Source organism: Achromobacter sp. ACM01, assembly GCF_014851745.1.
Taxonomy (GTDB): domain Bacteria; phylum Pseudomonadota; class Gammaproteobacteria; order Burkholderiales; family Burkholderiaceae_B; genus Achromobacter; species Achromobacter aegrifaciens.
In genome coordinates this window covers 1-52,273 of sequence record NZ_JACVAF010000007.1, presented here as the reverse complement: position 1 = coordinate 52,273, position 52,273 = coordinate 1, and the positions used below count along the sequence as shown (strand labels likewise).

Genomic DNA, 52,273 nt, shown 5'->3' with positions numbered 1-52,273 from the left:
CATGAAGCGCAGGCGCTGACGGATGACAGCCCCAAAGGTTTTGTCAGCGTGCAGTACCCACCACTCTCCGGCCAACCGACACATGACACCGATGTGAAACAGGTCTCCGCGCGACAGCAGAAGCACAGGATGGCCTTCGACGGGTTCATCAACTCGATCGGCGAAGTCGGCCTTCACGCGTGCAATCTGCGCTGCTTGCGCTCGCAGTGTCTCTTCGTGAGAGCCTGGAATGTCGGCGCAAATCCCAAGTTTCTCCCGTGCAACCAGTGCCGCAAGCGCTGCGCAGTCACCGGTTTCCGGCACATAGGGAAGGTTCAGGTATTTATCGGACCAATGCATCAGAAAATTCCTGGAGTCGTCGTCGGGTCATACCGCACTGTGACCGCCGACTGCATGAGCGTGTTCTTGAATCCCAAGTCCCCGGACACTCGATAATTGGTGATCGACAGGCCGGTCAAGTCCAGCGTCATGTCGAACTCGAGGTTGGAGGGAGTCGAACGCAGCACCATGATCAACCGGCACTTGGCGCCAGCGCCGCCCTGGCTGACCTCGAGCCACTGCGTCAGTTCGCGACCGATGTTGTCGACCGAAAGCTGAGCACTGGGCACCTGCTCGTCCTGGTCGTCTGGTAAAGACAGTTCAAAACGGCACGCAACGTACGTGTTGCCCTCGACCACGATGTTTACGGTGTCATTGACGAATCGCGCGGGTACGGCAAGGCCCGGATGCGTGATCTCGATCAACTCCAGAAACGCCTCATCCGCACTCGTAGCCAGGACGTTCCTATCCGCCTTGGCGGTGAAATGACGCGCCATATCAGCCCACCGTTTCCAGGCTTGCCTGGCCAGTCCACACAAATCCCGGCGTGGTCCAGGACACATTCCCGCCGACGAGCCGCGCGAGCTTCTGTGCGCCGCTCTCATCGACCCAGTGGAACCAGCCAGCCCCGCCGTTGTTCTCGGTCAGCATCCACGTGTCGAACGCGTCCCGATCTCCAATGTTCTGCACGAGGATCGTGACTGCGCGCGTGATGATGGGCGTCGTCCACCGCGGGCGCTGCTTCGCGATGCCTCCATCCATGTCGGTACGTAGTACCCCGGTATCGGAGCGTTTGGAATAACCCGCGTCGATGATGCGGGCATAGGAGGGAAAGGTTGCCATTTACGCGGGTTCCTGTAGCTGGCGGCGATAGCCGCGATCCTTGCGAGCCCGCGTCAGCACAACGTCGCATATCCAAGTCGACAGGCTCGAATCCCACCGCGACCCGCCCTGCTGCGCTTCCATCTGCTCGCCACTCTGGTTGATCAGGTTGAACTGGATTCGCGGCGCGTCACCGCTTTGCGACGCCGTGCCGGTGGTGACGGGCGTGATACTTCCCTCGCGGGCGTCCGACATCGGCAGCGGGCCGCCAGCGTTCAACGCATCGAGCGTTCCCCGCCCAAGGCGCGCGGTGGTGTCGGCGTTCAGGACATATTCCTGGCCGTGCACGATCCCAGTGGCCTGGTCGCGCGGCTTGTCGCCGGTGTAGCCGCCGCTCGACAAGGACAGAGGCAGGCCCGCATTGACGCCTTGGGTGGCGCCGGCAACCTGGCCCGCCGTGGGCGCACCACCGCCACCCATCCAGCCGCTCAGCGCGCTTCCCAGCGCAGAGGCTAGCGGACCGGTGATGCTCTGCCGGATGGCGATACGCGCCAGATCCGCGATGATGCTGTTGGCCAGGTCAGAGAAATTCAGCTTGCCGGTGGTGACGAACGTCACCAGCGCGTCCTCGGCGCCCTTGAATGCGTCCGTGAAGGCGCTGCGCGTAGCCGCGGCGACATTCGAGGCCTCGTAGACGTAGTCGTTCAGCCCACCGATGGCTCCGTTGCGCCAGTCAGATTCCAGCGCGGTCAGCTGGCTGTAGTAGTCGGCCTGCAGCGCCAGCCGGTCGTCGAGGCTCTGCTTGAGCACTCGCACGCGGTCGGCATAGCCCTGCGGCGACAGCTCGCCGGCAGCCTCCTGCTCGGCCGCGCGCCGCACCTGCCGCTGGAACTCCCGGTAGATCTGCTGCTGCGCCTGCAGCTGCTCGCGCACTCGCGGGCTACCCGTGAAGCCCTGCAACTGGTCGTTGTAGCGCTGCTGGTCCGCCGCCAGCATCTCCTGCGCCGACGCCTCCAGAGCCTTCAGATGAATCGCTTCCTTCTGCATCCGGACCTGGTCCGCCAGGCCGGCGTTGTGCTCCAGCTGCTGGCGGATGGCCGTCTCATTGGCCAGGACGCTTTTCTCATCCGCCGTGAGCTGGTCCTTGGCCTTCAGGTCCGCGATGCGCTGTTCGAACTTGACCAGCTCCTGGCGCGCCGTGGTGATCCTCACCGTGCTTTCCAGCTGGGCGCGCAGCGCGGCCTCCTGCTGGCGAGCCTGCTCCAATTCGCGCACGCCAGCGGCCACGCTACCGGCTGCCGCAGCGGATCGCTTCTCGTATTGCTTAACGATGGCTGCGACCGAATCAGCCTCTTCCTTGGCGGTGACAGTGCCACCACCTGCGCGGATGCGCCGAATACGCTCCTCGTTCTCCGCCAGCGCCTTGGTTCGCTTCTCCTCGTTCGAAGCTCCCTGTGCGATGAGTTTGTTCAGCTCATCTCGCGCCGCAATTCCAACCGCGCTGCGCTGGGCATCCAGCGCCTGCGCCTTGGCAATGGCGGATTGGGTCTGCATCTGATCGCGAGCAAGCGCCACGCGCGCCTCAGCGGCGGCCAGGGAAATGCGCTCCGCCTTGGAAACGGACGCGCCGGCCTGCTCCGCGAGCGCGATATTCTCGCGCCGTTGTCGAGCTTCACGCTCCAGGCCATTCAGGACATCCTGCGCAGTGTCTGGCCGTCCGATGTCGGCGATCGCATCCCAGGCACCTTTCGCAGCGCCTTTGACGGCATTCCACGCGCGCTCCATATAGCCCGCATTCTGCACTACCTGCTTGCTGCGATCCTCCATGGCCTGCGCGTAAGTGCTCAGGGCCAAACGCGCAGCATCCTGCTGCCGCCCCTCCTCCTCCAGCGACTTGACCCGCTCGTAAACTGCCAGGCTCAAGAAGTGATAGCGCTCATTGAGCTTGGCGATGGCCTCGGCCGGCGCATCGGCGATGCGCTCATAGTCCTTGACCATGTCGTCGACACTGCGCCCGGTGGCCGCCTGGGTCAGGATGGCCGCTCGGCCCAGGCCCTCGATCGAGTCCGCGCCCAGCTTGCCGGTGTCCACCAGCTTGGTGAGCGCTTCAGCCGCCGCCGCGGTGGTGCCGCGCACGTCGCCGATGCGCTTGGCCATGGTGCCTAGCTCGTTGGCCGTCACCCCGGCCGCGCCGCCAGTCATGGTGATGGCGTTCTGGAACGCGCGCACCTCGTTTGCGCCCTTCTCGAACGCGAACGCCATGGCCACCACGCCAGCCGTGACCAGCGTGATGGGCGTGAGCAGGCCGGCCACATAGCCCACCACCGCGCGGATCGCGGGCCCAATGCCACCGAACATGTCTTTCAACTGGCCGCCCTGCTGCATGAGCACCATGAACGGCGATTGCCCAGTCGTCAGCCCGACCGTAATGTCGGTCATCTGCATGGGCAATGAGCGCATCGCCATCCGCAGTTCGCCAGCCGACATGGCGGCGGCAGCAGCCTGCGCCTGGGTCGTCTTGGCGGCCTGGCCCATCGCACCCAATCCGGCTGCGGCTGCCTTGCCGGCGGTGGCCACCTGGGCTACAGCCTGCTCGGCCTTTGTGCCGGAAGAGGTGAGCTTATCCAGATCACCAGACGCACCTTTGGCTTGGGTACTGTCGACACGCAGTACAAGGGATGCGACTTCATCAGCCATAGGGCACCGTTTCAGCCCTTGCGGGCTATTTTTTGTTCATCATCGTGAGCGCGGCGCCTTCCATGACGCGTACAGCGTCGAAGACGTCGATCTCATCGTCCGGCGGCACTCGCAGAATGCGCATCACGCCGGTCAGCGCGCCATAGTCCAGCCCGGTGGGGCCGGCGAAGCCGATCCGCCATTGCGAGCCCATGGCCTCGAACACATCCTTTGGCACCACGTTCTCTGGCCAGAGTTCGATCACCGCGACGGGGAAATCCTCCAGCCGCAGGCCGAACTCGGCCAAGCTGGCCTTGTCCGGCGCCGGTCGGTACATCTCCTCCGCCGCGGCAATCAGTTTTTTCTGCGGGCCTGCATTAACTCCACGACGTAGGCCTGCACCAAGGCCGGCACGGCACCCTGGTAGTTCTGGATCAGGAGCTGGATGGCCTGGTCGCCGAACTCCATGTCCGGGCCTTCCCAGCCGGCAATCATCTCGCGCATCAGAGCCACGTCCTGCTCGGCGTTCGACTCGCCAGCACGCTTCGTGAACTCGGCCAGGTCCTCGCGGGATTTGTGCTTGAAGGTGACCTTGATCTTGGCCGGCTCTTCGCCGTGCCGGGGAATTTCCACCGGCACGGTGAAGGTCGGGGCGGGCTGCAGCTTGAAAATGACCTTGCTCATCCCGACCCCTTGTTACGGCAGCGGCGCGTAGCGCGTGAATTCCGACGTCATCGAGAACGTCGCGGTGTTCTGCATGTTCTGGTCCAGCGTCATCGACGGGTCGGCGTCGAAGGACGGGTAGACCAGGTAATACAGGGCATCGCCGTTCGGCAGGCGCGCGCGCAGCACCACGGTGTCCTTGACCGCATCGGCCTCGCGCAGCGCCTCGTACCAGGCCAGGGCCGGGTCGTAGTCCAGCGTCAGGGTGATGACCTTGGCGTTCTTGAACGTCGGACGCTGGCGCTGGCGGCTGCTGCGGTCTTCCACGTAGCGCCACTGGAAAAACTGCTGCTCGCCGCCCGTCTTCTCCACACCAGTGACCTGGGACAGATCCACCCAGGTAGTGACGGGGATGACCGAGCCCACACCCTGCCCCGCCGGGAAGCGGGCCAAGCTGGTGGTGTCGATGCCTTCCAGCGCAAACGTGCTCGCAGCCGCGTTGTCCGAACGCACCACGCGCTCGTTAAGTTCCGGCCAGCCGGACTTGACGATAAGGATGCTGCCGTCCGCCGGCGGCGCGGTGGCTGAGGCCACTGCCGGGTTGGCGTTCGTGATGGCGGACACGGCCAAGGCCGCACCCAGAACGGTCGACACCGAGAAAACGGTGCCATTGGGGAAAATGGCGCTCATGAGAATGGCTCCTGTGGGGTCAAAAAAACCGGCTCAGGGCCGGGTCAGTCTGGGTAAAACTGGACGTCGTAGCCCAGGGATATGGGCACGGTGTGGTCGGCGTCGCCCGTGGTGGGCTGACCCATGCTCATGGGGGTGCGAACGCGCACGGTGAAGCTGCCGGAAGGCATGAGCAAGTTCACCGGGAACAGCGCATCAAGCTCCGTTGCAAGCTGCTCGGCCGCGCGCGACCCGGCGCCAATGGGCATCACCACGTTCACCTGGAACAGGCCGCGGTACTGCCGGTGATCGCCCGCGGCGTCCCGGCTGATCGTCGCGGCGGGCATGACATAGGCGCGCAGGTAAACCCCAGCGGCCGGCGGCGTGAACTTCGTGTTCTGCCAGGCCACGGCCAGCGCGGGCGTGCGCGCCTTCGCCCAGTCGTTCAGCCGCTTCTCGAAGGCAGCGCGGATCAGGTCCTGGCTCATTTGTTCGCTTCCTTCGCCGCCTGGCTCACGTAGTGCTGGAACTCCTGCACGGTCAACCTGACCATGCCCTGCGGCGCTTGCTTGGACCAGCCGTTTTCCAGCCTCACCGCATAGGGCAGCGAGTTGGACAGGTAGGTGACGCCGCCCGAGCCGGTACGCTGGATCTCCGCCACCAGGCGGTTCAACGTGACCTGGCCGCCGCGGTCAACGGCGAGCGACGTGGCGCGCTGGATGCCGGCGCCCGAAAACTGCCAGTTCGCCCGAAACCGGCCGGTATCTACGGGCGACTTCAGGATCACGCCCTGGGCCAGCAGTACCGTGGCCTGGCGCGTAGCGGTGTCGATGTTGCCCTTAGCGCGCTCGACGAACTTGGCGATATCGGCGGCGAAGCTCATGCCTGCCTCAGCTGCAGTTCGAACAGAAGCACCAGGCCGGCCGGCGCCAACGTCTTGACCGTGACCACGCGCCAGGTGGCGCCCAGCGCCAGCACTAAGTCCGACGGCTTGGGCTCAGGCATCGGACCTCCGGCCGCCAGCTCGGGCGCCAGAAACAGCTGCTTGTCGCCGGTCTCGATGACGGAGCCGGCCATATTGGCCAAGCCCGCGGCCTGCGCCGAGTAGTCGAACAGCGCGCCGATGCCATCGCTGTCGACCGTGGTGGTGGGAGCCTCTCCCAGGTCCGGATCATATTCACCAGTCACGACCTGGCGCACGGTCACCGGGGCCCCGAACTCCACCAGCAGTTCCTGGGCGGTAGCGGCCATTTCGGCATAGTCGAAGGTGCTCATTACCGCATGATCTCCACAGCCACCCGTCCAAATCGACGGACCTGCTTAATACCGTCGCCGCGAGCATTGACCACCACCTTTCCGTGGTCATCCACCTCATTGCAAACAACGACGCCCCGCCGAGTGTCAGCCATAACGCAGTGCGTCACCGGCGCGCCATCGAGCGTGACCAATACACGCAGACCGCGCCGGCGCACGACGTTGTAGGCCCGGAATCCCGGACGCCCCTTGTATACACAGAACCGCATATCAGCACCTCACCAGTTTGACCGACGAGCCGTAGGACGACAGCCAGCGGCGCAGCATGGCGGCCACGCCGGCGTAGCGCGTCTGGCCATCGTTGCGCGCGCCGACCGCGCTGGCGTACTTCGTCGTGATCGGGCCGACGGTCTTCTCGATGGCGGCACCAGCGGTGGTGCTGCTGACGTCCTGCCACAGCGGGCCCTTGAGCGCGCGCGCCGCCAGCTCGCAGCAGGCGTTGACGACCTCGCGCGGCACGCCATCGGCCACAGTGCGCGGCCATTCCAGCGCTTGCGTGTCGGTGGCGCGCTCGCCGCGGTAGGTGTATTCGCCATTCAGATACAGCGTGGAGTTGCGCAACGCTGCTTCCAGGGCGCCATCCTCGCCGGCGAAGGCCAGGCCGTGGGCGGCGGCATACGCCTGGCAGTCCTCCACGCTCACGTAGCTGTCCGCGTTCGGCAGGCCGGTTCCGTCTTCGACGATCAGGGGCATTGGGGTATCTCCACAGGCTGACGGAAGCCCCCGCGCGAGCAGGGGCGACCGTCAAACGGCGGTCAGGTCTGCGCGTCCGCCTTGGCGGCCTCGGCCTTGCCCTTCGCCCGATATTCCGGCTTCAGGGTGACCTTGGGCACGTCCTTGGCGGCGCCGTCGCGGCTCTCGGTGGCGTTGGCATCGACGATGCGCACGCCAGCCTTGGCGGCCTCGGCCTTGACGTCCTGCTCGTAGCGGTAGAACGGGCCGGCCAGGTACCAGATGGGCAGCTTCGATTTCATGATGGCTCCTTACTTGGAAGCGTCACCGATGGCGATCACGCCCGCGGTGTGCTTGATGTCGGTGGCCACCTTGTCCCAGTTGGTGCCCGTGGCCAGCTCGGCGTCGGACGGCGACTTGCCGCCGTTGACCTCGTCCCAGGTGTAGCCCTTCAGGCCCAGGCCGAAGGTGTAGTCGGCCTGGAACGTGGTCTCGATGCGCTCCTTGCCGTTCACGGTCGAGATGTTGGTAATCAGATCACCACCATCCGAAACAGTCGCGGCGCCGGCCACCAGACCCAGCACCTTCTGCAGGTTGGGCGTGCCCGTCGCGTACAGCGCGGGGGCATCGGTCACCACCACGGCCTTGCCCAGGATGTCGACCACGGTGACTGCGCCGTACTGGAACAACTGCTGGACGTTGGCCAAGTTTTGGCCAATCAGCTTGTGGTAGAGCTGGCCGGTCATGACGTCCGCCACGATCAGGCTGGAGCTGTCGCCGAATTTGGCGTGAGCATCGTTCAGGGCCGAATAGTTCAAGCCAGCCGTGGCGGACACATCGTTGGTCACGGCGGCCTGGTTGCTGACGGCGGCCACCAGCGCGGCGAGAGCGCTGTTGAGCTGGTCCTGCAGCAGCGCCTCGGCGAAGTTGCGCGAGGCCACTTCGATGCCCTCCGCCGTGGGCTTTTGCAACCACGTCATCTGAGACGGCTCGTAGCGAATGGGGCCGAAGCCGCCGGCAACCTTCACCGAGCTGTGCTTCAGTTGGGTCAGGTCGGTGGGGTTGGCGGTGCCGTTGGCGGCGTAGCGATCAACGCGGCGGCGCGCGCCGTGGATGGCCTGGTAAAACGATTCCTGGAGGAAGTCGCCCTCGAAGCCTGCCGTGGTCAGCATGATCGCGCCGCGCGAAGCGGCGTTGAACTTCTGGATCTGCTGGCCCAGCGTCTCGATGATCGCGGGCATGAAGTACTTGTTGAACACCTGCATCTGCGAGAGAGACATGGTCGTTTCCTTTTGCGTGGTGCGGGATCAGCCCGCAAGTTCAGGGAATTGGGCCTTCAGGGCTGCCACCCGCTCGTCGCGCGTGCCACCCAAATTGCCCGAGGTCTTGCCACCACCATTGCCACCCTGGCCGCCGCCGCCGCTGTTCGCGGGCGCGGTGACAAAGTGCTTGCCCTGGTCAGTGCCGGCCCACTCGGTCACATGGTCGGCCAGCGGCTTGTCGCCGATGACCGCAGCGCCATCCTTGATGGACGCCTGGCCACGCAGCATCGCTTTGGCGGCGTCCATGAAGTGCGGCGCCACGCCGGCCTTGGCCAGCGCGGTGGACAGGCCGCCATCGATCAGGTGCTGCGTCAGGGTGCCGTCCTTGTCGGTAAGGTCCTTGGTCAGCTTCTCGATCTGGCGGACGCTGTCCTTCGTCACCTTGTCGAGCTTGCCGGTCAGCTCCTCGACCTGGGTCTGGAGCCGGGCATGCTCTTCGGGGTCGACATCGGAACCCTTGGCTTTCGCCTTCGCCGCGCGCAGCTCGGCGAGCAGTTCCTTATTCTTGGCGCTCAACGCCTCGGTGGCTTCGGCAGCCACCTCTTCCAATAGGGCCTTCACTTCGGGGTCATTACGGTCAAGCGGCATGGTGTTGTCCTCTGGACGGTTGCAGGGCTCAGCCCCAAAAGCAAAAGCCCCACTGGCTCGGCCAGCAGGGCTCCATAAACTCGTAACCTGTGTGTTACAAGCACATAACTAACTAATAGGTGTCACATGGCCACTTTGATCATGCATTGCCCTCACTGCCCAGCCAGGCACACAACTTTTACGATCCAAGCCGAGGTGTCTCATCCACAAGTACCGTCGCAATTCATCAGTCTGGCCACGTGCGGAAACTGTGGCGACGGAATTCTGGTTCACAGCAAAAACCATGGCTCAGGCATGAAGCCAGCTGCTGTAGCGGGCAACATCCTCACCAATAAGTTTATCGACGTACTTCGGATCGATCCGAGCCGGTCCGACAGTTCCGCCCCTGAAGGCGTGCCCAGCGCCGCAGCACAGGCGTTCGAAGAGGGATGCCAGTCATGGAATGACGGTCGCTACAGCTCGGCAGTTGCTATGTTCCGACGGAGCCTCGAAATTGCCTTGAAGCAGTTCAGTCCTGATGTCGATGCATGGAAGCTCGAGAAGCGCATTGACAAGCTCGCCAGTCTTCATCTCATCACTCAGGATATGAAAGACTGGGCGCATGAAATTCGACTGGTCGGCAATGAAGCTCTACATGAGGAAGACGTGCCGACCAGGGAAGAAGCGCAAGACCTTATGCTGTTCAATGAAATGCTGCTGACTTACCTATACACGCTGCCGGCCAAAGTTAAAGCGCGTCGTAACAAGGACGGCGAAGCTTAAGCCAAAACTGTCCGTTCTCCGCGCATGAAGCACAGCGCGCACAACAGCACCTTGGTGCCGCCCTTCCACGCCCTGGCGGTCTCGAACACGCCGATGCGGGTCTCGATGACCTCGCGCCCGCCGCAGCGTGGGCATTGGATCATGTCTTGCGGCTTCGGAAGGGCCTTGATCCGTTTCCGAATCCGGTCCTTCTCCGTTTCCGCCGGCTTCGGGGCGTCAGGGACGAGGTGCAGGGGCATGCGGGCTATTCTACGCCGGCCTGGGCGAACGCGGCGGCGTCCTTGCGGCGCAGCTCGGCCAGCGTCAGATACACGCCGCGGTCGTTGTAGAAGCTCTCCAGCTCGACACCACCCTTACGGAACAGCGCGCCGCGGGTCGGGCCCAGGATATCGTCCTGGATCGCAGCGGGCTGCCTGCGGAGCCAGTCCGCATAGGTCGTTGTCGCCCGCACCTGCTCGCCCTTCCCGCGCGCGCTGTCTCGGTAATCCTTCGCCGCTCGGGTGCCGATTAGCGGGTCGTCTTCCATCCCCTTGAGAATCGGCACCGAGGTGCTGCGGCACTGCCAATGCAACCGGCCGGGCCCGGCGCCCCAGGGCACCGTATGGCCGATGGGCTTGTGGGAATCTGGCTCATACCGCAGCCCGTCACGCAGCCGGCACATCTGGCTGGTGCGCGAGTCCAGCGTGCTGACCCAGGCCAGCGCGCCGATGATGTCGTCGTTGGCGTCATACCAGCGGTCCCGCGCGAACCCGGCCGTGTGGCTGATGGCGGTGCGCACCACGGCCTCCGCGTTGCGCCGATCGATCTCCAGCAGGCCGTCCGCGTACCCTTTCGTCCGGGTGCCGCGCACGCGCTGCACCACCTGCTGGATGGTCTGCCCCTCCAAGTACCCCATGCGCACCGCGTCGCGGATGCGGCTGGCGCGCCCTGCCTCCAGGCCGGCCATCCATTCCCGCAGCAGACGCCCCTGGAACGGCTGGGCCATGGCGCCGGCGTACACCTGCCCGGCGGTGACGCCGCGCGTGGTGAACTCGATGCCCAGCGATTCGAACAGCTGACCCTGATACCCGATCTCGTAGCCCGCCAGGTCGCGCAGGTCCGTCTCCAGCTCGTCGCGCACCTGCTGATACGCCTCGGCGTTCAGCGTGCGGACGTCCTTTAGCACCGCCTCCAGCCGTGCCACCGTGAACGCGCTGGCCGGCAGCCGCTCCATGGCGCGGGCCACCTGGTCGGCCAGGTCGGCGTCAACCCGGTTCAGCAGTGCGACGATCCGGCGCACCACCCCGTTGCTGTAGCGCACCAGGTCGATGGAGTGCCGGACGGTCGCGTCATACAGCTCCGTTTGCAGGCTGGCCATCCTGGCCTCCCAACGTACCCAGCGCCGGGCCAGCGGCCTCGATACGGGCCTGTTCTTCCTCGAATGTCACGCCGTCGTCGATGATGCCGCCGCGGCGCATGTTGTCGTAGAACGTCTCCGGGCTGATCGCCGCGGCCTGCAGCGCGCTCACCAGGGCGGTCAGGTCCTGCGCCGTCAGGCCGGCAGGGAAGAATTCGCTGTTCAGCTTCACTTCGACCGTGCCAGAGCCCGCGCCCGCCCACTCGGCGGCCCAGCGGAAGGCCTTGGCCAGCGACCGGCCCACGCCCAAGGCGATGCCGCCCAGCACGCTGTTCTCGCCAGCCCGGTGGATCTTGGCCGTCTCGGCTGCCTCAGCGTCGCGCTTCTCCGGCGCCAGGATACGGGCGCCCAAGGTGGCCATCATGCCCTCCTTGCGCTCCAGGCTGACCTTGATGCTATCCAGGCCCTGTCCGGAAAACTCCAGGTACTTGGCGTCGGAATCCGGTTCCGAGAACACCCAGGCCTCTGACGATCCGATCTTCAGCGACTGGCCCGCAAGGAGCTCATGCCCGGTCACCACCGCCGTGGGCAGCGCCGTGAAGTGCAGCGCGTGCTCGTAGTCGGCCGTGCCGCGGTAGTGCGACAAGTTCACGTCGACCAGGTCCAGCAGCACGGGCTTCTGGGGGTCGATCGCCTCGCCGTTGCGCCCGATCAGTACAAAGGGAATGTACGGCAGGCGCTTGCCGTTCATCAGCGGCGTGTAGTCGAACGCTGGCGTATTCAGGTCGGTGCGGTAGATGCGCACGCGGTAGTAGCCGTCAACCAGGTCCAGCACGCGATACTGGGTCTTTTCCTCGGCGGTGAATTCGTCCTTCTGTTCGGTGTAGGTCTCCGCCAGCACCACCAGCACCAGCTGGTTCACACCGCGCACTCGGGCCGTGCGCCAGTTGATGATCGCCTCGGCCTTGTAGGTGGCCAGATAGGGGCGCATGCCTGCCGCCTGGGCCTGGCCGACCGTCATGAACTCGCCGCTGGCGACAGGGTAATCCACCAGCACGCCCACGCGAGTGACGTCGATCACTTCCTTGGTCACGTTCTCGATGAACGTGTCGACCGGCGTGCCGGCCAGGTCGGCGTCCTCGATCATGGGCTGCAACGCTGCCGGCAGCGTCACGGTGGGCTCCTTGCGGAATACCATCCCGATCAGCGCTTCCTCGGTGCGGGCCGTGGCGCCGTAGAACAGCGCGCGGCCCTTGTAGGCGTCGTATTCCGCCTCGTCCTGCCCTGCCAGCTTGGGCAGGTACTTCTCGCCGGCCGCGTGCACGGCATCCTGGCCCTGCAGCGCGGTGCGGCAGCGCTCCCAGCGCGGCCGGTTGGCCGTCCAGAGAGCGTGCTTGCTGTCGACGGGCATGATCAGGTTCCTGTGAGTTTGATACGGCTCATGCCGGTGGGCGTGATCGGGTAGCGGTGCACCAGGAAATAGCCCTGGGCGTCGTTCGGGTGGTCGTGCCCGGTGGACTTGTCCGGCTCCCCGTTCTTGTCGTAGGCCTGCTGCTCCAGCGCCTCGGTCAGCGTCGGGCACCGGTCGGTGTTGACCAGCCAGCGCCGTGCGCCTTCGTCGTTGAGCAGCATCCCGTTCACGGCGTTGAGGCGGTCCTTCACAGCCGGATTCCGGCTGTTCACCCGAACGGTGAACCCCGCCTTGCGCAGAATGCTCAGGTCCGACTCGCTCGCGTTCTTGCTGCTGGTGTTCCCGCCGCTGGCGTCCGGGTAGATCGTGACGCCGTGGCCCTTGTCCTTGAACCGCTCCTTCAGCATGCGGGCCATTTCTGGCGTGTCGCGCACCTTCGTCAGCTCGCCCACCGTCAGCGGCAGGCCGGCCCGAATCACGTTGACCGTGGCCGTCATGTTCAGCACGTTGAAGTCCATGCCGATGTGCAGCTCTTCGTGCGGCTCTTCGGCGGCGTCTGTGTGATGCAGGCGCCGGTCGAAGTTCGCGTAGACGCTGCCGCTGGTCAGGTTGGTGAACTGGCCGCGCAGGTACGCCGCGATCAGCTGCGGCGGGTAGCTCGCGCGCAGCGACGGGATGTAATCTTCCGGCAGGTTCTTGCCGTTCTCGTAGGTGCTGGCCTGCACCAGGCCGTACAGGGCGGCCAGCTCGGGCCGCTCGCGGACCTGCTTTACGAACTGCTGGTAGACGAACTTGAAGCCCTCAGGCGTTGTGGTCACGTCCACGCCGTTGGTCAGGCCGGGCGCGGTGTGGCGCAGGCGGGCGATGATCTTGCGCCAGGCCAGCGCCGCCTTGTCCGCCTTCATCACGTCCAGCTCGTCGATCAGCCCCTTGCCGATCTTGAAGCCGACGATGTCGCCCGGCTTCTCCATGGACCGGCAGATCACCGTGCCGCGGTACTTGCGGCCCGCGAACAGGTGCACCTCCTTGTTCGACTCGTTGATCTTGGCGGCCAGGCCCCAGTCGTGGGCCACCTCCTCGATCGTCGGGTAAAAGATGTCCCGGATCTGGCCATAGGTCGGCGCGAAGTATCCCGAGTTGACGCGCGGGAACTCCCAGGCATGCCGGCACAGGCCAGCGCCACCGACCCAGGTCTTGCCGCTGCCGAAGCCCGCGACGAACGCGCGGAACTTGTGCGGCAGCGCCAGGAACCGAGCCTGAGGCTGGTTAAGGCTCGGCATCGGGGACGCTCGCGTCCTTGACCTCGATCACCACCTTCACCGGCGGCGGCGCGTTGTCGTCGTTGGTCGGGTCCGGCTTGTCGCGCCAGAGATCCGGGCGCCGGTTCTTCAGCCAGAAGATGCAGGCCGTGGTATCCGGCGGGTATTGCCTGGTGGTGGGCGTGGTGACGATCACGCCGTCGCACACCCGGATGTCGTCCTCGGCGTGCGTGTAGCCCAGGGCGCGCTGGTAGAGCCTGTCGGCCACCTCAGCGTCCGCCATGGCTTTGCCCCCATTTAGGGCCTGAAGAAACTCGGGGTATTGCTTCTTCCAGGTGTTCAGCGTCCGCTCGGTCACGTGGAAGAAATCGGCCAGGTCCTTGTCGGTGGCGCCCAAGCGGCAAAGCTTGGCGGCCTGCTCGGCGAACCCGGGCTGGTACTTGGATGGTCGTGCCATGGCGCGGTCCCTCTGGGAGCGACGCCGCAGGCATCGATTCCGCGTTGATTGTGATTCAGGATGCGCCCATCCGACTTACCCGCCCACGGGGCGAGCTGGGCGTGTGCGGTTCTCGTCTACCAGACCCGGCGACGAGGCCGGGGAGAAAGTCCCGCGCGCTTTGATCCCCCGCGCGGGCGCCCGTCTGGCTGAGCGGTGTCCTGGGGTTTGAACCGGGAAAACCCTCGGCTACTGCCGAGTAACTGTGCGTTACGCTGGCCGCTCCTACCGCAAAGAGGAGAGCCAAATGGCCTACTACCAGAACGCGAACGAGCTGACGGCGATAACGCATGCCGCCTTCGGCCAAACGTTCGGACCCGCCAACCCTGTGCCTCATTCCGGCATCTACAAGTGCCGCGGGTGCCACGCCGAAATTGCAGCCAATCAGGGGGACCCGCTCCCCCCGCAAAACCGACACCAACACACGGCCGCACAGGGACAAATCCGTTGGCAGCTGATCGTCGCCACGCAGTAACGAAAAAGCCCCGGCCATTGGCTCGGGGCTTGTTTCTTCCGGACGCGCGACGTCCGCCTTCGGGCATCTGGTCTCGTCGTCAGACGGTAGTCATCACGGATTGGGCATAATTATGCATCCGGCTTTCCATTTGCGCAACAAAATGCTGAAAATCGGCCACACCTCGCACAAGAATGTCGTCAAATTCGCGCGCACGAATTCCCTGCATCCGGCAGATGAGGAACGGCGGCTGGCTCGCGACGTAGTAGGCGCGTAGGAGCAGCGGCGCCCTCGGGTGCATGCGATAGGCCGCGCCCAAGCGCCAGGCACGCTCGATCAGATCGGCGTCGGCCTCGTTCCATTCCTTGTCCGGGTCATCGCTTCCCCATGCCCCTTGCCCTGCCCTCTTAGCCAGAGCGCGGCAGACCTCATAGGTCGGGGAGACACCCTGGCGGCGCCGGTCACGCATCACCTCGCCCCAGTTCTCCAATCGGCGGTGGAAGTCGGCTGGTAGCCGGTCCAGCAGCAGTTTCGGCGTCTTCATGGCGCGGTGCGCTCCTCGTACTTCGAACAACGTTGGCCGATTTCCTCGCCCAGGGCGCAGCGCAGGACGCGCCGGCCGCCGAAGGGGTTGGTGATCAGGAGGATCTGCGTGCAGCCGGCGCATGTGCGCGCGGTCTGCGGTTCTTGGCGGCGCTCCAGGACCTTGGCAGGGTCGCCGCGCTCGGATTGATGGGTCCAAGTCACAGCGGGCTCCGTTCACTCAATTCCTTCGGTGTACTTCCCAGCATGGGCATCTGGTCAAAGGCCTCGTCCGGTATAAGCTTGAGGCCCGAAACATTTGGAAAGGATGTCAAATGAAGGACTGTTGTCGTTGGCTGCCGGAGGCTGTTGCTCTTGGAGGTGTAGCTTTGGGGGTCGGCCTCGCATTGCGCGGTTGGCCGGAATGGCCATTCAAGAACCCTCAGGATGCTGTGTTGGCCGCTTGGGCTGGCGCTCTCGGAAGCACCCTTGCAGCCGTGGCTGCGGTCTTGGCCGCGTTCGTGCCCATCATCGTCGCCCGGAGAAGAGCGCGGGAGGATGGCGCAATTGCCGCCGCATCCATCAGAAACACTATCCAGATCGCTCAGTCTGCCCTCACTTCCGCAGCAGAAACGCGAGGACTCGGTCCGCAAGGCCAAATGTCTGCGGAGCAGTTCCTGCAAAATTGTCTCAACACAATCAACACATTTCCGGTCGAATCCATTCGGAATTACAGCGTAGTACTGGCGCAGCACTTGCTCATCGCAAAGAGCCAAGTTGTCGTGCTCGTCCAAGGGTTTCGGCATGACACCATTTGGAATATCGGGTGTGCGGCCGCGAGCTCCCACCTCAACGCTTACGTGCAGAAGCTGGGCGGAGCGGACGCTGTCGTTCAAGAACTCATTAGGAAAGATCTCTCCCGATCGTAGGCAGAAGCTCCTCACCTCATAGCGCAATTTCGCACGTCGTCGAAAAATGATCATGGCAACTCCTGTGCCACGGCCCAGTGCAGGATTGCCAGGGCGTCGGCGTTGTTGTCGTCCACCACCTTGAAGCCGCGAGTCTTCGCCTGGAGCACCATGTCTTCCTTCTTGGCGCGGCCACTGCCGGTGAAGCTCTTCTTAACGGTGGACAGGTTGACGCCGTGCGCCCGGATGTTGAAGCCGTCGCAGACCATGTGCGTGATGGCCTCGAATGCGCCGTAGGCATGGGCGGCATCCCAAACGGGCCGCCCCTTCACCTCGTGCCGGATGACCTGCTCGTACACCACGCGGTGGATCTGCTCGTCGCGGATGACGCCGGCCAACCATGCGCGGTAACGCGCCCACTTCTGGCCCTCGGACCACGACTTGCGCGGCGTGAATACCTCGGTGCCATGGCGGCATGTGCCATCGCGGCGCCGCAATGCGAAGCCCGTCTTCGTGCCCAGGTCCAACGCCAAGATGTTGACGTTCAGGCCCACCGTGGACACCACCATAGATCCAGCATTGGTGCGGCGTGGCGAGGCATCGGGAGGCGTTTCAGCACCACCCCGCGCCCAGGGGTCAGCGGCGTCCGTGTTAATTTTTCCGAGGCCGGATGTAGGTGCCTCTACCGCGCGCGCGTACTGGTCCGGCACGCACACCATGCAGCCGTCGCAACCGCGAGCGGCGCATTGCATCCTTGTTCTTGCCGCCAGCGTTCCCGCCATGGGGTCGTAGGATTCGGTGGGGGTGAGGTTCATGGCAAGGCTCCGATCATGTCCAGGGGTTGGCGACGCTTGTCGCTGGTGAATTGCAGGCTGTCGGCGTGGCGCCAGAGGTTGATGCGCCCTTCCCACTCGCCGTGGCGGTTCTTGTCGCAGATGAGCATCGCGTCTGGCAGGTCGGCGGTGTCGGCGGATACCTCGCCGTCCTTGCGCAGCTCGGCTTCGGCGATGCGCTCCTTGCGCTTGTTGCGCCAGACGGTGAGCATCTGGTCCACCTGGTCGACGATGGCGCCCGAGCCCTTGGCGGCGAACTTGCCCGGCACCTGGTCCTCGTCGGCCTGTTTCTTGGCGTGGTGCACCAGGTGCACGTGGATGCCGAGGTCGCGCGCCAGCGTGCACAGCATGTCCACGAAGTCCTTCTGGCCGTTGTGGTCGTCCTCGCCGCGGACGCACTTCATCAGGCTGTCGATGACCATGTGGCGCACCTTCTTGCGGTCTGCGCAGTACCGTGCGACGGCGTAGAGCATGGGCGGCGTTACCGTCCCCTGCTGGTCGTACAGCCACAGGCGATCGCGCGACCAGTCGATGAGGCGGTCGACGGCCTGCACGCTGGGTCGCCCGTTCATGGCGGTCTGGCGCAGCATGCGCTTCAGGGTGGACTGCGGCTTCATTTCGAACGAGGCGATGCAGACGCGCTCGCCTTGGGTGGCAAAGCCGATGCAGGCCTGGCCCAGCAGCTCGGACTTGCCGTGGCCGTTGATGCCCTGCCACAAGGTCACCTCTCCAGCGCGGAAGCGCAGCAGGTCGTGCGTCTTGGACCACGGCAGCTTCGCGCCGGTGAGCTGGTCGCCATGCTCCACCGAGCGGACCAGATCGTCGCGCCACGCCTCGGCGGCCAGCACCTTGGCCTGCGGCTCGGTTTCCTCCATGTACGCCCGGAAGTCGAAATCGTTGGGGGTGAGAATCTGGCTCATGCGGGGTACTCCTCGGTTTCTTGCGCCGGCCGCCAGACGATCAGGCCCCACGGGCCGGAGACGATGACCTTGGCCGGCGAACAGCCCGACACCTGGCGCATCAGTTGCAGGGCGCGCCGGCGATTCGGCGCGAGGATGTGGACGGTCAGGCCGGCGACGACACGCAGGTCCAGCAGCGCCGCGTTCTCGCCGTCGTGGATGTGGATCTCGGGCAGGCCAACCCAGCGCCCGTTCGTCATCCGGCCGATCTGCGCATCGGGGTGCGTGAAGCTGCCGTACTCGACACCTTCCGGCACGCAAGACACCCACACGTCGGCAGGTTGAAACCCGGCCATGCGGGCGTCGAAGAGGGATTGATGGCCGATCACACTGCCCCCGTCCATGGCTGGTCGTTCCCCAGGACGCCCTGCGGCGCAGTGTCCGCCTTCGGTGCGTAGAACGTGTCCCAGGCGTGCAGGATCGACTGGTCCAGCATCGTCGCCACGTCGTGGCCAGCACCGCGCAGCGCGTCCAGCTTGCTCACGGCCAGCTTGCGGGCGCCGTCGGTCATGGGCTTTTTCTTCTTCCGCCGCATTTCCTCGAACTGCCGCCAGGGTTCGGCAGGAACCCAGTCGGGCAACGCCCAGCCCTCTCCCCCCGCCGGGGGGTTAGGGGGGTTCTTTTTATCTTCTCTATTCTTCTCTTCTCTAGTCCGCTTTTTGTCCGCTTCGGAAGCGGACGAATTTCGGTCATTTCGCTTCCTGTCCGCATCCTGCGCGCGCTTCTTCGCAGACTGCCCGTTGTGCTCGTCAAACTGGGGCATCCATAGGGAGAAGCCGTCAAATTCCAGCCAACCGACGGCGATCATGGCATCCGAAAATCCGGGAAAACCGATGGTCTCGTCCATCACCTTCGGCGTGTAACCTTCCAGCTTTCCGTCGACCGAGTGGGCATCAAACAGACCCCAAACGGACAAAAGTCCGCCAATCACGCGCAGTCTGTCCGCTTCACAAGCGGACGCAATGCGGACAACTTTCGGATGCGTCGGGAGGTCGACGCGCATCTTGATCCAGTCAGCAGCCATGGGCGGCTCCTTCATTCATCTTGCTGGCGCGCGCGGCCGCCCACCGGGTGTATGCCCAGTCAAAGGTGGCGCGCTTGATTTCGCGGTCGATCCCGCTCTGGTCATAGAGCGCGTGGCAAAAATGGCAGGCAGGAACGGTGAATTTGTCGTGGACCTTCAGGCCCATGCCCTTCCCTTCGTTCTGGTGCGCCGGTACGACCGTGGGGTCGTCCTGGTAGCTCTTGCAGCCGGGGAAGTTCAGGTAGCAGCACTCCCCTTTGCACGCGGCCAGGTACTTGGGTTCGTGGCCGGCGCGCTTCTTCGGTGCGCGGCGCTTGATGGCGGCACGCTGGAGGGTTGCCTGCCGCTCGATGCCGGCGGCGAAGGGGGTGGGCCGCCGGGATGCGGTGGCGCGCAGCGGGGTCTTGCGGGTGAGAGGCGAGCGGCGCAGCATCAGCGCACCCATCCCGGGATGTCGATCGGCTCCGACCAGACAATGTCGTTGTTTGCGCCCCAGGCATTCATCAGTTCGATGAGGTCGCCCATCTTCCGCTGGCTCATACCGCTGGTGCGTTCGCCCAGCAAAACGTCGCCGCCGTACAAGCCCTTGGCCGTCCGCTGCTCCTTGACCAGTGCTGCGGTGAAGATGTCCTTCCAAGCTTCCTTGGGCAGCCACTGCATGACGCCATTTACGGGCCATTGCCGCTGGCGCGCAACGTCGCCAAGCATGGCCCACATCTTGCGCTTGGTCGCATCAGAAGCGCTCGGCTCCATAGGCGCACCGAAGTAATAGCCGTCAGGCGCCGCGTCAATGTCGCGATGCGCGCGCGGGCGCGTGCGTTGGTTCAAGGGATAGCGCTGCATGTCAGTGCCTCGTCGAGAACTGTTCAAAGCGGCCGACGATGTTCATCGCGCGCTCCAGCTGGGGATCTCGCTGCTCACGCAGCCGCATTTCTTCGTAGACCTTGGCCCAGTCCTGGCCATGCAACCGCATCGCTTCGTCACGGGCGCGCCGGGCGATCTTGAGGGCTTCGTCATACGTCATGCGACCCTCTGAGCGGCAATCACTTCTTGCATGATCGTCAGGCGCCCAAGGTGGTTGAGGTACTGGCTCACCGCGTAGTTGCCCACCGCAGCCTCAAACGCGTTGATCTTTTCGGCCGGCAGGTTCAACCGCGGCGCGCCGCTCGGCAACAGCGGATCCTCATGGAGGTAGCTGCTGACGTGCTGCGGGTACATGCCGCACAGTTCGGCCAGCGTGCGCATCGTCATGCCGCGCGGCTGGCGCATGTCCCAGGCAAGTCTCACCGCCTGACGGTAGGTCACGCATCGCGCGATTTCCGCCTTGTCTATGAACAGCATGGGTTCAGACGGGCGGATGCGCAGGAAATCGAGGCTAACCTCTTGTTCTCGCTGCATTTTTGAGTACGCCTAATAGGGAAATTTCATGGAGTAACAGCGTCGGTAACAGAGTCAAGACGTAGAGAATTTGCTCTGTTCCAACGCGACGAAACACGACATGACCGAGACCGAAAAGCTGCTGATCAACGCCCAGGACATCGCCCGCCGGGCCTTCGTGGACCCGAGCGAAGCCGCGGTGCTGGCCATCTTTGATGAGCTGCGCGCCGAGCGCGACCGCATGGCGTGGGCCATCGATGGGCGCGACAGCGCGGCGGTGCACTGAGCCATGACGGCCCGAAACTGGCGAGAACCCCATCCTGCGGCTACGATCGGCGTTGCCCGGATTCCCCGGGCGTGGGTACCAACCACTACCAACTTTCCCCACAGGAGGGGTTCTCATGGACCTGCACGAATTTGCCAGCGCCCGCGATACGCTATTCAAAATCTTGGAAACGCAACCCGGCCTGTTTGGGTCCGGTGCCGCAAGCGCGAACAGAGGCCGCGATTTGGCGGAAATGGCCTGGGGCTTCATCGACGAATTCCACAGGCAGCGTCAGGAGAAGGTGAAGGACTAACGCCGTTCACCACGTTCCACGCGATCACGGCCGCCTCTGCCACCTGGCGGGCGGCCTTCACTGAATCGTCTTCGCCGCTGTCGCGCAACGCATTGGCCGCTGCCTGGGTAGCAGCAGCGATCACATCGCGCTGGATTTCATGCGGCATATCGCCAAATTTGATGGCTTCGCTCATCGCGCCCTCCTGGGCTGTGGGGGTGTCACGCATGGCCGGCCTCCTGCTGGTCGGCCAGCTCGGGCCTGGGAGCGAACGCCTCAGGACGAACCGCCTGCAGGTACATTCGGCGCGCCGGCGGTATTCCTTCCTTGCGCCAGTCGGAGACCGAGGGCGGCTTCACCTTGCAGAGGCGGGCGACGGCTACGGTGCCACCAAGCGCGTCGATGATTTCGGAGTCGGGGTGTTTGGTGTCCATACCCCAATTATTAGGCTTGCCTTATTTATAGTCAAGATATACCTAACTTTTTGCGAAGGCATACCTAACCGGCTTCCTATTAGGATTGCCGAATGAGCACTCTTGCAGAACGCCTCCGAGAGGCAATGGACGACGCTGGCATAAAGCAAGTTCAGGTCGCGCGCGCGGCAGGCATAAAGCCGCCTTCCGTTGCGGACTGGCTGAACGGGAAAACTAAGAACATCAGGGGCGCGAACCTTGTTAGCGTCGCCCAACTATTGAACGTCAGCGAGGCGTGGTTAGCCGATGGTGTTTTGCCCAAGGAACGCAAGCTAGACTCTGACTGGCCTTTCCCCAAGATACCCAAGCAGCGGTACTACACCTTGTCGGAAGCGCAGCGAGCTGGGATAGAAGAATGGGTGGCGCGCCAGGTGGAAGCCTACGCGTCCGACGCAGAATCGAAAAGCTCCCCAAATGAAAGGGCAGCCTAAAGGCAGCCACCTAAACCTCATATGGTCTGAGCGCATCGCTTGTGAAGAGGCCTGCGACCGTTGATCAACTGTTTTGAGACTGGATATGGCACGGAAAAATAAAGCCGCTTTGTACCTGATGGTGGCGTCGACAATTGCGCTCGGGGCCGTACCCTTCTCGGTAACCGCAGCGCCCCCAACAGCGGCATCCCAGGCGGTATTAAAAGCAGTCACGGCGGAAGTTAAGGCTTCGGCGAAGGACGCCGACAGCGTCAAGATTCGGAACCTTCGCATGGTGAAAGCTGATGGCGTGGTGAAGTTCTGCGGCGAGGTGAACGCCAAGAATTCTTACGGTGGCTACACCGGGTTTAGGCCGCTCGCCGGGTTCCTCATGCTTAACGGGAACAAGCCCATCCATACCTCTGTTTCGGATATCGACAACGTGGACTTGTCACGCGCGATGTGTGCAAGGGACGGCTTCTAGAAAAGCCCCCTCCTCCATCTTGCTGCCGCCTTCGGGCGGCTTTTCTTTGCGTGTTACAAATTAAATTAGGCATGCCTATTGTCTAATAATTAGGCTTGCCTTATATTTCTCCCAACGCCTCACCACTCAAGCAATCGAGCACCGGGGCACGTTCTTTGACAACTTGGGATTCAGGAGAGGGCGCGCAGGGATGTGCGCTCATTGAAGACGGGCCGGTGCGTTAACACCGCCCGCCAGTGAGGCCCCGACCCGTGAGGGCCGGGGGGACTGCTAGCTGAGCAGCAGCAAAAGCAAAGCGATCAAGGATCGCAGCTGCTTGTAGCTGAGGGTCAGCTTAACTGTCAGTTCAAACATGGCGGTTTCCATGTCATCGCTGGCAGCGCGCTACCAACTGGTGAAAGTTGGCTTTTGTGGTTGGCTACCTAGGATGGCCTTCCACCCGGTCACCCCTCGGGGGATCGCGGTCAGCTCTCTGTGTTTAAGGGTGGTCGGTTCACGACTTCGTACGCACAGGGAACCTTCAGCGGCTTGGTAGTCCGCCGACGGGGGTACCAGCCCCGCGCGATGAGCATAGCAGACCTGGTCTGCGCCCTCCCCTGAATCCCTGGTTGTCGAAGCCACGCACTCACCACCCGGTGAGCAACAGGGAGAACAGGAATGCACACACCGACCGAAGACGAGATGGATCAAGCCCTTGTGCATATTGATCGCTTGGAGCAGCAGCACACCGCCATGGAGATCGATACGCCGGCTTGGAAGAACGCCATATGGGCGCAAGCTGGGATCGAGGGCTGGCTCACCGTCGCGCGGCGGGACGGCTGTGTTCTTACTCCCCTCAAAGCCGAAATCAAACGGGCGCAGCAGATCATGGGAGTTCCGGCCGTCATCGAACAGGCCGGCGCCTAACCCCTCACCACCCCGCCCCGGGTGCCGGGGCAAGGAGACATCCATGTCCATCATCTTCGACGCGACCACTGCCGAGCAGGCCATCAGCACGATGCAGGCCTATGGCGGCACGTTCATCAAGCAGCTTGCGCACCTGTGGTGTCTGGCTGACCCGGTCAACCGCGGCCGCCTGCAGCTGGCGTTCCGCGCCGAGTTCGACAAGTACGCCGAGGACGCCAAGATCCTGAAGCACTACCAGGGCATGGCGCGCGAGGCGGAATTGGCCGCGAGGAACTGAGCCATGAACGCCCGCCCTGAAATCCGCCTGACGCCCGAGCAGGAACTGCGCATGGACCTGACCTGGGATGTCCGCATGGCGCTGCGCCATGGGATGCAGGAAGTCGTGCGCTACTGCGGTACCGGCGAGAACCGCCAGCCCGCCGCGCACGCGGTCTACGAGGACAGCATCGGCGATCCGGCGCTGACCGAAGCCTTCGAGGCGGTGGCCAAGGCCTATGCCCTGGGCGACACCTTCGGCCGCATCGGCGAGCTGTTCACCAAGTTCATGGACGGCGCCAGCGCGCACTACGTCGAGACGCTGGCTGACGCGATCGAAGATCCGGATCGCCAGCTGGATGTGTCTTTCGAAGAGGCGGTGCGCAAATGACCGCCGCCATCTGGGGCCTGTGCGCCCTTTACACGATTGCCCTGATCGGCGACGCCTTGATGGCGCGCTGCTGGAGAGACGAATGAGCGAATTCCCATCCGCAAGCCTCGACAAATTCATGCTCCGGCTCCCGGACGGCATGCGCGACCAGATCGCCAAGGACGCGAAGGCCAACGGCCGGAGCATGAACGCGGAAATCATCGCCCGCCTGGCGGCCACAAGCGGCGCCAAGGTGACGCCGGCCGAAAGCCTGAACGTGCAGCAGCACGTCTGGCTGCAACTGCTCTGCGCCGCGCTGGCCGATGGCAACACTAGCTCCAAGAACGCCAAGCTGTTTGCTGATGAAGCGCTGCCGCTCGCTCTCAAGCGCCTGGAGGAACTCGCATGATCCGCGGCCTCCTGCGCGACCGCGACGCCCGCCTGTCCGCTTTCATCGTCGCCGCCGTGCTTACCGCCCTGGTCTTCGGCTACGGCGAGCGCCAGCAGCGCGACGAATCCACCCTCACCGCCTGCGAAGGCTGCGGCAAGACTGCCGTGGCCGCACGCCAACCCTGAGAGACCACCACCATGACCGAAGTTGCAGACGAAATCCTGGACGCGCCCGCCGCCATCATCGAATTCAACGCAGTGCAGAAGGGTCTGGCCGAGCTGCGCCAGGAACTGGCCGGCGTGCAGTTCGACGTCACCACCACCGCTGGCGACAAGGCGGCGCGCGCGGCGCGCTCGCGCTGCGTCAGCATCCGCACGTCGGCCGATGCCGCCTATGAGGGCTGGAATAAGCCGATGCTGGCCAAGCAGCGCGAGATGCGCGCCATTCTGGCCAAGATCAAGGACGAGGTGAAGGCGGTTGAAGAGCCGATCGACGCGCAGATCAAGGCCGAAGAGGCGCGCAAGGCGGAAATCAAGGCGGCGAAGGAAGCGGCCGAACTGGCGCGCCAGCAGGCCATCCAGTCGCGGATCAACGCCATCAGCCAGTACCCGGTGCAGGCCGCGGGCAAGAGCGCCGCCGATATCGCCGCGCTGTTGGCCGCCGTTGCCGAGCTGCCCATCACCACCGAGCTGTACGAACATCGCGCCGGCGAGGCCATGGCCATGCAGGCGGACACCGTCGCCAAACTGGAACAAATGCACGGCGCCGCGCTCGCGCAGGAACAGGAAGCCGCACGCCTGGCCGCCGAGCGGGCGGAGCTGGAGCGCCAGCGCCTGGAGCAAGAAGCGGCCGCTGCCGCCGCGCGCAAGGCCGAGGACGAGCGCCTGGCCAAGGAGCGCGCCGAGTTGGAAGAGCAGCAGCGCCGCCTGCAGGCCGAGCGAGACGCCGAGAACGCCCGCCAGGAAGCCGCGCGCGCCGAGCAGGCCCGTAAGGATGCCGAGGCCGCCGCGGCGCTCAAGCGCCAGCAGGATGAGGCGGCCGCAGCCCTGCGCGCCCAGCAGGAAGAGATCGACCGCCAGCGCCGCGAGTTCGAAGAGCAGCAGGCCGCCGCGCGCCGCGCCGAGCAGGAGCGCGCCGAAGCCGAGGCCCGCGCCCAGCAGGAGAAGGAAGCCGCCGCGCGTGCCGAAGCCGAAGCGGCCGAGCGCGAACGCCTGGCCGAACAGGCGCGCCGCGAAGAAGCCGATTTCCTGGCCAACGGCCCGGGAGACGCCCACATCGTTGCCGTGCTGTCCACCCACTACGGCGTGCTGCCGGGCGACGTGATCGGCTGGCTCACCAAGTTCAACCCCGAAGCCGCGCGCATCGTTGACGCCGAATTTCACGCCTAACCCATCCACCACGCCCGGCCGAGTCTCGGGCAGGAGAATGCAATGTCTGACACCACCACGATCGACCAACAACCCACCACCGCGCTGGACCTGCCGGCGGCCAACACCACCACCAGCGGGCTGGTGCTGCACGCCGACAACATGGACAGCATGATGCGCGCCGCCGAAATGATGGCTGCCGGCCGCGCGACTGTGCCGAAACACTTGCAGGGCAGCCCGTCCGACTGCATGGCAGTGATCATGCAGGCGATGCAGTGGAATATGAATCCCTTCGTGGTGGCGCAGAAGACGCACCTGGTGAACGGGCAGCTTGGCTACGAGGCGCAGTTGGTCAATGCCGTCGTGCAGTCGTCGGGCGCCATCACGGGCCGGTTCCACTACGAGTACAAGGGCCACGGCAGCGAGTTGGAATGCCGCGTCGGCGCGGTCATCGCCGGCGAGACGGACATCACCTGGGGCGAGTGGCTGAAGGTGTCCGACGTCACAACGAAAAATTCCCCGCTCTGGAAGACCAACCCGCGCCAGCAGATGGGCTATTTGCAGGTCAAGAACTGGACTCGTGCCTATACCCCAGGCGCGCTGCTGGGCGTGTACACGTCCGACGAACTGGTAGACGCGCAGCCACGCGAGCGCGATATCACGCCGAAAACCGCTGCTGAGTTCGCGCACGCCGCCAAGCCTCAGCCGGCCGCCACCGTCGACCGCGACCAGATCATCCGTGACCTGGAAATGATCGCGCGCAGCAACGACCCAGCCGATAAGCGCGCCGCCGACTTGACCGCCGCCTGGATGGCGCTGGGCAAGGATGGACGCGCCGCAGTGGGTCGCAACGAGATCACCCGCATCGAAGCGCTGGCCAAGGCCGAAGACGCGCAGCCCACGCAGGCCAGCCAGCCGGACGCCGCGCCTGATGCGCAGCCAACCGACGACAACCCGTTCGAAGGCGTCCAAGAATGAACGCGCCCGCCGAACAGCGCACCGAGGAATGGCGCATGGCGCGCGCCGGCAACCTGACCGCGTCAGTGTTCAAGGATGTCATCGCGACCAAGCGCGACGGCAAGCCCACGGCCGAGCGTGCCAAGCTGATGCGCGTGAAGGCGTTTGAACGGCTGGCCGGCCTGCCTCAGCACGAACTGGGCGGCAAGGCGCTGGCCTGGGGCAAGGATCTGGAAGACGCTGCCAACGAAGCCTATATGGTCACCACCGGCGGAATCATCGTTTCGTCGCCGTTCTTGGTCCACCCTCAATACGACTTCATCGGCGCATCGCCGGACGGCCTGGTGGGCAGCGACGGCGGCGTCGAGATGAAGTGCCCCCACGACGAAGCCGTCCACATCCAAACCTGGCTGGAAGGCATGCCGGCCGATCACATGGCGCAGGTGCAGGGAAACATGCTGGTCACCGGCCGCCAGTGGTGGGACTTCATCAGCTACGACCCGCGCATGGCCGAGCCCTGGCGCCTGTACGTGCAGCGCATCCCGCGCGACGAGGCCTACATCACGACCCTGCTGACCGCCCTGCTGCAGTTCGAAGCCGAGCTGCGCGCGATGGTCGACACCCTGCGCCGTAAGGCCGCCTGATCCCTCCCCCAGCCCTAGGAGCAATCCCGCATGTTCTCGATCACCGAGCAAACCGCAACCCTGGCGCACATCAACGTGCGCACCGAGCGCCACGGCGAAGAGCCGGCCGGCGCTGCTGATCTGAAGATCCAGTACACGGCCGGCAACGGCGGCCTGTCCGAGTTTCACCCGCGCCTGCGCCATGCCCTCTACAAGGCTGAGGAAAACCCGGACCAGGCCAGTGTCGAAGGCGTGCACCCCGAGCCGACCGTGCGCGTGTTCGGCGACCTCATCGAGAAGATCCGCCTGAAGCATGAGCTGGTGGGCGCCAAGGTCGTGATCGACTTCGGCCTGGGCGGCGATTCCGACATCGAGCTGGACCCGGCCGACGTTGACGGCTTCGCCCTGGAATTGATGGAAGGCGGCAGCGTGATCACTACCTTCCGCGTGAAGTGCCACCCGAGCGGCGAGCAGGTGAAAAAGCTCTACGAGGTGCTGGGCAACGACATCACGATCAGCATCACGCCGGCGGCCGAGAAACAAGGTTCGCTGGGCCTGAGCCTGGAGCCGGAGACGGCGTAACGATCAATGGCCGGCCCGGCGGCGGGGCTTCCCCTCCCTGAGCCATCCCCACCGCTGCCGGTGCCCGGCCTCCTTATTCCGAGAACGACCATGATCCCCGCCATGAACCGCCAGCAGCGCCGCATGCTGGAAAAGCAGCAGGCCCGCGTGCGCGCCACGCGCCGGCCTGAGCGTCCGGCCCGCCTGCCCATGCTGATCAAGACCCAGCAGACCCTGGCGCCGCTGGAATCGCTCATCGACCAGATCGACCGTGACGGTACGGTGACGACCGATGACCGCGGCGTGCCGATCTTCCACTGTGTCGCGGACGGCGAATGGTACGCCAGCGCGCCGGCGCTCGCGGGCATGGCCGACTTCTTCGACATGTGGGCCGTGCGGCACGGGCGCGCGTTCAAGGCCGGGGCCCTGCGGCAGCTCGCCAAACGGCTGGAGGTGGGCATGCCCATCGACATGCCGCTGCTGGCCGCCCTGCGCGCCGAGATCCCCACCCTGCGCAGGATCGGCGCCGGCCTCGACCAGGCCGACGCTACCGACCTGCTGCAGCAGACGCGGATCCTGGCTGAGATGGAGGCGCGGCCGTGAACACGAAATCAGAACTTCGGCAGATCTTCCAAACCAAGGGTATGGCGCTGATCAGCTTCGTCGGTCCGCAGGACCTCATTGCCGTTTCCCAGCGCCTCAACACGCACGGCACGCCCGCGGATTTCGGTACCGCCAACGGTATGCCAGGTGAAGACCTCATTGCCGGCTTGAATCTCATCAACAACGTCTATTGCGTCTGCTTCCACGACGGCACCGATCAGACCGCCTCCTTGTGCATCCACCTGGGCCCATCGCACGTGCGAAACCTCATCGGACATGGAATCTCTGCGGACTGCGGAAATCACGTAGATCGACATATCGCCCTCCCATTGTTGGCAGGGAAATCGTACCCCAACCCCTTGGAGCTGACATGACCACCACCCTCCCCGCCGGCTGGAAGCTGGTACCGATTGAGCCCACGCCGAAGATGGTCGATGCGACATGGAATGATCCGATTGATCGCGATGGTGGAATAGAGAGCCAGAACACTCGCAACCGCCGAATCTACGCCGCCATGCTCGCCGCCGCTCCCACCCCTCCCGCCACCACCCAGGACGACACCCTGGCGCGCACGGGCAACACGGCAGACCACCAGGAAGGCTGGTTCGCCGGGGTTGATCATGGACGGGCCGAGGCGCGGGCCAGCACACAGGACGATGCGAAGGACGAGCGAAGCGCGACTTACGGCATGACGCTTGGCGAACGCATTGCGCACGTTGGCGGCCGGACAAACGCGCAGAGCTATACCGAGTTCGGCAGCCCGATGGCCGTCAATGCTCTGATCCAGCATGTGCTGCGTGATCTCGACTGGACGCGCCAGGATGATGACGGCGCGTACCAGGCCCGCTATCGGCTACCAGGTGGCCAGTGGTCAAGCTGGGGCCACGTCGTGTGCGGCGTGAAGGGGCACGAGCAAGAGTTGCGCTATCTGCCCGGCGCACGGAGCCCTGCCGCTCCCGCTGCTGGCGATGCGCGGGGTGCGGCAGTTGGCGCAGCGATAGAACGCGCATGTGCCGAGCTGCCATTCGGCTACAGCATCGAAATGTTCGTAGAGGCCGGTTACGGCGGCGCGCGCCTGGTTGACCCCGAGGATGGGGAAATCGACCTTGACCAAGACGAGCGCGACCTCGCCAAAGAAATCAACGCAGGCATCGACGCCGCCATTGCCGCCCAGCAGGGCAAAGGGGACGGGGCATGAAGACGATCCAGCTTATCGATGTTGTACACGTGGAGGCCGCCGCCCAGGAAATGGCGAAGTACGCAGAGTCGTGCCGGCGTGCGGCCAAGGACGTGCCGATCCTGGCCGACATTTACACCGCGCAGGCGTTATCCGGAGATATGGCCGCCCGCTACCTGCGGACGATCATCGAGCGGCATGGACGTATCGCGGGCGCCTCTCAGCAGCAGGAGGGGTGATGGCGATCAGCAAAGCCGAGCGCGCCCGCGTGTTCGCCATGTTCGACGGCAAATGCGCGTACTGCGGCCAGCTTCTGCCCGAGCGCTGGCATGTCGATCACCTGGAGCCGGTGCAGCGCGACCTGAAGATGGTTCGCGGGGAGCGGTCCTGGAGGCTCGTCAGCGGGGCACCCCTGCGGCCGGAGCGAGACGTGCCTGAGAACTACATGCCGGCGTGCCCACCCTGCAACATCGACAAGCACGCAATGAGCCTGGAAGCCTGGCGCGTGAAGCTTCAGCGCACCTGCAAGGTGCTGACCGACAACTACCCCACCTATCGCCACGCCTTGCGTTTCGGCCTGGCCGTTGAAACCGGCGCTCAGATCATTTTCCACTTTGAGCGCGTGGCCGCAGAAGCGGCAAAGGATGCAGCATGACCGACCACACCCCCGCCGCCCAGGCGGCCAACCCTGATTTCGTAGGGACTGAGTTGCGCGGCATCATCGACGTGGCCGGCGACAGCCCCACCGTAATCGTCAGCGTAGAGCGCATGCGCTTGTGGCTGTCCAAGCTGCGCGCCCCTGTAGCCTCAGCCGAAGTCATGGACGCGTTGAACTGGGTGGACGACTTCATAGCCCGCTGCAATCGCGATGATCGCGGTTCCTGCGAATCTGTCAACGTCCTGCGCGCCGCCCTGGCAAGCGCCCCGGTAGCCGGGGAGGCGCAGCCGGTAGCGTATCGGGCCTGGTTTGACCAGGACAGCGGCGCACGATGGCTGTTCACGCTCTGGCCCGAAGAGGAACGGCTCGACGTGCAATGGGAACCACTCTTTGCCGCGCCCCAGGCCAGCGAGGCGGTACCAACGCTCCCGCGAGGCTGGCAACTCGCGCTGAACCTCGCCATCGACGCCATCGAGAACGCCGCTCCGGCGGGCCAAGACTGGCCAGTCAACTGGCCGGCCATTCTGCACGGCCTCGTCGAGCTACGCGCCGCCCTGTCCGCGCAACCGGGCGCGCAGAAGGAGAGCCGCGATGCAGAGTGACCGCGAATTGCTGGAGCTGGCGGCGAAGGCGGCTGGCATCGACGGCGAATACAGGCAGCTTCTGACCGGCGACGGGATATCTCGGCGTGGAGTAAGCGAACGCCCGTGGAACCCGCTCACCGACGACGGCGACGCGCTGCGGCTGGCCTGCGAACTTCGAATACACGTGGGGTTCTTTCGCGGGATGGTCGCCGTTCAAGGCCCTAAAGGAGGTCAAAAATCTGTCCCAATTCGTGAGAATGGAGCAGGAGAACCTACTCGCCGTGCCATCGTTCTTGCTGCCGCCGAGATCGGTATTCAGACGAAGGAGGTGAATGATGCCAACTAAGACCTATCCACTGAAGATCGAGAACGTGGGCGAGGACACCTATATCCTCATGTCCCGAGGCCACCACGACCCGCACGAGTTCATGCGGCAAGCACGCGCCGATGGCTACGACTGGCCCGTTGGCATGCCCAAGCACTATTGGACGAAGCGAATACCTGCGGCTCCCAGCTCCGGATACACCTGTCACTACGTGATTGTTGACCAGGGCACACGCGGAGCCTTCCCGACCACCTACGCGCATGAGGCATATGGTGCAGACCAGTACGAGGCCCTATGCGCCCGGGCCCACCCCGACAACAAGGACGGAGGCGCGGTGTATGGCTGAGAACTGGAACCAGGAAATCGAGCGGCTGAGGAAGGAGCTGGAGGCGGAAAAGGCGAAAGTGGCGATCCTGCGCCGCGCCATCATCAAGCATCAGTGCCGCTCGTTCAATTCGGACCACCCGGCGCTCGCCAAGGCGCTGGCCGCCACCGACAACAAGGAGCAGTAATGGCACACGCAGCCCAACACCAAGCACCGGTCGCGGCGCCCACGGCGCAGGCCGCGATACACCCTGACGGCCTGTACCGCTGGGGGCAATTCGCGGCGCTCATGCCATTTTCGCGGGAGACCTGGCGCCACCGCATTCTGCAAGGCCGCGCGCCGCGCCCCGTGTCGCAGTCGCCAAACTGCTCCGCGTACCGCGGTGCGGATATTCTGGCCTGGCTGGCAGATCCCGATGGCTACCAGGCCGCTTCGAAGAATTGAGGATGCAATGGCACGTCAAGTAGTACCTCTCACAGATCCCAAGTGCCGCCTGGCAAAGTTCAGCGCGACCGGAGGCAATAAGCTGTTCGACGGTGGAGGCCTATTCCTGGAACTGTTGCGCTCCGGCGCCAAGAAGTGGCGTATGCGCTATCGCAGCCCGCAGTCGGGCAAGGAAAGCATGCTCACCTTCGGGGACTACCCTGCGGTGCCGTTGGCCCGTGCCCGCGCCGAGCGCGCGCGCGTCGACGAGCTGCTGGCGCAGGGCCTGGATCCGGTCGCACACCGCCTTGAGGTAGTGCAGGCCGAGCGGGCCGACGCCGAGCGCCAGTTCCAGGCGGTGGCGGCCGAACTGCTCGCGCTCAGGCTACCTACATGGAGCGCGGGATACCACACCAGGATTTCGAACACGCTCAAGAACGACGCCTATCCCTACTTCGGCGCCGATGCGGTTGACGCAATACCCGGCAAGGTCGTCTTGGATGCCGCGAAGCGCATCGAAGCCCGCGGCGCGCCCGACATGGCCGAGCGGTTCCTCAGCGCCGCCAGCATGGTCTTTCAGTACGCAGTCGGCACCGGCCGTGCGCCGGCGGATCCCACCCAGGGGTTGAAGCGGTTTCTGGATCCGCGCGCGCCGGTCAAGCACTTCCCGCACGTCGACGAGGCCAGCCTGGGCACACTCATCGCGCGCGTGAAGAATTACCACGGGCGGCCAGAAACGCGCATTGCCATCCAGATCATGATGCACACGTTCCCGCGCACCAATGAGCTGCGCTGGGCGGAATGGACAGAACTGGACAGGACGGGCGCCCTGTGGCGAATCCCGGCGGGCAGGATGAAGGGAACGCTTGTCACCAAGGAAAATGGGACCGACCACATCATCCCCCTGTCGCCTCAAGTGCAGGAGCTTCTTGACGAGCTGTTTAAGTACACCGGGCGGTACCGTCTGATGTTTCCAGGCCTGCGCGACCCGGCCAAGATACCGATGAGCGCGGAAACCATCAATAAAGCGCTCAAGATCCTGGGCTTCGAGGGCGAGCAGACTGGCCACGGTTTCAGGGGCCTGGCTTCCACAATCATGAACGAGCGCAGCGGCGCGCGGCCCGAAGTCATCGAGCGGCAACTGGCGCACAAGGAGCGCAACTTAATCCGCCGAGCATATAACCATGCTGAGTATCTGGATGAGCGCCGGCAGCTCATGCAATGGTGGTCGGATTATCTCGACAGCTGCGCAAAACCGTTGGAAAAGTGAGGGTTCGGGGGCCTACCCTTATTCTGTTCAGCCCTACCCTCATTCCTACCCTTAAATCTCTTGGCGCTACTTGGCACCACTTTGCAGCCAGAAAAGCAAAAAGCCGCGAAGTCAATGACTTACGCGGCTTTTGAGGCGGTGCTTGGCACCACTTTGCAGGAATTTGGTAGGCGGTATTGGAATCGAACCAACGACCTCCACGATGTCAACGTGGCGCTCTAACCAGCTGAGCTAACCGCCTGCAAAGAAGAAGAATTATATAGTGCTTTTTTAAACTATGCAAATCGTCTGGCAAGATTTTTTGCATTATCTATTGCGCTTCGAAGTTTGCGGCGTTTGCGAGGTTTACTTTCGCATGCCTTCAAGCTTGTCTGCGCAACGCGTTTTGAAGTGCCAGTTCCTGAGAACCTTGGACGCCGCTTTTCAGCCTTGCCCCACTACTTCAAACCGCCTGCACCGCACTACTAATTTCCCTTCAGCTTCGCGTCTGCCGCTTGCGCCGCAGCAACGAAGAACGAGATTCTATCAGAACTTTTAATTCCTTGCTCAAGCTCCACGCCGCTACTTACATCGACCGCCCAAGGCCTGACCAATTCCACGGCCTGCCCGACGTTTTCCGCGTTCAAGCCGCCCGACAGGATCAGGGGCCGAGACACCGGATCGGCCCTCACTTCGTCAAGCAACGCGTAGTCGAAACCATGACCGCTGCCACCGTAGCCCGCGCTGTAGCTGTCGAACAGCCAGCCCGCGGCTTCGCCATAGGCGCGGCATGTGGAGGCCAGGTTTTCCGCGGTGTCCAGGCCGGGCGCGCCGGCACGGAATGCCCGCAAAAAACGATGACCGTAGTGCGCGCAGTCCTGCGGCGTTTCATCGCCATGGAACTGCAGCAGCTCCGGCTTGACCTGGTCCAGCACGGCCTGCACCTCGGCCTCTTGCGCATTCACGAACAAGGCCACCACGTCGACAAAGGCGGGCACCATGCGCCGCAACTGGGCTGCGCGCGTCGGCGTCAGGCAACGCTTGCTCTTGGGGTAAAACACAAAGCCGATCGCATCGACGCCCGCCGCGACGGCGGCGTCGATATCCTGTTCCCGGGTCAATCCACAGATCTTGATGCGTGTGCGCATGAAACTCTTCGCTGGCTTGGCCGCCCTGCGCGGCCGGTCGAATCAGTATATCCGGCGTGCAGGCAGCGCCTACGCGCCGGGCTGACCCACGGTGGCCACGAGATTGTCGAAGCTGCCCTCGGCCAGACGGAACCAGGGCGTTTCCTTGTCGCGAAACGCCGCCATGCTGTCGTACAGCTTCTTGAACATGGGATCCTTGGCGCTCATTTCCTGGTAGGCGGCCAGCGAGGCTTCGTAGCTCGCCTGCAGGACCGGCTTGGGAAACGCTTTCAACTGCGCGCCGCGCGACACCAGTCGGCGCAGCGCGTCCGGATTGCCCGCGTCGTACTTGGCGATCATGTTGGCAGTCGCCATACGGCATGCCAGCGTCAAAGCGGACTGATACGGCTTGGGCAGTTCGTCGTAGGCGTCCTGGTTCACATACAAGGATAGCTGCAGCGTGCCCGCCCACCAGCCCGGAAAGTAGTAATTCCTGGCAACTTTATAGAGCGCCAGGTTTTCATCGTCATAAGGGCCGATCCAAGCCACGGCGTCCACGACGCCCTGCTCCAGCGCGGCATAGGCTTCGGCCACGGGCACGTCCACGGGCGTGGCGCCCATCCGCGCCAGCACATGGCGGGCGAACCCGCCGGCCTTCACCTTGAGCCCGCGCAGGTCGTCCACGGTCTTGATTTCCCCGCGAAACCAGCCGCCCATTTGCGCGCCGGTATAACCGCAGGGAAAGTTCAGGATGTTGTACTTGTCGAACAGCACGCGCGTGAGCGCCAGGCCTTCCCCCTGCGTCATCCAGGCGTTCATCTGCCGCGTGTTCAGGCCGAACGGCACGCCGGCGTCAAAGCACAGCGCGGGGTCGACATCGAAGTAGCGGGTCGACGCCGTATGGCCACAATCGACGACGCGATGCTGCACGGCTTCCAGCACCTGCCCCGGCTGCACCAGGTCGCCGGCGGGAAAGATTTCGATGCTGAAGCGCCCGTCCGTCACCTCGTTCACGTAACGCGCCACGTCTTCGGCGCCGGCGAACAAGGTGGGAGACTCGTTGGGAAAACTGGAGGCCAGCCGCCAAGCGACCTTGGCTGGGGCTGCCACCACCGCCGGCGCTTCGGGCGCGGCGGCCGGAGCGGGCGGCGGGCTGGGCGGAGCCTCTTGCGGTCCCGCTGGCGGCGCCGACGGGGCCGGGCTGGCGTTTTCCTCGGCCAACGGAACTTCCTGCGCGAACGCCGGAGCGACCAGAGCGGCGCCGCCCAGGGCGGTCTGCTTCAAAAACGCGCGGCGTTGCATGGCAAAAGCCTCCATCGGATACGGGCAGGCATCGCCGTTGCCGGCGGCATCCCTAATAGGTTTGAGTAAACGGCGACAGCAACTGCGATCCCCCGTCGAGCTCATCCAGGCCGAACTCTTCCGGATAATCGATGGCGGACAGGTACAGCCCATCGGGTGCGAAGGTCGGCGCGCCCCGCTTGCGGTCGCGCCAGGACAGCAACTGCGCCATCCAGTCCACCGATTCGCGCCCTTGCCCGATCTGCAACAGCGCGCTCATGATGTTGCGCACCATATGATGCAGGAAGGCATTGGCCTTCAGCGTGAACACCAGGAACGGCCCGCGCTCATCGATATCCAGCCGGTAGAGATGGCGCACAGGATGCTTGGCCTGGCACTGCGAGGAACGGAAGCTGGAAAAATCGTGCTCGCCCAGCAAGGCATTCGCCGCGGCCCGCATGGCATCGACGTCCAGCGGTTGAAAGCACCAGCCCGCCCGGCCCGCCCATAATGCCGGCCGCACCCGGCCGCGCCATAACAAATATACGTAGGTACGGGCGCGCGCGGAAAACCGCGCGTGGAATTCGTCCGATACCGGCTGCGCCCACTGGACTGAAATGCTGGGAGGCAGGAAAGCATTCACCCCCCGGACCCAGGACTCCAACCGGCGGTCGAGTTCAGTGTCCAGATGGATCACCTGCATCGCGCCGTGCACCCCGGTATCGGTGCGGCCGGCGCAGATCGTCGCCACCGGCCCTTCCACACCACAAAAACTGCCCAGGGCGGCCTCCAACGTGTCCTGCACCGTTTGCCGATGCGGCTGTGTCTGCCAACCCTGCCAGGCGGAGCCGTCGTACGCCAGCCCCAATGCAACTCTAGACATGTATCAAACCCGTGGCCCGCCGACACGGTGCGGTTCGTCCGTGGGCGGTTCGTCCAGGTCGAGATTGATGCTTCCGAGCTTGCGGTTCAGCGCCGCCGTATCCAGCGCTGGCTCGTTGAATTCGTAGGTTTCCTCGTCATCGTCCCCGCGCCGCGCACCGGCCCGGCGCAAGAGCCAGGCAATCGCGAATGCGATCAGCGCCAGCACTGCAGTGACGATAACGAGCAGATTGTCGGCCAGCCACCCGGGCATGTCCGAAGCGGAATCCTTGCCTGCCGGCGTGCCAGCGGCCTGATCTGGCGTAGATGCCCCAGAAGCGCCTGGGGCGTTCGAGGTGTTCGCAGGTCCTGCCGACCCTGTTGCACCGGGCGTACCCGCTGCGCCCGGAGAGCCCGGCGTACCCGACGCGCCTGTCGCGCCCGAAGCGCCTGTTGCACCAGAAGCGCCTGTTGCACCAGAAGCGCCTGTTGCACCAGAAGCGCCTGTTGCACCAGAAGCGCCTGCCGCACCCGAAGTGCCCGCCGCGCCAGACGCGCCTGTTGCACCCGAAGCGCCTGTTGCACCCGAAGCGCCTGTTGCACCCGAAGCGCCTGTTGCACCCGAAGCGCCTGCCGCTCCCGAAGCGCCTGCTGCACCCGAAGCGCCTGTTGCACCCGGAGCGCCTGTTGCACCCGAAGCGCCAGTTGCACCCGAAGCGCCTGTTGCACCCGGAGCGCCTGTTGCACCCGAAGTGCCTGCCGCGCCCGGCGACGCCGCAGTACCAGGAGCGCCACCAGCGGCGCCTTGCTGTGCCACCGCCTTGTTCAAATCGTCGACGTTGCTTTGCAACTGGCTCACGCGCCCCTGGACATCGGCCATGGCGCGCTCAGTCGACGTCTTGGCATCGGCCTGCGCCTCTGCTTGCGCCGATGCGCTGTCTTGCGCCTGCCCCGAGGACAGCCGCACGCGATCCTGCGGCGGCGATGCGCTGGCCGCCCCGGCATCAGCAGGAGGCGCGACGCTGCCCGAAGCCGCGCCCTGCCCCTGGACCACGGACGGATTCGCGCCGGCCGCCGCGCCGATGCGGGCGCGGTACTTCGCGAACGCCTCGGCATGTTCATTGAAGATGCGCCGCGCCTCGGCCGGATCCACCGCGCGCACGGTAGCCGCATCGGGAATCGTCAGCCTCTGGCCGGCTTTCACCAGATTCATATTGTTCTGGATGAAGGCCTCGGGATTGGCGTGCCACAGGGCCACCAGCATCTGATAGACCGATGCGTTGGGCACCGCATTGCGCTGCGCGATAGCGAAAAGATTGTCGCCGGACTTCACGTTGACCGAACGCGATCCCGCCGCGCGCCCCGGCGTGCCGACCGCAGCCGGCGTCACGTCGGCCGTCGTGCCGCGCAACGGCACCAGAATGCTGACCTGCACCTGGCGCTGCCCGGAACTGGAGTTGATATTCAGCAGCAGATCAACCGCGCCGCTGGCCGGCGGCTGCGAGGCCCGCACGCGCAGATTCTTGCGCGTGGCGTCCAGGCCGTCCTCGACCCGGACCACCATGCTTGCCAGTGGAACCGGCGGCTTCAGACCTGCGCGTTGCCAGGAGGCCTCGTCAGCCACCGACACCTTGAGCGATGCGATTTCCTCGGGCGTGAGCTCCTGCAATCCCACCACCGCCTGCAGCGGCGCGCCCGGCACGGAAACCACCCGCGAATGCCCCACGCGCATGGCCATGGCGGTACTGCACACGCTTGAGCCAATCGCCAGCGCAATCGCCCACTGCAGGGCTTTTAAACGGCGGGCATGCTTCACTTGGCGCGAACGCTGGGTCATAAGCTGGAATTCCGTCTTGTAGTCGACTTGCGGGCTGGAGCCGGCTCACGCCATATCGGTGAGAACAGGCATCAATTCACGGGAAAAGTGTAATGGATCATGCGCATTTCACAAACCTGAAAGGCCCGGCCGCGTTTGCTGGCGGGCCTGTCCGCCGATACAGCACAGACTCTGCGCAAACGGCAAGGGCACCCTGAGGTGCCCTTGCTTGCCTTGCGCGCCTGGTCAGGCGGCTCCGAACGCCGCCTGCGACGGCATCAGGCTTCGGCCAGCGCAATGCGCAGCATGCGGCGCAGCGGCTCGGCGGCGCCCCACAGCAACTGGTCGCCCACGGTGAAAGCGCCCAGGTATTGCGAGCCCATCGACAGCTTGCGCAGGCGACCCACCGGAATGTCCAGCGTGCCGGTAACGGCGACCGGAGTCAGCGCGGAAACCGTGGCTTCCTTGGTGTTGGGCACGACCTTCGCCCACTGCGTGCCTTCGGCGATCAGCGCTTCGATCTCGTCCAGCGGCACGTCGCGCTTGAGCTTGATGGTCAGCGCCTGGCTGTGGCAGCGCATCGCGCCGATGCGCACGCACAGGCCGTCGATCGGCGTGGCGGGCGTGCCGAAGGCTGCGCCGCGGCCCAGGATCTTGTTGGTCTCGACCTCGCCCTTCCACTCTTCCTTGGACATGCCGTTGCCCAGATCCTTGTCGATCCAGGGAATCAGGTTGCCGCCCAGCGGCACGCCGAAGTGCTCGTGGGGCAGCGCCGGGTCCTTTTGCTTGGCCAGCACGCCGCGGTCGATTTCCAGGATGGCCGACGCGGGATCGTCCAGCAGCGACTTGACCGATTGATTGATCTCGCCGAACTGGGTCAGCAGTTCGCGCATGTGTTGCGCGCCGCCGCCGGAAGCCGCCTGGTAGGTCATGGAGGTCATCCATTCGACCAGGTCGTTGTTGAACAGGCCGGCCAGGCCCATCAGCATGCAGCTGACCGTGCAGTTGCCGCCGATGAAGTTGCGCACGCCGCGCTTGAGCGCCGCGTCGATGACCGGACGGTTGACCGGATCCAGCACGATGATGGCGTCATCGGCCATGCGCAGGGTGCTGGCGGCATCGATCCAGATGCCGTTCCAGCCTGCGCCGCGCAGCTTGGGATAGACCTCGGAGGTGTAGTCGCCGCCTTGCGCCGTCACGATGATCGGCAGTTTTTTCAGAGCGTCAATGTTGTAGGCGTCTTGCAGCGGGCCTGCGCCAGTGGCCCAAGTGGGCGCGGCGCCGCCAGCGTTGCTGGTGGAGAAAAACACCGGTTCGATCAGTGCGAAGTCGTTCTCGTCGCGCATGCGTTGCATGAGCACCGAGCCGACCATACCGCGCCAGCCGACAAGGCCTACTGCTTGATTCATTTCAATCGCTCTTTAAAGGTGTGGAGACTAGGGTCCAGGGGAAAAAGCCGTGCAATTCAACAATTTATCAGAATGCACGGCCGGATGTTGCGGCGCAGCTAGAAATAATAGGGGCCGCAATGGATACAGGGCGCTTTCGAGGCGAGGCCACAACAGCAAAACAAGGGGCGGCCCAGCCGGGCCACCCCTTGTTTTACGGTGCTTCAACCGCCACGCGCGCTAGCGCCCGGCGGCTCGATCCCGAGAAGATCAGGCCAGCGCCTTGAGCACCGCGTCGCCCATCTGCGCCGTGCCGACCTTGGTCGTGCCCGGTTCGAAGATGTCGGCGGTGCGCAGGCCGTCGGCCAGCACGCGGCGCACGGCGGCCTCGATGCGGTCGGCCTGCGGCGCCAGATTCAGCGAATAGCGCAGCAGCATGGCCGCGGACAGGATGGTCGCCAGCGGATTGGCGATGCCTTGGCCGGCGATATCGGGCGCGGAGCCATGGCTGGGTTCATACAAGCCTTGGCCGCCTGCGTTCAGCGAAGCAGAAGGCAGCATGCCGATCGAACCGGTCAGCATGGCGGCTTCGTCGGACAGGATGTCGCCGAACAGGTTGCCGGTCACGATTACGTCGAACTGGCGCGGGTTGCGCACCAGCTGCATCGCGGCGTTGTCGACATACATGTGCGACAGCTCCACGTCGGGATACTCGCGCGCGACTTCGATGACGATGTCGCGCCAGAACTGCGAGGTCTCCAGCACGTTGGCCTTGTCCACGCTGCACAGCTTCTTGTTGCGCTTGCGGGCCGATTCGAAACCGATGCGCGCAATGCGGCGCACTTCGGATTCCGCATAGCGCATGGTGTCGTAGCCTTCGCGTTCGCCGGCGAAGGCGCCGTCGGGTGAAGAACGTACGCCGCGCGGCGTGCCGAAATAAATGTCGCCAGTCAGCTCGCGGATGATCAGGATGTCCAGGCCGGACACGATCTCGGGCTTCAGCGACGAGGCGCTGGCCAGTTCCGGATACAGGATGGCAGGACGCAGGTTGGCAAACAGGCCCAGCGCCTTGCGCAGGCCCAGAATGGCCTGCTCGGGGCGGAACTCGCGCGGCAGGCTGTCGTACTTCCAGTCGCCCACGGCGCCGAACAGCACGGCGTCCGATTCCTTGGCCAGATTCAACGTGGCCGGCGGCAGCGGATGTTCGAACGCATCGAAGGCGGCGCCGCCCACGGGCGCTTGCTTGATATCGAAGGACACGTCCAGCGCCTTCAGGACGCGCACGGCCTGTTCGACGATTTCCGGGCCGATGCCGTCACCCGGCAGGACTGCGATGTTGTGAGTCATACGAAAACGATCCTGTAATCAGAAGAATGGTGGCGTCAGGCGATGGGACGGCTTTCCAGCCACGGATGGCGGGCCAGGCGCTCGGCCTCGAAGGCGCGAATCTTGTCCGACTGGCGCAGGGTCAGCCCGATATCGTCAAAGCCGTTGAGCAGACAGTATTTGCGGAACGGTTCGATGTCGAAACCCATCTCGCGCCCATCCGCCGCCACCACGACCTGGCGGTCGAGGTCGACGCGCAGCTTGTAGCCGGGGAAAGCCTTCACTTCGTCGAACAGGCGCGCGACTTCCAGTTCCGACAGAACGATGGGCAAGAGGCCGTTCTTGAAGCTGTTGTTGAAGAAAATGTCGGCATAGGACGGCGCGATGATGGCGCGGAAACCGAACTGCGTCAGCGCCCAGGGCGCATGCTCGCGGCTGGAGCCGCAGCCGAAGTTCTTGCGCGCCAGCAGCACCGAAGCGCCCTGGTAACGCGGCTGGTTCAGCACGAAATCCGGATTCAGCGGACGCTTGCTGTTGTCCATGCCGGGTTCGCCATGGTCCAGGTAGCGCAGTTCATCGAACAGGTTCGGACCAAAGCCGGTGCGCTGGATGGATTTGAGGAACTGCTTGGGAATGATGAGGTCCGTGTCCACGTTTTCGCGGTCGAGCGGAGCCACCAGGCCTTCGTGAGTGGTAAATGCTTGCATGATGTCGGTACTCGGTGCGTGACGCTTAACGGAAAGTGCGGACGTCGACGAAATGGCCGGCGACGGCGGCGGCGGCGGCCATGGCCGGGCTGACCAGATGGGTGCGCCCGCCCTGTCCTTGCCGGCCCTCGAAGTTGCGGTTCGAGGTGGAGGCGCAGCGTTCGCCCGGTTCCAGGCGGTCGGCGTTCATGGCCAGGCACATGGAGCAGCCCGGCTCGCGCCACTCAAAGCCCGCCTCGATGAAGATCTTGTCCAGGCCTTCGCGCTCGGCCTGCTGCTTGACCAGGCCCGAGCCCGGCACCACCATGGCCTGGCGCACATTGGAGGCCACATGCTTGCCGCGCGCGACCGCCGCAGCCGCGCGCAGGTCTTCGATGCGCGAATTCGTGCAAGAACCGATGAACACGCGATCCACACGGATATCGGTAAGCGGCGTGTTGGGCTTCAGGCCCATGTACTGCAAGGCGCGTTCCATGCCGCTGCGGCGCACGTCGTCTTTTTCGCGATCGGGGTCCGGCACGCGGGAATCCACCGGCAGCACCATTTCCGGGGACGTGCCCCAGGTGACCTGCGGCTTGATGTCGCGGGCGTTGACTTCCACCACGGCGTCGAACTTGGCGCCCTCATCGGTATGCAGGGTACGCCAGTAGCCCACCGCCTGATCCCAAAGCACGCCCGTGGGCGCGAAGGGACGGCCGCGGAAGTACTCGACGGTCTTGTCGTCCACCGCCACCATGCCCGAACGGGCGCCGGCTTCGATGGCCATGTTGCAGACGGTCATGCGGCCTTCCACGGACAGCGAGCGGATCGTGCTGCCGGCGAACTCGATGGCGTAGCCCGTGCCGCCGGCCGTGCCAATGATGCCGATGATGTGCAGGACCACATCCTTGGCCGTACAGCCGAAGGGCAATTCGCCGTCGACCTTGATCAGCATGCTCTTGGCTTTCTTCATGAGCAGCGTCTGGGTCGCCAGCACGTGCTCCACTTCGGAGGTGCCGATGCCGAAGGCCAGCGCGCCCAGCGCGCCGTGCGTGCTGGTGTGCGAGTCGCCGCAGACCACGGTCATGCCGGGCAGGGTCGCGCCCTGCTCCGGGCCGATCACGTGCACGATGCCCTGGCGCAGGTCATTCATGCGGAATTCGGTAATGCCGTACTTTTCGCAGTTGGCGTCCAGCGTGTCCACCTGCAGGCGCGAAATCGGATCGTCGATGCCCTGGGCGCGGTTCAGCGTCGGCACGTTGTGGTCCGCCACCGCCAGGTTGGCGCTCGTGCGCCACGGCTTGCGGCCGGCCATCGCCAGGCCTTCGAACGCCTGGGGGCTGGTGACTTCGTGCACCAGGTGGCGGTCGATATAGAGCAGACAGGTGCCGTCTGATTCCTGGTGGACGACGTGGGCGTCCCAGAGTTTGTCGTAAAGAGTTTGGGCCATGGATGCGCTCTGCAAATAGACAATCCGGCTCGTGCCGCGCGCGGTTCAAACAATGATCCCCGGGCGCCAGCCACTGCGGCATGAGCGAATTATGCACAGGGTCTCAACCTAGTACAACTACACCTTATATACCAGTACTAACACTACCATGCTAGGACATGGCGAGGGTCACTTCGTCCTATTTCCACACCTCAATCGAACTGCAATCAAACAGTTACAGATACAAATTCAGGTATTTAAAACAGATACAAAATTATCAAACCGATATAATCGTTGTGCGCTGGATTCACCCAAACAACGAAATAAAGCGCAATAAACCGCATTTATCCTGCATTAAACCGGATCAAAAATCCGGGATATGGCGAAATTAGTGCAAATTCAAGCTAATTAAGAGATGATGCGCGAAGAAACTCAAACTGCCGACCGGAAAACTTCGTCAAGAATTAACAAATATTGACTCGTCAAATCTGACATTTCCACACAATATGGCGGCCATTAATTCCTAACTCGACTCGCGAATAATCACTATGGCTTCGTTTTTGCTCAAAAGCACGACTTCGGTCCTTGCCCTGGCATTCGTTCCTGCGGCATTTGCACAGTCAGCAGCTCCCGCCTCCGGGGCAGCTGGGGTCACACTGAACCAGGTCGTTGAGCAGACCCTGCTCAGCAACCCGGAAATCCAGGCCAAGTACCATGATTTCCAGGCTTCGCTGGAAGGCCAGGCCGTTGCCCGCGGCGCGTTCTTCCCGCAGATCAATGCGCAAGGCTATGTGGGCCGCGAGTACCGCAACAACGTGCCCGGAGTCGGGTCGCAAAGCTGGAGCCGTCCCGGCTACAGCGTGGAATTGCGTCAGCTGATTTTCGACGGCTTCCGTACGAGCAACGACGTCAAGCAAGCCGGCTTCGACAAGCTGGCGCGCTTCTATGACCTGTTGGCCACCAGCGACAACACCGCGTTCAGCGCAGTGCAGGCCTATATCGACCTGCAGCGCTACCGCGACATGGAACTGCTGGCCCGCCAGAACTACACCCTGCACGAAGAAACGCTCAAGCAGATCAACGAGCGCGCCGAATCGGGCGTGGGCCGCCGCGTCGACCTGGAACAGGCCGGCGGGCGCCTGGCGCTGGCCCAGACCAATCTGATGACCGAGACCGCCAACCTGCTGGACGTGCAGCAGCGTTTCCAGCGCGTCACCGGCGCCCTGCCCCCCGAAGCGATGCAGCCTACGCCCGATATCAGCGGCAAGCTGCCGGTCAAGCCCGCCGACTTCAACGAGTCGCTGCGCCGCAACCCCAGCTTCCTGTCCAAGCAGGCCGGGCTGCAGGCCGCGCAAGCGGGTGTCGCCTCGTCCAAGGGCGCCTTCTCGCCGAAGTTCGAATTCGTGGCCGCCACCGGCCGCGACCAGAACGATCCCACGCCGCAAAACCGCGACATCCAGAACTCCAGCGTCCAGGTTGTCATGAGCTACAACCTGTATCGCGGTGGATCCGACTCCGCCCGCGTGCGCCAGACCTCCGCGCAGTCCTATGCTGCGCGCGACATCCGCGACTACACCTGCCGCAATGTGCAACAGGACCTGGCCGTGGCTTGGAACAACGTCGCCAGCCTGAACCAGAAGCTGCCCTTCCTGCGCGACCACGAAGTGGCCACCACCAAGGTGCGCGAAGCCTACCGCCAACAATTCCAGATCGGCCAGCGTTCGCTGCTGGACTTGCTGGACACCGAAAACGAATTGTTCGAATCGCGCCGCGCCCTGACCAACGCGCTGTATGACCTGCAGATCGCGCAATACCGCTGGCTGGCGCTGTCGCACGCACTGCTGCCGGCGCTGTCGCTGCAGCCCGCGCGCAACGAAATGCCCGAGGAAAACGGCAAGCTGGAAGTCTCCGACGAAGTCATCAAGCTCTGCAATTCGACGATCCCCGACTCGGCCCGCCTGGCGCCCGTGCGCGTGCAATACAACGAGGGCAATCTGCCGCCCACGTTCATCCCGGTAAACTCGCCCAAGGCCAAACCCTAGGTGACGCAAGCGCAAGGAGACCATATGCAGAAACAGGGCAACGACTTCTCACAACTGGATGCGGACTTCGTCCGCGTCCTGGAAGACCTGATCGACGCGCTGATAGCCAATGGCACCTTGCGTATGACCGACCTGCCTATCCAGGCTCAACAAAAGCTGACCCAGCGCAAGCAACAGCGCGCGCGCCTCTCCGAACACCTCGACCTGCTGGATGACGAAGATGGACAAGTTATCTGAAATGGCGGCCCGGGAGTGGCGCGCGGACGCGCGCGCGGCGCATGACGACCCGCTGCTCGATTGCCTGGTTGAAATCACCCGGCTCCATGGCGTGACGGCGACGGCCCAGGCGCTGTCGGCCGGCCTGCCGCTGGAAGAACACAAACTGACGCCGGCATTGCTGCCGCGCGCCGCCGCGCGCGCGCAGCTCTCCGCCCGCGTGGTCAAGCGCACGCTGGACAGCATTTCGCAGGACCTGCTGCCCGCGATCCTGCTGCTCAACGGCGAACGCGCCTGCCTGCTGCTGAAGAAAGACGGCGAAAACTACGTCGTCAGCCACCCCGAACTGGGCGGCAGCTCGATGGAAATGAGTGCCGCGGAACTATCGGCGCAATACACCGGGCTGGTGTGCTTCGTGCGCCCGCAGTTCCGCTTCGACGCGCGCGCGCCCGAAGTCGCCAAGGTGCGCGAGCGCCATTGGTTCTGGGCCGCCATCATGGAAAACCGGCGCCTGTACCGCGACGCGCTGATCGCCGCCCTGCTGATCAACATCTTCGCAATGGCGATGCCGCTGTTCACCATGAACGTGTATGACCGCGTCGTGCCCAACAACGCCGTCGAAACGCTCTGGGTGCTGGCCATCGGCATCACGTTGGTCGTGATCTTCAACATGATCCTGAGCACCGCCCGCTCCCACGTCGTGGACAGCGCCAGCAAACGGGTCGACGTGCGCCTGTCCGCGCAGATCATGGAACGCGTGCTGGACCTGCGCATGGAGGGCCGGCCGGTATCGGTGGGATCTTTCGCCGCCAACCTGCGTTCGTTCGAATCCATTCGCGATTTCATCGCGTCAGCCACCATCACCACCCTGGTGGACCTGCCCTTCATTCTGCTGTTCCTGCTGGCGCTGGCCTGGATTTCGCCCTGGATGGTGCTGCCGCCGCTGGTCGCGATCGTGTTGATCCTGCTGGTATCGCTGGCCGCGCAAGCCCGCATGGAATCCCTCACCATGGCCTCCTACCAAGCGTCGTCGCAGCGCAACGCGACCCTGGTCGAGGCCCTGACCGGCCTGGAGTCCGTCAAGACGCTCAACGCGCAGGGATCCATCCAGCGCAACTGGGAACGCGCCACCGAGTACATCGCCCTGACCGGCGGCAAACTGAAGCTGATTTCGTCCTCGACGGTCGGCTTCGTGCAGGCCGTCCAGCAACTGGTGTCGATCTCCGTCGTCATCATCGGCGTCTACCAGGCCCAGGAATCCGCCATTTCCATGGGCGGCATCATCGCCGCCTCCATGATCGCCGGGCGCTGCCTGGCCCCGCTCGGCCAGGTCGCCGGGTTGCTCATGCAGTACCAGAACGCTCGCACCTCGCTGGGCTCGATCGACAACTATATGAAGCTGCCGATCGAACGTCCGGCAGAAGCCGAATTCCTGCATCGTCCCGTCTTCCATGGCGGCATTGAATTCCGCGACGTGACCTTCAGCTATCCCGGCAGCAAGCAGCCGGTGCTGAAGAAAGTGTCCTTCAAGCTGAAGCCGGGCGAAAAGGTCGGCATCATTGGCCGCATCGGCTCCGGCAAGACCACGCTGGAGAAGCTGGCCCTGGCGCTGTACCAGCCCACCGAGGGCGCAGTCTTGCTGGACGGCGTGGACGTGCGGCAGATCGATCCGGCCGACGTGCGCCGCGCCATCGGCCACGTGCCGCAGGACCCGCTGCTGTTCTATGGCAGCCTGAAGCACAACCTGGCGATGGGCGCGCCCTACGCTGACGACGCCAGCATCCTGGCAGCCGCCAACATGGCGGGCGTCACCGATTTCGCCAACCTGCACCCCGACGGCTTCGACATGGTCATCGGCGAACGCGGCGAGTCCCTCTCCGGCGGCCAGCGCCAGTCGGTGGCGGTGGCCCGCGCCCTGATCAACGATCCGCCCATCCTGCTGCTGGACGAACCCAGCAGCAACATGGATCACCAGAGTGAAGCGCAGCTGCGCAAGCGGCTGGGTGAAGCCAGCGCCACGAAGACGATCCTGCTGGTCACGCACCGCACCGCCCTGCTGGACCTGGTCGACCGCCTGATCGTGATCGACAACGGCCATATCGTGGCTGACGGTCCCAAGGAGCAAGTGGTCGAGGCACTGCGTCAAGGACGCGTCGGACGCGGAAGCTGAGGAAACCATGCTGAACAATCCTGGCGAAACCCGGCACGGCCTGTTTGGAAGCCTGTGGCGCATGCTGCGCGGCGTCTTCGTGTTCTTCTTCGACCGCTTGCTGGACGGCGCCGAAAAAGGCAAGCCCCAGCAACGCTCCGACTACGTCGGCAACGCCGAATGGGTCATCCATGAATCGCAGGCGCGCGGTTCGCGCATCCTGTTGTGGGTCAGCCTGCTGGCCACCGGCGGCCTGCTGCTGTGGGCCGGCACCGGCAGCATTGACGAAGTCGTCCGCGGCGAAGGCAAGGTCGTGCCCTCGCGCCAGGTCCAAATCATCCAGAGTCTGGACGGCGGCATCGTCGAAGAAATCCTGGTGCGCCCGGGCCAGGAAGTCGAGGCGGGCGAGATCCTGCTGAAGATCGACTCCACCCGGTTCGCCTCGTCGCTGGGCGAGAACAACGCCGAATACCTTTCCCTGCTCGCCAAGGCCGCCCGCCTGCAGGCCCTGGCCACGGGCGAACCCTTCGTGGCTCCCGAGGAAGTGCTGACGCAGGCGCCCGGGCTGGTGGAAATGGAGCGCAATGCCTGGCAAGCGCGCACCACTGAATTGAACGCCACGGTCAACGTCGCACGCGAACAACTCAAGCAACGCCAGGAAGATCTGCGCGAAACGATCGCCAAGCGCGACCAGGCCGCGGCCAGCTGCGGCCTGACCTCGCGCGAGCTGCAGGTGACCCGTCCCCTGCTCAAGAGCGGCGCCGTGTCCGAAGTCGACCTGTTGCGCCTGCAACGCGACGTGGCCCGCTACTGCGGCGAACAAAAAGGCGCCGAAGCCCAGATCGACCGCTTCCAGGCCTCCATCAAGGAAGCCGAAAGCAAGCTTCAGGAAGCTGAGCTGAACATCCGCAACCAGGCCCGTAACGAGCTCTCGGAAACCAACACCAAGCTGGCGACCCTGCGTCAAGGCAAGCTGGCGCTGGCCGACCGAGTAAAGCTGGCCGAGGTCCGCGCCCCGGTGCGCGGCACGGTCAAGACGCTGTTCAACAACACGGTCGGTGGCGTGGTCCAGCCCGGCAAGGACATCATCGAGATCGTGCCCAAGGACGACACGCTGCTGCTCGAGGTCCGCATCCAGCCGCGCGACATCGGCTTCCTGCATGCCGACCAGAAGGCAGAAGTGAAATTCACGGCCTACGACTTCGCCATTTACGGCGGCCTCGAAGGCAAGGTGGAACAGATCGGCGCGGACACCGTGACCGACGAGAAAGGCAATTCCTACTATGTGGTGCGGGTCCGCACGGATCGCAGCACGGTAGGCGACAAACTGTTGCCCATCATCCCCGGGATGGTGGCGGAGGTTCATATCCTGACTGGCAAGCGCACGGTGCTGCAGTACCTGCTCAAGCCCATACTGCGCGCCAAGGCGAATGCCTTTACCGAACGTTAAAGGAGGGCTGCAAGGCCTTATGAAACCCGTTCCTGTCCTGTTGATTACGCACGACGACCTGTTGTGGCAGCATTGGCGCGGCCTGAATCCGGCCCGCTGGCTGGCGGCCCGCGGGCGCGGCCTGGCCGACCTGCAACGCTGGCGCGAACAGGGCCGCACTCTGGCGGTATTGGATGCGGACCTGCCCCGGCTGCCGTCCTGGCAGGATCCCATCTGGGCCGCGACCCTGGCGGACCTGCACGTGGTGGTCGCCAGCCCCAGTCCTAACGACGAGCAAGGCACCCGGGTGCTGGGCGCCGGCGCGCATGGCTATTGCCACGGCTATGCCTCGGCCGCCTCGCTGTCGCAGGCGCTGGAAGTCGTCGCCTCCGGCGGCATCTGGATGGGCCGTTCGCTGGTGTCGCGGCTGCTCAAGCTGGTCGCCGAGCGCGCCCAGGACGAGCACGCCTGGGATGGCGGCGTGCTGACCGAGCGTGAAATCACCGTGGCCCGCTATGCCTCCAGCGGCCAGGCCAATGCGCAGATCGCCGAAGCCCTGGGCATCACCGAACGCACGGTCAAGGCCCACCTGTCAGCCGTTTTCGAAAAGCTGGGCGTAACCGACCGCCTGCAGCTCGCCCTGCTCGTCCACGGCATATCTGCCCCCGCCGACGCCAAAATCAAAATTACTTCCTGATACTGTCCTTGAGGACAATATCCCGCGCCGGCGGCGCAATCTAGTATCTGGCCATCTTGGATAACTCCCTGAAACGGAACCAACATGGCCAACACCTCTCCCGCAGTCGTCAACGAAATCTCCGGTCGCGCGTGGATACGCAATAGCGACGGTTCCCTGACTGAACTGCATCAAGGCAGCAAGGTCCCCGCAGGCAGCGACGTGGTCACTGCCTCGGGCGCCACGGTTTCGCTTCAGGTCGAGAACGGCATGCCGATCGTCATCGGCGAAGGCCGCGAGGTTGCCGTGACCGGCGACATGACCGGCCCCCTGGCCGACCCGTCCGAAGCGGCTGTGGCTCCGCCCTCCGGCACCGACTCCGACCGCTTGCTGGCCGCCCTGCGCGACGGCCGCGACCCGTTCGATGAACTGGATCCCACCGCTGCCGTCGTGGCCGGCGGCGGCGATGCCGGCGGCAGCAGCTTCGTGCGCCTGGCCCGCATCCTGGAAACCACCACCCCGCTCGACCTGGCCTACCCGAACCCCAGCCGTGGCCAGGAGATCCTGCCCCGCCTGTCCGGCACCGGCGCCGGCGGCGACGATGAAGCCACTCCGGCCACCGTCAACACCCCGCCCAACGCGCTGAACGATACCGGCAGCGGCGAGCAGAACAGCCTGGTGCGCGGCAACCTGCTGCTGAACGACTCGGATCCCGATGGCGACCCGCTGGCGATCGTCTCGGTCAGCGGCCGCCCCATGACCCCGGCCGGCATCACGGTCAACGGCAGCAACGGCGGCACCTTCACGGTCCTGCCCGACGGCAGCTACGTCTTCAACCCGGGTAACGAATACGGCCACCTGGCCGTGGGCGAAACGGCCACCAGTACCGTTTCGTACACCATCACGGATCCCAGCGGCGCCACCTCCACGGCGAACGTCGTCGTGACGATCACCGGCACCAACGACGGCCCGGTGTCCACCTCCATCGCCGACACCTCGGGCATCGACGCCCAGACCGGCGTGAGCTACAACGTCTCCAGCCATTTCTCGGACCCGGACACCAGCGACAAGCTCACCTTTACCGCCACCGGCCTGCCGCCCGGCCTGACCATCGACCCGAACACCGGCATCATCACCGGCACCATCGACCATTCCGCCTCGCAAGGCGGCAACAATGGCGTCTACACGGTGACGGTGACCGCCACCGACCCGTCCGGCGCCACGACTTCCCAGGACTTCAACTGGGACGTCACCAACCCTGCGCCGACGGCGGCCGATGATAACGGCACCACCGACGAAGACACCACGCTCAACGTCAGCGCCCAGAACGGCGTCCTGTCCAACGACGTGGACCCGGACGGCGACACCCTGACCGTGTCGCAAGTCAACGGCGCCACTGGCAACGTGGGCACGCCGACGGCCGGCTCCAACGGCGGCACGTTCACCCTGAATCCCGACGGCTCGTACTCGTTCAATCCCGGCAATGCCTTCCAGCACCTGGCCGCGGGCCAGACGGCGACCAGCTCGATCACCTATACCGTCACGGACGGCCAAGGCGGCACCAGCTCCGCCACGCTGACGGTCGAAATCACCGGCACCAACGACGCGCCGACCGCAGTTGCCCTGCAGAACCAGGACAACATGGACGGCGATGTCGTCAACTACAACCTGTCCGGCTTCTTCAGCGACCTCGACGACGGCGACTCCCTGGTCTACTCGGTCGACCACATCCCCGGCGGCCTGAAGTTCGACCCCACCACCGGCACCTTCACCGGCCAGTTCGCCAACTGGGCGTCCGATCACACCAACACGGGCGTCAAGGGCGAGTATCTCATCACCGTCACCGCCACCGACAAGTCGGGCGCGACCGTCTCCCAGACCTTCGTCTGGACCGTGGGCAACCCCGTCCCGGTCGCCACCAATGACGAAGGCACCACCGGTGAAGACAAGCCCCTGGTCGTTGACCACGTTACCGAAGGCGTGCTGGGCAACGATCGCGATCCGGACGGCGACACCATCCGCGTTTCGCAAGTCAATGGCGCCGACGCCGACGTCGGCAAGCCTGTCGTCGGTTCGAATGGCGGCACGTTCACGCTCAACGCCGACGGCACGTACACGTTCAACCCCGGCACGGCATTCCAGTATTTGAATGACGGCCAGACCGCAACGACGTCGATCACGTACACCGTGTCCGACGCGCAAGGCGCGACCAGCACTGCCACCCTGACCATTACGGTCACCGGCCAGACCGACGCTCCTCCGGTGATCACGCCTGAAGACAGCGACGGCGATGTGACGGCGGGTCATAACAATGTGGCCGAAGCGTCTGGCGCCACGGTCACCGGTTCCGTGACCGTCTCCGCCGAGGCCGGCGTCGACAAGGTCACGGTGGGCGGCAAGGACGTCAGCAACGCCAGCGCCGCCAACCCGGTAGTCATCGCCACCGACAAGGGGGTGCTGACCGTCACCAATTACGACGCCGCCACTGGCAAGATCACCTACTCCTACCAGGAAACTGGCGGAGCCGCCGATCACTCCAATGGCGACGATTCGGTCCGCGACCTCTTCCAGGTTTCCGTTACGGACTTTGCCGGCGAGACCCGCAGCAATGACCTGGTCATCCAGATCACCGACACGGCGCCCGAAGCCAAGCCCGACACCGCTTCCGTCACGGAAGACACCGCACTGACCGCCTCCGGCAACGTCATCAGCGGCACCGGCGCCGACACCCTCGGCGCGGACGTCACCAACGTCGTGGGCGTGG

Annotated in this window: 71 protein-coding genes, 1 tRNA gene and 1 pseudogene (1 of these 73 cut by a window edge); 31 read left to right on the top strand and 42 right to left on the bottom strand. The window is 64.4% G+C overall.

Annotated elements, in window-relative coordinates; translation table 11 throughout:
- The 14 genes from IB268_RS26580 to IB268_RS26515 form a co-directional block, all read right to left on the bottom strand.
- Positions 1-339, bottom strand: partial view of a hypothetical protein gene (locus tag IB268_RS26580; protein WP_192355074.1) — the 5' portion only. Its footprint begins 48 nt before the window's first position; 339 of the gene's 387 nt are visible here — the first part of the coding sequence; its start codon is at positions 337-339; the stop codon falls past the left edge of the window.
- Positions 339-815: a DUF1833 family protein gene (locus IB268_RS26575; RefSeq protein ID WP_192355073.1), complete on the bottom strand. Its 477-nt coding sequence runs from the start codon at positions 813-815 to the stop codon at positions 339-341. The genes IB268_RS26580 and IB268_RS26575 overlap by 1 nt, the downstream gene beginning before the upstream one ends.
- 1 nt (position 816) lies before the next feature.
- On the bottom strand, positions 817-1,161 hold the full coding sequence (locus IB268_RS26570; protein ID WP_192355072.1) for a hypothetical protein: 345 nt from the start codon (positions 1,159-1,161) through the stop codon (positions 817-819).
- The gene (locus IB268_RS26565; protein WP_192355071.1) at positions 1,162-3,837 is read right to left on the bottom strand and encodes a phage tail tape measure protein; all 2,676 of its coding nucleotides are present in this window, start codon (positions 3,835-3,837) and stop codon (positions 1,162-1,164) included. It abuts the gene before it with no gap.
- 25 nt (positions 3,838-3,862) lie between these two features.
- Positions 3,863-4,153, bottom strand: coding sequence for a DUF1799 domain-containing protein (locus IB268_RS26560; RefSeq protein WP_192355070.1), 291 nt, complete (start codon positions 4,151-4,153; stop codon positions 3,863-3,865).
- A gap of 17 nt (positions 4,154-4,170) precedes the next feature.
- Positions 4,171-4,500, bottom strand: coding sequence for a phage tail assembly chaperone (locus IB268_RS26555; protein WP_192355069.1), 330 nt, complete (start codon positions 4,498-4,500; stop codon positions 4,171-4,173).
- 12 nt (positions 4,501-4,512) lie between these two features.
- The gene (locus tag IB268_RS26550; RefSeq protein ID WP_192355068.1) at positions 4,513-5,169 is read right to left on the bottom strand and encodes a phage tail protein; all 657 of its coding nucleotides are present in this window, start codon (positions 5,167-5,169) and stop codon (positions 4,513-4,515) included.
- A gap of 44 nt (positions 5,170-5,213) precedes the next feature.
- On the bottom strand, positions 5,214-5,636 hold the full coding sequence (locus tag IB268_RS26545) for a DUF4128 domain-containing protein (protein ID WP_192355067.1): 423 nt from the start codon (positions 5,634-5,636) through the stop codon (positions 5,214-5,216).
- A complete protein-coding gene (locus tag IB268_RS26540) occupies positions 5,633-6,031 on the bottom strand; it encodes an HK97 gp10 family phage protein (protein WP_192355066.1) in 399 nt (132 codons plus the stop codon). Before IB268_RS26540 ends, IB268_RS26545 begins: the two co-directional genes overlap by 4 nt.
- A complete protein-coding gene (locus IB268_RS26535; protein WP_192355065.1) occupies positions 6,028-6,423 on the bottom strand; it encodes a hypothetical protein in 396 nt (131 codons plus the stop codon). The genes IB268_RS26540 and IB268_RS26535 overlap by 4 nt, the downstream gene beginning before the upstream one ends.
- Before the next feature lie 249 nt (positions 6,424-6,672).
- Entirely contained in the window at positions 6,673-7,155 is a 483-nt protein-coding gene (locus tag IB268_RS26530; protein ID WP_192355064.1) for a DnaT-like ssDNA-binding protein, read from the bottom strand.
- A 62-nt stretch (positions 7,156-7,217) separates the two neighbouring features.
- Positions 7,218-7,436, bottom strand: coding sequence for a hypothetical protein (locus tag IB268_RS26525; protein ID WP_192355063.1), 219 nt, complete (start codon positions 7,434-7,436; stop codon positions 7,218-7,220).
- Between the two features lie 9 nt (positions 7,437-7,445).
- The gene (locus tag IB268_RS26520) at positions 7,446-8,414 is read right to left on the bottom strand and encodes a major capsid protein (RefSeq protein WP_192355062.1); all 969 of its coding nucleotides are present in this window, start codon (positions 8,412-8,414) and stop codon (positions 7,446-7,448) included.
- A 27-nt stretch (positions 8,415-8,441) separates the two neighbouring features.
- The gene (locus tag IB268_RS26515) at positions 8,442-9,044 is read right to left on the bottom strand and encodes a hypothetical protein (RefSeq protein ID WP_192355061.1); all 603 of its coding nucleotides are present in this window, start codon (positions 9,042-9,044) and stop codon (positions 8,442-8,444) included.
- A 294-nt stretch (positions 9,045-9,338) separates the two neighbouring features.
- Here IB268_RS26515 and IB268_RS26510 point away from each other — a divergent pair, with 294 nt between their 5' ends.
- Positions 9,339-9,806, top strand: coding sequence for a DUF4145 domain-containing protein (locus tag IB268_RS26510; protein ID WP_192355060.1), 468 nt, complete (start codon positions 9,339-9,341; stop codon positions 9,804-9,806).
- Here the strand turns inward: IB268_RS26510 and IB268_RS26505 are convergent.
- The 5 genes from IB268_RS26505 to IB268_RS26485 are packed head-to-tail and all read right to left on the bottom strand — an operon-like array spanning position 9,803 to position 14,269.
- Complete coding sequence (locus IB268_RS26505) at positions 9,803-10,045, bottom strand: hypothetical protein (protein ID WP_192355059.1); 243 nt, start codon at positions 10,043-10,045, stop codon at positions 9,803-9,805. The genes IB268_RS26510 and IB268_RS26505 overlap by 4 nt on opposite strands.
- Positions 10,046-10,050: 5 nt before the next feature.
- Positions 10,051-11,163: a phage head morphogenesis protein gene (locus IB268_RS26500; protein WP_225591503.1), complete on the bottom strand. Its 1,113-nt coding sequence runs from the start codon at positions 11,161-11,163 to the stop codon at positions 10,051-10,053.
- Positions 11,135-12,553 carry a DUF4055 domain-containing protein gene (locus IB268_RS26495; RefSeq protein WP_192355058.1) on the bottom strand — a complete coding sequence of 473 codons (1,419 nt, stop codon included), beginning with the start codon at positions 12,551-12,553 and terminating at the stop codon, positions 11,135-11,137. The genes IB268_RS26500 and IB268_RS26495 overlap by 29 nt, the downstream gene beginning before the upstream one ends.
- 2 nt (positions 12,554-12,555) lie before the next feature.
- Complete coding sequence (locus tag IB268_RS26490) at positions 12,556-13,833, bottom strand: terminase large subunit (protein ID WP_192355057.1); 1,278 nt, start codon at positions 13,831-13,833, stop codon at positions 12,556-12,558.
- Positions 13,820-14,269, bottom strand: coding sequence for a helix-turn-helix domain-containing protein (locus IB268_RS26485; RefSeq protein WP_192355056.1), 450 nt, complete (start codon positions 14,267-14,269; stop codon positions 13,820-13,822). The genes IB268_RS26490 and IB268_RS26485 overlap by 14 nt, the downstream gene beginning before the upstream one ends.
- A 286-nt stretch (positions 14,270-14,555) precedes the next feature.
- Between IB268_RS26485 and IB268_RS26480 the strand changes: the two genes are divergently transcribed.
- Positions 14,556-14,783 (top strand): hypothetical protein, encoded by a 228-nt coding sequence (locus IB268_RS26480; RefSeq protein WP_061071933.1) that lies wholly within the window; start codon positions 14,556-14,558, stop codon positions 14,781-14,783.
- A gap of 79 nt (positions 14,784-14,862) precedes the next feature.
- Here the strand turns inward: IB268_RS26480 and IB268_RS26475 are convergent, their stop codons facing one another.
- Genes IB268_RS26475 through IB268_RS26425 form a run of 11 tightly spaced genes read right to left on the bottom strand, consistent with a single transcriptional unit; the run spans position 14,863 to position 20,406 of the window.
- The gene (locus IB268_RS26475) at positions 14,863-15,306 is read right to left on the bottom strand and encodes a hypothetical protein (RefSeq protein WP_192355055.1); all 444 of its coding nucleotides are present in this window, start codon (positions 15,304-15,306) and stop codon (positions 14,863-14,865) included.
- Positions 15,303-15,509 carry a hypothetical protein gene (locus IB268_RS26470; protein WP_192355054.1) on the bottom strand — a complete coding sequence of 69 codons (207 nt, stop codon included), beginning with the start codon at positions 15,507-15,509 and terminating at the stop codon, positions 15,303-15,305. Before IB268_RS26470 ends, IB268_RS26475 begins: the two co-directional genes overlap by 4 nt.
- Positions 15,506-16,267, bottom strand: coding sequence for a hypothetical protein (locus IB268_RS26465; RefSeq protein ID WP_192355053.1), 762 nt, complete (start codon positions 16,265-16,267; stop codon positions 15,506-15,508). The genes IB268_RS26470 and IB268_RS26465 overlap by 4 nt, the downstream gene beginning before the upstream one ends.
- Positions 16,264-17,007 carry a hypothetical protein gene (locus IB268_RS26460; RefSeq protein ID WP_192355052.1) on the bottom strand — a complete coding sequence of 248 codons (744 nt, stop codon included), beginning with the start codon at positions 17,005-17,007 and terminating at the stop codon, positions 16,264-16,266. The genes IB268_RS26465 and IB268_RS26460 overlap by 4 nt, the downstream gene beginning before the upstream one ends.
- Positions 17,004-17,945: an AAA family ATPase gene (locus IB268_RS26455; RefSeq protein WP_192355051.1), complete on the bottom strand. Its 942-nt coding sequence runs from the start codon at positions 17,943-17,945 to the stop codon at positions 17,004-17,006. The genes IB268_RS26460 and IB268_RS26455 overlap by 4 nt, the downstream gene beginning before the upstream one ends.
- Positions 17,942-18,328, bottom strand: coding sequence for a hypothetical protein (locus IB268_RS26450; protein ID WP_225591502.1), 387 nt, complete (start codon positions 18,326-18,328; stop codon positions 17,942-17,944). Before IB268_RS26450 ends, IB268_RS26455 begins: the two co-directional genes overlap by 4 nt.
- The gene (locus IB268_RS26445) at positions 18,310-19,008 is read right to left on the bottom strand and encodes a DNA replication domain protein (RefSeq protein ID WP_192355050.1); all 699 of its coding nucleotides are present in this window, start codon (positions 19,006-19,008) and stop codon (positions 18,310-18,312) included. The genes IB268_RS26450 and IB268_RS26445 overlap by 19 nt, the downstream gene beginning before the upstream one ends.
- On the bottom strand, positions 18,998-19,453 hold the full coding sequence (locus IB268_RS26440; protein WP_225591501.1) for a DUF1364 domain-containing protein: 456 nt from the start codon (positions 19,451-19,453) through the stop codon (positions 18,998-19,000). Before IB268_RS26440 ends, IB268_RS26445 begins: the two co-directional genes overlap by 11 nt.
- Positions 19,441-19,851, bottom strand: a complete 411-nt coding sequence (locus tag IB268_RS26435; protein ID WP_192355049.1) for a recombination protein NinB — start codon at positions 19,849-19,851, stop codon at positions 19,441-19,443. The genes IB268_RS26440 and IB268_RS26435 overlap by 13 nt, the downstream gene beginning before the upstream one ends.
- Position 19,852: 1 nt before the next feature.
- Positions 19,853-20,032, bottom strand: coding sequence for a hypothetical protein (locus tag IB268_RS26430; RefSeq protein WP_192355048.1), 180 nt, complete (start codon positions 20,030-20,032; stop codon positions 19,853-19,855).
- Positions 20,029-20,406 (bottom strand): hypothetical protein, encoded by a 378-nt coding sequence (locus tag IB268_RS26425; protein ID WP_054453424.1) that lies wholly within the window; start codon positions 20,404-20,406, stop codon positions 20,029-20,031. Before IB268_RS26425 ends, IB268_RS26430 begins: the two co-directional genes overlap by 4 nt.
- A gap of 100 nt (positions 20,407-20,506) precedes the next feature.
- On the opposite strand from IB268_RS26425, the gene IB268_RS26420 reads away from it, so the two are divergent.
- Both IB268_RS26420 and IB268_RS26415 read left to right on the top strand, forming a co-directional pair.
- Positions 20,507-20,671: a hypothetical protein gene (locus IB268_RS26420; RefSeq protein WP_192355047.1), complete on the top strand. Its 165-nt coding sequence runs from the start codon at positions 20,507-20,509 to the stop codon at positions 20,669-20,671.
- A gap of 115 nt (positions 20,672-20,786) precedes the next feature.
- Positions 20,787-20,963, top strand: coding sequence for a hypothetical protein (locus tag IB268_RS26415; protein WP_192355046.1), 177 nt, complete (start codon positions 20,787-20,789; stop codon positions 20,961-20,963).
- Here IB268_RS26415 and IB268_RS26410 read toward each other — a convergent pair.
- Together IB268_RS26410 and IB268_RS26405 are read right to left on the bottom strand one after the other, a co-directional pair.
- Positions 20,917-21,171, bottom strand: coding sequence for a hypothetical protein (locus IB268_RS26410; RefSeq protein ID WP_225591500.1), 255 nt, complete (start codon positions 21,169-21,171; stop codon positions 20,917-20,919). The two genes, IB268_RS26415 and IB268_RS26410, sit on opposite strands and share 47 nt — an antisense overlap.
- The gene (locus tag IB268_RS26405; protein ID WP_192355045.1) at positions 21,164-21,376 is read right to left on the bottom strand and encodes a hypothetical protein; all 213 of its coding nucleotides are present in this window, start codon (positions 21,374-21,376) and stop codon (positions 21,164-21,166) included. Before IB268_RS26405 ends, IB268_RS26410 begins: the two co-directional genes overlap by 8 nt.
- A 92-nt stretch (positions 21,377-21,468) precedes the next feature.
- Here IB268_RS26405 and IB268_RS26400 point away from each other — a divergent pair, with 92 nt between their 5' ends.
- From IB268_RS26400 to IB268_RS26345, 12 genes are all read left to right on the top strand, one after another.
- The gene (locus tag IB268_RS26400) at positions 21,469-21,846 is read left to right on the top strand and encodes a helix-turn-helix transcriptional regulator (protein WP_192355044.1); all 378 of its coding nucleotides are present in this window, start codon (positions 21,469-21,471) and stop codon (positions 21,844-21,846) included.
- An 85-nt stretch (positions 21,847-21,931) separates the two neighbouring features.
- Positions 21,932-22,309 carry a hypothetical protein gene (locus IB268_RS26395; RefSeq protein ID WP_192355043.1) on the top strand — a complete coding sequence of 126 codons (378 nt, stop codon included), beginning with the start codon at positions 21,932-21,934 and terminating at the stop codon, positions 22,307-22,309.
- Positions 22,310-22,966: 657 nt separating this feature from the next.
- Positions 22,967-23,215, top strand: a complete 249-nt coding sequence (locus IB268_RS26390; protein ID WP_192355042.1) for a hypothetical protein — start codon at positions 22,967-22,969, stop codon at positions 23,213-23,215.
- Positions 23,216-23,258: 43 nt separating this feature from the next.
- Positions 23,259-23,492 carry a hypothetical protein gene (locus tag IB268_RS26385; RefSeq protein ID WP_192355041.1) on the top strand — a complete coding sequence of 78 codons (234 nt, stop codon included), beginning with the start codon at positions 23,259-23,261 and terminating at the stop codon, positions 23,490-23,492.
- Between the two features lie 3 nt (positions 23,493-23,495).
- Positions 23,496-23,861 carry a hypothetical protein gene (locus IB268_RS26380; protein ID WP_192355040.1) on the top strand — a complete coding sequence of 122 codons (366 nt, stop codon included), beginning with the start codon at positions 23,496-23,498 and terminating at the stop codon, positions 23,859-23,861.
- Positions 23,862-23,943: 82 nt separating this feature from the next.
- Positions 23,944-24,249 carry an Arc family DNA-binding protein gene (locus IB268_RS31265; RefSeq protein ID WP_304515489.1) on the top strand — a complete coding sequence of 102 codons (306 nt, stop codon included), beginning with the start codon at positions 23,944-23,946 and terminating at the stop codon, positions 24,247-24,249.
- Positions 24,246-24,416, top strand: coding sequence for a hypothetical protein (locus tag IB268_RS26370; protein ID WP_192355039.1), 171 nt, complete (start codon positions 24,246-24,248; stop codon positions 24,414-24,416). Before IB268_RS31265 ends, IB268_RS26370 begins: the two co-directional genes overlap by 4 nt.
- A gap of 12 nt (positions 24,417-24,428) precedes the next feature.
- Positions 24,429-25,619 (top strand): hypothetical protein, encoded by a 1,191-nt coding sequence (locus IB268_RS26365; protein ID WP_192355038.1) that lies wholly within the window; start codon positions 24,429-24,431, stop codon positions 25,617-25,619.
- 42 nt (positions 25,620-25,661) lie between these two features.
- On the top strand, positions 25,662-26,576 hold the full coding sequence (locus IB268_RS26360) for a RecT family recombinase (RefSeq protein WP_225591499.1): 915 nt from the start codon (positions 25,662-25,664) through the stop codon (positions 26,574-26,576).
- Complete coding sequence (locus IB268_RS26355) at positions 26,573-27,199, top strand: lambda exonuclease family protein (RefSeq protein WP_192355037.1); 627 nt, start codon at positions 26,573-26,575, stop codon at positions 27,197-27,199. The genes IB268_RS26360 and IB268_RS26355 overlap by 4 nt, the downstream gene beginning before the upstream one ends.
- A gap of 30 nt (positions 27,200-27,229) precedes the next feature.
- Positions 27,230-27,760 carry a hypothetical protein gene (locus tag IB268_RS26350; RefSeq protein WP_192355036.1) on the top strand — a complete coding sequence of 177 codons (531 nt, stop codon included), beginning with the start codon at positions 27,230-27,232 and terminating at the stop codon, positions 27,758-27,760.
- A 90-nt stretch (positions 27,761-27,850) separates the two neighbouring features.
- Entirely contained in the window at positions 27,851-28,342 is a 492-nt protein-coding gene (locus tag IB268_RS26345) for a hypothetical protein (protein ID WP_192355035.1), read from the top strand.
- 8 nt (positions 28,343-28,350) lie between these two features.
- Here the strand turns inward: IB268_RS26345 and IB268_RS26340 are convergent, their stop codons facing one another.
- The gene (locus tag IB268_RS26340; protein WP_192355034.1) at positions 28,351-28,659 is read right to left on the bottom strand and encodes a hypothetical protein; all 309 of its coding nucleotides are present in this window, start codon (positions 28,657-28,659) and stop codon (positions 28,351-28,353) included.
- A 53-nt stretch (positions 28,660-28,712) separates the two neighbouring features.
- Between IB268_RS26340 and IB268_RS26335 the strand changes: the two genes are divergently transcribed.
- From IB268_RS26335 to IB268_RS26295, 9 genes are read left to right on the top strand one after another with little or no spacing between them, the layout of a single operon-like run.
- Positions 28,713-29,540 (top strand): hypothetical protein, encoded by an 828-nt coding sequence (locus IB268_RS26335; protein ID WP_192355033.1) that lies wholly within the window; start codon positions 28,713-28,715, stop codon positions 29,538-29,540.
- Positions 29,537-29,758 carry a hypothetical protein gene (locus IB268_RS26330; RefSeq protein ID WP_192355032.1) on the top strand — a complete coding sequence of 74 codons (222 nt, stop codon included), beginning with the start codon at positions 29,537-29,539 and terminating at the stop codon, positions 29,756-29,758. Before IB268_RS26335 ends, IB268_RS26330 begins: the two co-directional genes overlap by 4 nt.
- The gene (locus IB268_RS26325) at positions 29,758-30,174 is read left to right on the top strand and encodes an HNH endonuclease (RefSeq protein ID WP_225591498.1); all 417 of its coding nucleotides are present in this window, start codon (positions 29,758-29,760) and stop codon (positions 30,172-30,174) included. Before IB268_RS26330 ends, IB268_RS26325 begins: the two co-directional genes overlap by 1 nt.
- On the top strand, positions 30,171-30,779 hold the full coding sequence (locus IB268_RS26320; RefSeq protein WP_192355030.1) for a hypothetical protein: 609 nt from the start codon (positions 30,171-30,173) through the stop codon (positions 30,777-30,779). The genes IB268_RS26325 and IB268_RS26320 overlap by 4 nt, the downstream gene beginning before the upstream one ends.
- Positions 30,769-31,107: a hypothetical protein gene (locus IB268_RS26315; protein WP_192355029.1), complete on the top strand. Its 339-nt coding sequence runs from the start codon at positions 30,769-30,771 to the stop codon at positions 31,105-31,107. The genes IB268_RS26320 and IB268_RS26315 overlap by 11 nt, the downstream gene beginning before the upstream one ends.
- Positions 31,094-31,432 carry a hypothetical protein gene (locus IB268_RS26310; protein WP_192355028.1) on the top strand — a complete coding sequence of 113 codons (339 nt, stop codon included), beginning with the start codon at positions 31,094-31,096 and terminating at the stop codon, positions 31,430-31,432. Before IB268_RS26315 ends, IB268_RS26310 begins: the two co-directional genes overlap by 14 nt.
- Positions 31,425-31,598: a hypothetical protein gene (locus tag IB268_RS26305; protein WP_192355027.1), complete on the top strand. Its 174-nt coding sequence runs from the start codon at positions 31,425-31,427 to the stop codon at positions 31,596-31,598. The genes IB268_RS26310 and IB268_RS26305 overlap by 8 nt, the downstream gene beginning before the upstream one ends.
- Positions 31,598-31,855 carry an AlpA family transcriptional regulator gene (locus IB268_RS26300; protein WP_192355026.1) on the top strand — a complete coding sequence of 86 codons (258 nt, stop codon included), beginning with the start codon at positions 31,598-31,600 and terminating at the stop codon, positions 31,853-31,855. The genes IB268_RS26305 and IB268_RS26300 overlap by 1 nt, the downstream gene beginning before the upstream one ends.
- Positions 31,856-31,862: 7 nt before the next feature.
- Entirely contained in the window at positions 31,863-33,104 is a 1,242-nt protein-coding gene (locus tag IB268_RS26295; RefSeq protein ID WP_192355025.1) for an integrase arm-type DNA-binding domain-containing protein, read from the top strand.
- Positions 33,105-33,268: 164 nt separating this feature from the next.
- Here IB268_RS26295 and IB268_RS26290 read toward each other — a convergent pair.
- The 9 genes and pseudogenes from IB268_RS26290 to leuC all read right to left on the bottom strand — a co-directional run bounded on the left by IB268_RS26290 (position 33,269) and on the right by leuC (position 43,018).
- Positions 33,269-33,345: transfer RNA gene (locus IB268_RS26290), tRNA-Val, on the bottom strand.
- 223 nt (positions 33,346-33,568) lie between these two features.
- Positions 33,569-34,237 (bottom strand): annotated as a pseudogene (locus IB268_RS26285) (phosphoribosylanthranilate isomerase); the annotation flags it as partial.
- A 63-nt stretch (positions 34,238-34,300) separates the two neighbouring features.
- Entirely contained in the window at positions 34,301-35,512 is a 1,212-nt protein-coding gene (locus IB268_RS26280) for a TRAP transporter substrate-binding protein (RefSeq protein WP_054458315.1), read from the bottom strand.
- Positions 35,513-35,564: 52 nt separating this feature from the next.
- A complete protein-coding gene (gene truA / locus IB268_RS26275) occupies positions 35,565-36,374 on the bottom strand; it encodes a tRNA pseudouridine(38-40) synthase TruA (protein WP_192355024.1) in 810 nt (269 codons plus the stop codon).
- Positions 36,375-36,377: 3 nt separating this feature from the next.
- On the bottom strand, positions 36,378-38,189 hold the full coding sequence (locus IB268_RS26270; protein ID WP_192355023.1) for a FimV family protein: 1,812 nt from the start codon (positions 38,187-38,189) through the stop codon (positions 36,378-36,380).
- Between the two features lie 257 nt (positions 38,190-38,446).
- Positions 38,447-39,577, bottom strand: a complete 1,131-nt coding sequence (gene asd / locus IB268_RS26265; protein ID WP_054458280.1) for an aspartate-semialdehyde dehydrogenase — start codon at positions 39,575-39,577, stop codon at positions 38,447-38,449.
- A 249-nt stretch (positions 39,578-39,826) separates the two neighbouring features.
- Entirely contained in the window at positions 39,827-40,903 is a 1,077-nt protein-coding gene (gene leuB, locus IB268_RS26260; RefSeq protein WP_042792892.1) for a 3-isopropylmalate dehydrogenase, read from the bottom strand.
- A 35-nt stretch (positions 40,904-40,938) separates the two neighbouring features.
- Positions 40,939-41,589 carry a 3-isopropylmalate dehydratase small subunit gene (gene leuD / locus IB268_RS26255; protein WP_054458281.1) on the bottom strand — a complete coding sequence of 217 codons (651 nt, stop codon included), beginning with the start codon at positions 41,587-41,589 and terminating at the stop codon, positions 40,939-40,941.
- Positions 41,590-41,614: 25 nt separating this feature from the next.
- Positions 41,615-43,018, bottom strand: a complete 1,404-nt coding sequence (leuC, locus tag IB268_RS26250) for a 3-isopropylmalate dehydratase large subunit (protein WP_192355022.1) — start codon at positions 43,016-43,018, stop codon at positions 41,615-41,617.
- Positions 43,019-43,545: 527 nt separating this feature from the next.
- On the opposite strand from leuC, the gene IB268_RS26245 reads away from it, so the two are divergent.
- The 6 genes from IB268_RS26245 to IB268_RS26220 form a co-directional block, all read left to right on the top strand.
- Entirely contained in the window at positions 43,546-45,039 is a 1,494-nt protein-coding gene (locus IB268_RS26245; protein ID WP_054458283.1) for a TolC family outer membrane protein, read from the top strand.
- A gap of 24 nt (positions 45,040-45,063) precedes the next feature.
- A complete protein-coding gene (locus tag IB268_RS26240; RefSeq protein ID WP_042792889.1) occupies positions 45,064-45,276 on the top strand; it encodes a hypothetical protein in 213 nt (70 codons plus the stop codon).
- Complete coding sequence (locus IB268_RS26235; RefSeq protein WP_054458284.1) at positions 45,260-47,425, top strand: type I secretion system permease/ATPase; 2,166 nt, start codon at positions 45,260-45,262, stop codon at positions 47,423-47,425. Before IB268_RS26240 ends, IB268_RS26235 begins: the two co-directional genes overlap by 17 nt.
- Before the next feature lie 7 nt (positions 47,426-47,432).
- On the top strand, positions 47,433-48,854 hold the full coding sequence (locus tag IB268_RS26230) for an HlyD family type I secretion periplasmic adaptor subunit (RefSeq protein WP_054458285.1): 1,422 nt from the start codon (positions 47,433-47,435) through the stop codon (positions 48,852-48,854).
- A 19-nt stretch (positions 48,855-48,873) separates the two neighbouring features.
- Positions 48,874-49,530: a response regulator transcription factor gene (locus tag IB268_RS26225; protein ID WP_054458286.1), complete on the top strand. Its 657-nt coding sequence runs from the start codon at positions 48,874-48,876 to the stop codon at positions 49,528-49,530.
- Positions 49,531-49,614: 84 nt separating this feature from the next.
- Positions 49,615-52,273 (top strand): retention module-containing protein (locus IB268_RS26220; protein WP_192355021.1); only part of this gene is annotated, 2,659 nt, incomplete at its 3' end.

Coding starts and splice junctions, on each gene's coding strand:
- IB268_RS26310 (WP_192355028.1), top strand. CDS start 31,094: ATGATGCCAACTAAGACCTATCCACTGAAGATCGAGAACGTGGGCGAG.
- IB268_RS26270 (WP_192355023.1), bottom strand. CDS start 38,189: ATGACCCAGCGTTCGCGCCAAGTGAAGCATGCCCGCCGTTTAAAAGCC.
- IB268_RS26370 (WP_192355039.1), top strand. CDS start 24,246: ATGATCCGCGGCCTCCTGCGCGACCGCGACGCCCGCCTGTCCGCTTTC.
- IB268_RS26425 (WP_054453424.1), bottom strand. CDS start 20,406: ATGCAGCGAGAACAAGAGGTTAGCCTCGATTTCCTGCGCATCCGCCCG.
- IB268_RS26390 (WP_192355042.1), top strand. CDS start 22,967: ATGCACACACCGACCGAAGACGAGATGGATCAAGCCCTTGTGCATATT.
- IB268_RS26570 (WP_192355072.1), bottom strand. CDS start 1,161: ATGGCAACCTTTCCCTCCTATGCCCGCATCATCGACGCGGGTTATTCC.
- IB268_RS26230 (WP_054458285.1), top strand. CDS start 47,433: ATGCTGAACAATCCTGGCGAAACCCGGCACGGCCTGTTTGGAAGCCTG.
- truA (WP_192355024.1), bottom strand. CDS start 36,374: ATGTCTAGAGTTGCATTGGGGCTGGCGTACGACGGCTCCGCCTGGCAG.
- IB268_RS26550 (WP_192355068.1), bottom strand. CDS start 5,169: ATGAGCGCCATTTTCCCCAATGGCACCGTTTTCTCGGTGTCGACCGTT.
- IB268_RS26340 (WP_192355034.1), bottom strand. CDS start 28,659: ATGTCGATCTACGTGATTTCCGCAGTCCGCAGAGATTCCATGTCCGAT.
- IB268_RS26380 (WP_192355040.1), top strand. CDS start 23,496: ATGAACGCCCGCCCTGAAATCCGCCTGACGCCCGAGCAGGAACTGCGC.
- IB268_RS26510 (WP_192355060.1), top strand. CDS start 9,339: ATGAAGCCAGCTGCTGTAGCGGGCAACATCCTCACCAATAAGTTTATC.
- IB268_RS26245 (WP_054458283.1), top strand. CDS start 43,546: ATGGCTTCGTTTTTGCTCAAAAGCACGACTTCGGTCCTTGCCCTGGCA.
- leuD (WP_054458281.1), bottom strand. CDS start 41,589: ATGCAAGCATTTACCACTCACGAAGGCCTGGTGGCTCCGCTCGACCGC.
- IB268_RS26445 (WP_192355050.1), bottom strand. CDS start 19,008: ATGGCTGCTGACTGGATCAAGATGCGCGTCGACCTCCCGACGCATCCG.
- IB268_RS26345 (WP_192355035.1), top strand. CDS start 27,851: ATGATCCCCGCCATGAACCGCCAGCAGCGCCGCATGCTGGAAAAGCAG.
- IB268_RS26460 (WP_192355052.1), bottom strand. CDS start 17,007: ATGAACCTCACCCCCACCGAATCCTACGACCCCATGGCGGGAACGCTG.
- IB268_RS26365 (WP_192355038.1), top strand. CDS start 24,429: ATGACCGAAGTTGCAGACGAAATCCTGGACGCGCCCGCCGCCATCATC.
- IB268_RS26450 (WP_225591502.1), bottom strand. CDS start 18,328: ATGGACGGGGGCAGTGTGATCGGCCATCAATCCCTCTTCGACGCCCGC.
- IB268_RS31265 (WP_304515489.1), top strand. CDS start 23,944: ATGAGCGAATTCCCATCCGCAAGCCTCGACAAATTCATGCTCCGGCTC.
- IB268_RS26545 (WP_192355067.1), bottom strand. CDS start 5,636: ATGAGCCAGGACCTGATCCGCGCTGCCTTCGAGAAGCGGCTGAACGAC.
- IB268_RS26420 (WP_192355047.1), top strand. CDS start 20,507: ATGACCGAGACCGAAAAGCTGCTGATCAACGCCCAGGACATCGCCCGC.
- IB268_RS26465 (WP_192355053.1), bottom strand. CDS start 16,267: ATGATCATTTTTCGACGACGTGCGAAATTGCGCTATGAGGTGAGGAGC.
- IB268_RS26360 (WP_225591499.1), top strand. CDS start 25,662: ATGTCTGACACCACCACGATCGACCAACAACCCACCACCGCGCTGGAC.
- IB268_RS26435 (WP_192355049.1), bottom strand. CDS start 19,851: ATGCAGCGCTATCCCTTGAACCAACGCACGCGCCCGCGCGCGCATCGC.
- IB268_RS26515 (WP_192355061.1), bottom strand. CDS start 9,044: ATGCCGCTTGACCGTAATGACCCCGAAGTGAAGGCCCTATTGGAAGAG.
- IB268_RS26525 (WP_192355063.1), bottom strand. CDS start 7,436: ATGAAATCGAAGCTGCCCATCTGGTACCTGGCCGGCCCGTTCTACCGC.
- IB268_RS26240 (WP_042792889.1), top strand. CDS start 45,064: ATGCAGAAACAGGGCAACGACTTCTCACAACTGGATGCGGACTTCGTC.
- IB268_RS26305 (WP_192355027.1), top strand. CDS start 31,425: ATGGCTGAGAACTGGAACCAGGAAATCGAGCGGCTGAGGAAGGAGCTG.
- IB268_RS26520 (WP_192355062.1), bottom strand. CDS start 8,414: ATGTCTCTCTCGCAGATGCAGGTGTTCAACAAGTACTTCATGCCCGCG.
- IB268_RS26475 (WP_192355055.1), bottom strand. CDS start 15,306: ATGAAGACGCCGAAACTGCTGCTGGACCGGCTACCAGCCGACTTCCAC.
- IB268_RS26555 (WP_192355069.1), bottom strand. CDS start 4,500: ATGAGCAAGGTCATTTTCAAGCTGCAGCCCGCCCCGACCTTCACCGTG.
- IB268_RS26385 (WP_192355041.1), top strand. CDS start 23,259: ATGTCCATCATCTTCGACGCGACCACTGCCGAGCAGGCCATCAGCACG.
- IB268_RS26415 (WP_192355046.1), top strand. CDS start 20,787: ATGGACCTGCACGAATTTGCCAGCGCCCGCGATACGCTATTCAAAATC.
- IB268_RS26485 (WP_192355056.1), bottom strand. CDS start 14,269: ATGGCACGACCATCCAAGTACCAGCCCGGGTTCGCCGAGCAGGCCGCC.
- IB268_RS26405 (WP_192355045.1), bottom strand. CDS start 21,376: ATGGACACCAAACACCCCGACTCCGAAATCATCGACGCGCTTGGTGGC.
- IB268_RS26495 (WP_192355058.1), bottom strand. CDS start 12,553: ATGCCCGTCGACAGCAAGCACGCTCTCTGGACGGCCAACCGGCCGCGC.
- IB268_RS26565 (WP_192355071.1), bottom strand. CDS start 3,837: ATGGCTGATGAAGTCGCATCCCTTGTACTGCGTGTCGACAGTACCCAA.
- asd (WP_054458280.1), bottom strand. CDS start 39,577: ATGAATCAAGCAGTAGGCCTTGTCGGCTGGCGCGGTATGGTCGGCTCG.
- IB268_RS26560 (WP_192355070.1), bottom strand. CDS start 4,153: ATGTACCGACCGGCGCCGGACAAGGCCAGCTTGGCCGAGTTCGGCCTG.
- IB268_RS26325 (WP_225591498.1), top strand. CDS start 29,758: ATGGCGATCAGCAAAGCCGAGCGCGCCCGCGTGTTCGCCATGTTCGAC.
- IB268_RS26490 (WP_192355057.1), bottom strand. CDS start 13,833: ATGCCGAGCCTTAACCAGCCTCAGGCTCGGTTCCTGGCGCTGCCGCAC.
- IB268_RS26410 (WP_225591500.1), bottom strand. CDS start 21,171: ATGCGTGACACCCCCACAGCCCAGGAGGGCGCGATGAGCGAAGCCATC.
- leuC (WP_192355022.1), bottom strand. CDS start 43,018: ATGGCCCAAACTCTTTACGACAAACTCTGGGACGCCCACGTCGTCCAC.
- IB268_RS26280 (WP_054458315.1), bottom strand. CDS start 35,512: ATGCAACGCCGCGCGTTTTTGAAGCAGACCGCCCTGGGCGGCGCCGCT.
- IB268_RS26540 (WP_192355066.1), bottom strand. CDS start 6,031: ATGAGCTTCGCCGCCGATATCGCCAAGTTCGTCGAGCGCGCTAAGGGC.
- IB268_RS26320 (WP_192355030.1), top strand. CDS start 30,171: ATGACCGACCACACCCCCGCCGCCCAGGCGGCCAACCCTGATTTCGTA.
- leuB (WP_042792892.1), bottom strand. CDS start 40,903: ATGACTCACAACATCGCAGTCCTGCCGGGTGACGGCATCGGCCCGGAA.
- IB268_RS26350 (WP_192355036.1), top strand. CDS start 27,230: ATGTTCTCGATCACCGAGCAAACCGCAACCCTGGCGCACATCAACGTG.
- IB268_RS26455 (WP_192355051.1), bottom strand. CDS start 17,945: ATGAGCCAGATTCTCACCCCCAACGATTTCGACTTCCGGGCGTACATG.
- IB268_RS26295 (WP_192355025.1), top strand. CDS start 31,863: ATGGCACGTCAAGTAGTACCTCTCACAGATCCCAAGTGCCGCCTGGCA.
- IB268_RS26480 (WP_061071933.1), top strand. CDS start 14,556: ATGGCCTACTACCAGAACGCGAACGAGCTGACGGCGATAACGCATGCC.
- IB268_RS26430 (WP_192355048.1), bottom strand. CDS start 20,032: ATGACGTATGACGAAGCCCTCAAGATCGCCCGGCGCGCCCGTGACGAA.
- IB268_RS26225 (WP_054458286.1), top strand. CDS start 48,874: ATGAAACCCGTTCCTGTCCTGTTGATTACGCACGACGACCTGTTGTGG.
- IB268_RS26440 (WP_225591501.1), bottom strand. CDS start 19,453: ATGGGTGCGCTGATGCTGCGCCGCTCGCCTCTCACCCGCAAGACCCCG.
- IB268_RS26235 (WP_054458284.1), top strand. CDS start 45,260: ATGGACAAGTTATCTGAAATGGCGGCCCGGGAGTGGCGCGCGGACGCG.
- IB268_RS26335 (WP_192355033.1), top strand. CDS start 28,713: ATGACCACCACCCTCCCCGCCGGCTGGAAGCTGGTACCGATTGAGCCC.
- IB268_RS26315 (WP_192355029.1), top strand. CDS start 30,769: ATGCAGAGTGACCGCGAATTGCTGGAGCTGGCGGCGAAGGCGGCTGGC.
- IB268_RS26395 (WP_192355043.1), top strand. CDS start 21,932: ATGGCACGGAAAAATAAAGCCGCTTTGTACCTGATGGTGGCGTCGACA.
- IB268_RS26300 (WP_192355026.1), top strand. CDS start 31,598: ATGGCACACGCAGCCCAACACCAAGCACCGGTCGCGGCGCCCACGGCG.
- IB268_RS26505 (WP_192355059.1), bottom strand. CDS start 10,045: ATGCCCCTGCACCTCGTCCCTGACGCCCCGAAGCCGGCGGAAACGGAG.
- IB268_RS26400 (WP_192355044.1), top strand. CDS start 21,469: ATGAGCACTCTTGCAGAACGCCTCCGAGAGGCAATGGACGACGCTGGC.
- IB268_RS26355 (WP_192355037.1), top strand. CDS start 26,573: ATGAACGCGCCCGCCGAACAGCGCACCGAGGAATGGCGCATGGCGCGC.
- IB268_RS26575 (WP_192355073.1), bottom strand. CDS start 815: ATGGCGCGTCATTTCACCGCCAAGGCGGATAGGAACGTCCTGGCTACG.
- IB268_RS26500 (WP_225591503.1), bottom strand. CDS start 11,163: ATGGCCAGCCTGCAAACGGAGCTGTATGACGCGACCGTCCGGCACTCC.
- IB268_RS26530 (WP_192355064.1), bottom strand. CDS start 7,155: ATGCCCCTGATCGTCGAAGACGGAACCGGCCTGCCGAACGCGGACAGC.
- IB268_RS26330 (WP_192355032.1), top strand. CDS start 29,537: ATGAAGACGATCCAGCTTATCGATGTTGTACACGTGGAGGCCGCCGCC.
- IB268_RS26535 (WP_192355065.1), bottom strand. CDS start 6,423: ATGAGCACCTTCGACTATGCCGAAATGGCCGCTACCGCCCAGGAACTG.